Raw genomic sequence first — 55,602 nt, 5'->3', positions numbered from 1 at the left:
CGCCGGGCGGTGGTTGCGGCGGGGCGGCCGCGGCCGGCGGGTCGTGCCGCTCCCACTCCCCGCCCCTGGGGCCCCACAGCACGGCGACCGGGTCGGCGTCGCGCGCCCGCAGGGTCTGGGTCATCTCGCCCATCGCGTAGGCGACGGGGAAGCGGTACGGCGACTCCGCGCCCACCCGCCAGGAGGACGAGGAGGGCTCGTAGAACATCGCGACCCAGCGCGGGGCACCGGGCGGCTGTGGGCTCTCGGGACGTGTCTGCACGGGGCTCATCCCTTCGGATACGGCGTTGCGGGCGACCATAACTGACGACCCGTCAGCTATCCAGGGCGTTACCCGTCACCCGCCCTCAGCCGTTCCATGCCTCGTCGTACGGGTCCTGGGGGGCCTTGACCGGCCTGGTGGTGGCGACGTGGAGGTACGGGACGGCGGTGCCGTTGAGGGGGTCCTTCGTGCGTTTCGGGGTGTAGGTGCCGGTGACCTCGATCCAGGTGTCGGGCTGGAGGACGGCCGGGAGTTCGCCGGTGAGGGCGATCTTCACGGGCTGGGCGTCGGCGGCACAGCAGTTGAGGGCCATGCGGACGAGGTACGGGGTGCCGGAGCCGTCGAACGCGAGGAACCCGGTGACCTTGAGCGGCCGGTCGGCGAGGGCGCGGCCCTTGTCGTAGACCGCGCGGCCGGCGTAGTCGGCGACGCTGAGGCGGAGCGGGCCGTCGGCGGGGAGCTTCGGATAGCCCCAGGGCTGTTCCTGGAGTGCCGTGCCGGTGCGCATCGCGGTGTAGGAACCGGCGGCGGGCGGGGCGACCAGGACGAGAGCGAGGAGGGGGAGGACGAGGAGCCAGGAGACCCGGGGCTCGCGGTGGGCGTGCGGCTCGCCGTGGCCGTCCTGTTCGCTGTCCTGTTGGCCGTCCTGTTGGCCGTGCTGTTCGCCGTCCTGCCGGCTGCGCTGTTCGCCGTCCTGGCGTCGCGCCCGGCGTTCGTACCAGAGCGTGGCGAGGGCGGCGGCTATGAGGACGAGGCCCGCGCCGATGAGGAGGGGGCGCAGGCCCGCCTTGACGTAGCGGAGGTAGAGGTCGGTGAAGCCGGCGTGCAGGAGGGCGCCGCCGGTGAGGAAGAGGATGACGGTCTGGGCCTGGCGGTTCACAGCAGCACCGCCCCGACGAGGGCCGACACCAGGATCGCGAGGGCGAAGGTGGCGGGGGCGAAGCGGAGCGCGAAGGCGCGGCCGAAGGTGGCGGTCTGCATGGCGAAGAGTTTCAGGTCGATCATCGGGCCGACGACCAGGAAGGCCAGCCGGGAGGTCAGGGAGAACTGGGTGAGCGAGGCCGCGACGAACGCGTCCGCCTCCGAGCAGATCGACAGCAGTACGGCCAGGACGGCGAGGGCGAGGATCGCGATGACGGGGTTGTCGGCGGCGGCGTTCAGCCAGCTCGCCGGGACGACCGCCTTGAGCGTGGCCGCCGCCATCGCGCCGACGACCAGGAAGCCGCCCGCGTGCATCACGTCGTGCCGCACCGAGCCCCAGAAGGCGGCGCCCTTGCTCTGCCCCTCGTAGGAGGGGCGCTCGGGCGGGCGCATCCACTCGCCACGACCCACTCCCTGCCACAGCCAGCCCATCGCGCAGGCCACCAGCAGGCTCGCCACGAGCCGGGCCAGCACCATTTCGGGGTTGCCCGGGAAGGCCACGGCGGTCGCCGTCAGGACGATCGGGTTGATGGCGGGGGCGGACAGGAGGAAGGCGAGCGCCGCCGCGGGCGTCACGCCCCGGCGCACGAGGGCGCCCGCGACCGGCACCGAGGCGCATTCGCAGCCCGGCAGTACCACCCCGGCCACGCCCGCCGCCGGTACCGCGAGCGCGGGCCGCTTCGGCAGGGCGCGGGCGAAGAACGAGGCCGGTACGAACACCGCGATGGCCGCGGACAGCAGCACCCCGATGACCAGGAACGGCAGGGCCTGCACGACCACCGCCACGAACACCGTCATCCAGCTCTGTGTCACGGGCGCGGACAGCAGACCGCGCAGCGGCCCCTGCGCGACCACCGCCAGCACGAGCACCATCGTGAGCAGCAGCGGCGGGTCGAGATGCCTCCCGCGCCCGGGGGCTTCTTCCTTGATTGTGGCCACGGGGGACGGTACCTCCGTAGGGAACGGCTGCGGCGAGCGGGCCTGTTCGACCCTTTCCTCCCATACGGCGCCCGGCGCGGGGTTGCTCACGGTCACCCTCGAATCCCGTTTTTAGTAATGGGATCCATTTTCATGTAGCGTCCGGTGCATCACCCTGTGGAGGAGGACCCCATGGCCGTACCCAAGCGGAAGATGTCCCGCAGCAACACCCGTCACCGTCGGGCCCAGTGGAAGGCGAGCACGCCGCAGCTGGTGCCGTTCACCGTCGACGGCGCCACCCATCTCGTACCGCAGCGGCTGCTGAAGGCGTACGAGCGCGGGCTGCTCCACCCCGAGGGATGAGGCCGTGACCACCACAGTCCGGGAACGACTGCCCGTCACCGTCCTGTCCGGGTTCCTCGGCGCGGGCAAGACCACCCTGCTCAACCATGTCCTCGCCAACCGTGAGGGGTTGCGGGTGGCGGTGATCGTCAACGACATGAGCGAGATCAACATCGACGCCGCGCTCGTACGGGGCGGCGAGGCGGCGCTGTCCCGCACCGAGGAGCGGCTCGTCGAGATGACCAACGGGTGCATCTGCTGCACCCTGCGCGACGATCTGCTGGAGGAGGTGGACCGGCTCGCGCGGGAGGGGCGTTTCGACTATCTGCTGATCGAGAGCTCCGGGATCTCCGAACCCATGCCGGTCGCCGCGACCTTCTCCTTCGCCCGGGACGACGGGGCCACGCTCGGGGATCTCGCGCGGCTCGACACCATGGTGACGGTGGTCGACGCGGTGAACTTCCTGCCGGAGCTGGCGGGTGGGGACGAGTTGGTGGCACGCGGGCTCGACCAGTACGAGGACGACGAGCGCACGGTGAGCGATCTCCTCATGGACCAGGTGGAGTTCGCCGATGTGATCGTGCTGAACAAGCTCGACCTGGTGGACGCGGCGACCGCCGAGCGGCTCGCGGCGGCGCTGGCGCGGCTCAATCCGGCGGCGCGGATCGTGCCGGTGCGTCATGGGCGGGTGCCGGTGGGCGAGGTGCTCGGCACGGGGGCGTTCGATCTCGAACGGGCTCAGGGGGCGCCGGGGTGGGTGCGGGAGCTGAACGGGGAGCATGTGCCGGAGACCGAGGAGTACGGCATCTCGTCGATGGTCTTCCGGGCCGAACGCCCCTTCCATCCCGGGCGGTTGTGGGCCTTTGTGACCGAGGCGCTCGACAGTGGGGCGTTCGGGGAGGTGTTGCGGTCCAAGGGGTTCTTCACGCTTGCCGGGCGGGCGGGGGTGGTGGGGTTGTGGTCGCAGGCGGGGGCGGTGGCGCGGTTCGAGCCGGCTGCGGTGGAGGCTGAAGAGGCCGCGTGGGCGCAGGAGTTGGTGTTCATCGGGACGGGGTTGCGGGGGGAGGCGTTGCGGGTGGCTCTGGGTGGGTGTCTGGTGCGGGAGGAGGAGGTTCGTTCCGGGGGTGTCCTCGACGATCCGTTTCCGGGGTGGGACATGCACGGGGTCGTCTGCGGGTGAGTGGGGGCTTCTCGCGCAGTTCCCCGCGCCCCCGCGCCCCCGCGCCCCTGAAAAAGCGGGCTGCGCCCTGCTTTTTCGGCCCTTTCGGGGGCGCGGGGAACTGCGCGAGAAGTCCCGCCGGGCCGCAGACGAATCACGGCCGAAGAACCTACGCTCCCGTACCCGCCCGCCGTCCCAACAGCTCCGCCAGTCCCCGCCTCGTCGCCGCCAGGACCACGCGGTCCTCGGCGCGGAGGACGTACGTGGGTGGGAGGTCCCAGACGAGGCCGGAGGGTGGGCCCGGTTCTCCGAGGGTGGCCGTGTCGAGGGCGAGGACTCGCCAGGCGCCGGGGCGGAAGGCCTCGGCGAGTGTGCGGCCCTCCAGGCGGGCGTGGCCGCGGACCTCGACGGCGGCGAAGAGGAGGACGCGGCGTTCGACGGGGATCGCGCCCAGGATCTGGCGGCCCATCATCGCCCCGGCGAACGCCGGCGCGGCGAGATGGGTGACGCTGCGGCTGCGGGTGAGGGCGCCCGGGTGCGCGGCGCGGAGGGTGCGGTAGACGGCGGTGGCGAAGTCGTCGTCGTAGAGGCGCAGGACGACGCGCAGGTCGGGGCGTACGGAACGGGCGTACAGGCCGGCTTCGAGGTTGGTCGTGTCGGAGCTGGTGACGGCGAGGAGGGCGTGGGCCCGGTGGATCTTGGCGGCCTCCAGGACGCCCTCCTGGGTCACGTCGCCGAGGATGACCGGGACCCGCAGGCGACGGGCCTCCGCGAGCCCGCGTGCCTCCGGGTCCTCCTCGACGCAGACGACCGGGATGTGGAGGTCGCGCAGCCGGGCCAGTACACGGGTGCCGATCTTGCCGAGGCCGAGGAGGACGACGTGTCCGGAGAGGCCGCGCGGCGGCTTGCGCAGGGCGGTGCCACTGCGGAACGTGCCGAGCGCCTCCAGCACGGCGGCCAGCAGCACCGGCAGCAGGAGTAAGCCCATGAGCCCGGAGAGGAGTTGGAGGACCTGGCGGGAGTCGCTCTGGTCGGTGGCCGGGTCGGCGATCCCGAAGAGGTCGAGGAGGGTCGCGTACGTCGCCTGCAGCGGGTGTTCGCCGGTGATCAGGATCTGGGCGACGGCCAGGGCGAACACGCATCCGATCATCCCCGCGAGGGACCAGCGCAGCCGCCGGGAGAGCAACGTCCCGAAGGCGCCCAGCGATCCGCCGCCCGCGCGGCCGGGCGGCAGTGCGGGGCCGGCGTAGCGGACGGTGTCGAGGACGACGGTTCCGCGGCCGGTCGCCTCCGCCACCGCCCGCTCGTCGGGGAGGAGTTGGGGGCCACGTTCCCCGCTGCCCTCGGAACCTTCGGTTCCGGCCGGGTCGTTGGTGGTGGCGGACAGGAGCGCGAGCGTGCACAGGCCGCCGCCCGGGCTCTGACCTGCCTGGTTCTGGCCGCGCCTGCCCGGCGGGCGTTCGACGGCCCGCAGCATCAGTCCGTCCGTCTGGACGACCTTGGTGGTGCCGACGACGGCGGTCGCGGCCAGCGCGGGGGCGGCCGTGTCGGCGTCGGAGAGGACGGTCGTCGAGGCGCCGAACCCGTCGACGCCGTCGGTGGCCGCGTCGCCCGTCGCCAACGCCGCCGCCTGGTCGAGGAGTTCCTCGATGTGCTGGCCGAGTCTGCGGTTGTAGAGCCGCAGGACGAGCCGCAGACGGGGGTTGAGGCGGCGGGCGGTGAGGGCCGCGCGGATGTTGGTCTCATCGTCGTCGTACACGAGTGCGAGGGCGGCGGCGCGTTCCACGCCGGCCTCGGCGAGGACGGCCTCGGTGGCTTCGCCGGCCTCCAGGATCCGTTCACCGCGTTCACCGCGATCGCCGTGTGTGCTGTGCGCGCCGTCGTTGTGGGTGGGCGGCTCGCCGGTCCGGTCCGTTCGGTCGCCTGTCGTCGGATCGCCGTTGCCCGCCGCCCGGTTGACCACCGCCGTCATCCGGTCGAGGAGGGAGGCGGCGGTCCGGGTCCGGCCGACGACCGGACGCTGCGCGATCCGTGCCGTGGGCGGTACGACGAGGGTGACCTGCTCCCGGTACACGGTCCGCAGTTCGGCGGCGAGCCGGTGCGCCAGCCCGTCGTCCCCGCAGACGACCATGTGCGCGCCGGAGTCGGCCGCCGGTCTGCTCCGGCCGCCCGGGACGGGCAGCCGGCCCACGCCGAGCGGACCGGACGGCGTGCCCGAACCTGCCCTCGCTGTCGGTCCGGTACGGCTGTTGTGCTGCGACGGGGTCCCCACAAGGCAGAAGACTGCCTCATCGACAGGGTCGGTTCCTGCGTGATCCGGATCACAGTTGGCGGTGTGAGTGCGACGCCGGGTGGAAATCCGTACTCAAGGGGGACGGGATGACGACGGTGTCCGGATGCGAGGATGGGGCGCCATGACCGCAGGGTGGGGTTCGCGCACGACACGCGCCGCGATGTTCGCGGCTGTCTGCGTGCTGCTCGCCGCCTTGGGCCACGTGATGATGTCCGGCCACCATGTGCCCTGGTGGGCCCTGGCCGCCGGGGCCGTCGCGACCGGGGTCGTCGGCTGGTGTCTGGCCGGGCGTGAGCGTGGACTCCCGCTGATCACGTCCGTCGTGGTGGCCGCCCAGACGGTCCTGCACTCGGGCTTCGAACTCGCCCAGTCGTCGACGACCGTGATGGCCCACAACGGCCCTATGGGTTCGGCGAGTTCGATGGGTTCGATGGGTTCGGCGAACTCGATGGGTTCGGCGACGCTCGTGGACATGGGTTCCGCCCACATGGTTCACACGGTCTCCACGGGTGGGGCCGGTCACATGGACCATGTGGACCACACCGGGTATCTCCTGGACGGCTCGTCCGCGTCCTCCTCGTCGCTCCTGTCCTCGCTCGCGTCCATGTACGCGTCGTCGTCCGGCATGTTCGCCGCGCATCTGCTGGCCGCGCTGCTGTGCGGACTGTGGCTCGCGTACGGCGAGCGCGCCGCGTTCGGGCTGCTGCGGGCCGTGGCCGGCTGGCTGGCCGCGCCGCTGCGGCTGTCGCTCGCGCTGACCGTCGTTGCGGAACGGCCGCGTCCCCGGGTGCGCCGGGGGCGTTCGGACCGCTCGCCGCGGCGGCTTCTTCTCGTCCATGCGCTCACTTCTCGGGGTCCGCCCGTCGGGGCCGCTGTCATCTGACGACAGCCGGTGACCCGACGCAGCCACCGCGCTCGCGCTTCGGGCTACGGCCGTACGCCGCCGCCGCGCGGGCCGTGCGGTCGGCTCCCTTCCTCACCGGACCGCCTACGCGTTCCCGGGTACGTACGTACGTACGCACGTACGCCCCGCACACCCGCCCGTCTGTACGACCGGTACGGCGGTGCCGTGCGGCTGTGTGCGGCCGTGTGCCCATGGGCCCGTGTCGGCGTCCGGATCCCCGGATGACCCGAGAAGGACACCAGGTGATCACACTTACTCCCCTGCCCTCGTCGATCCCGTCGGCCCGGTCCATGACCGACGAGTCGATAACCGCCTGGGCGCTCGCCGCCCGTGGCGGGGATCCGGAGGCCGTCGAACGGTTCGTCGGCGCGCTGCATCGTGACGTCCAGCGGTTCGTCGCCCACCTCTGTGCGGACCCGCAGGCGGTGGACGATCTCGCCCAGGACACGTTTCTGCGGGCGCTCGGCAGCCTGCATCGGTTCGAGGGGCGGTGCTCGGCGCGTACGTGGCTGCTGTCCATCGCGCGGCGGGCGGTGACCGACAGCTTCCGGTACGCGGCGGCTCGGCCGCGGCGTGCCGATGTGCCGGACTGGCGGCTGGCCGTCGAGGGTGCGCAGCCGCGTGGGCTGCCCGGGTTCGATGACGGGGTGGCGCTCGCCGATCTGTTGGGGGCGCTGCCTGAGGAACGGCGTGAGGCGTTCGTCCTCACGCAGATGATGGGGTTGTCCTACGAGGACGCGGCGGAGTTGACGGGGTGTCCCATCGGTACCGTGCGGTCGCGGGTGGCTCGGGCTCGGGGCACGCTTGTGCGGTTGCTGGCTGCGGCGGAGGAGGAGGTGTTGGCTGCCGCGTGAGGGGCTGTGTTTTCTCGCCCCCGCCGCCCCTACCCGTCCCATCCCCCAGGGGCTGCGCCCCTTCGACCCCCTTCCTTCGCGCTCCGCGCGGGGTGGGTGGGTATGCGCGGGTTCGGTGGGGGTGGGTGGGTACGCGCGGGTTCGGTGGGGGTGGGTGGGTACGCGCGGGTCCGGTGGGGCGGGTGGGTACGTGCGGGGCGCGAGGGTGGGTGGGTATGCGCGGGTTCGGTGGGGCTTCTCGCGCAGTTCCCCGCGCCCCTGGGGAGGCCTGCGGCCTTCCCAGGGGAGGTCTCCGCGCCCCTGGGAGCAGGGGCGCGGGGTCTTGGGTCAGGGCGCGCGTGGGGGGAGGTGGTGGTTGGCGAAGGTCAGTTCCAGGTGGAGTTGTTTGATGCGTTCGTCGACTACCAGGGAGCCGTGGCCCGCGTCGTAGCGGTAGACCTCGTGGATGGCGGAGCGGGCGGCCAGGCGGTCGACGTAGTTGTCGATCTGGCGGATGGGGCACCGGGGGTCGTTGACGCCGGCGGAGATGTAGACGGGGGCCTTGACCGCGTCGACGTACGTCAGCGGTGACGACGCCTCGAAGCGCTCGGGCACCTCCTCGGGCGTGCCCCCGAGGAGCGTGCGGTCCATCGCCTTGAGCGCCTCCATCTCGTCGTGATACGCGGTGACATAGTCGGCGACGGGCACCGCGGCGATGCCGAGGGTCCAGGCCTCCGGCTCGGTCCCCAGGCCGAGGAGGGTGAGGTAGCCGCCCCAGGAGCCACCGGTGAGGATCAGCCGCTCGGGATCGGCGAACCCCGAACCCACCGCCCACTCCCGGACCGCCGCGATGTCCTCCAGCTCGATCAGCCCGACCCGGTGCTTGAGCGCGTCGGTCCAGGCCCGGCCGTACCCGGTGGAACCCCGGTAGTTGACGCGGATCACCGCGTACCCGTGGTCGAGCCAGGCGGCCGGGCCCGCCGCGAAGGCGTCGCTGTCGTGCCAGGTCGGGCCGCCGTGGATGTCGAAGACGGTGGGGTACGGGCCGGAGACTCCCGCCGGGCGCTGGACGAGGGCGTGGACGCGCCCGCCGGGGGTGTCCACCCAGACGTCCTCCACCGGCACCGAACCGGGGGACTTCAGACCGGGCGGGTCGAGGACCACCTCGCCCGTGGTGGAGCGGACGACCGGCGGTTCGGCGGCCGAGGACCACAGGTACTCCACGCTGCCGTCGGGGCGGGGCGTGGCCGCGGAGACGGTGCCTCGCGGGGTGTCCACGCGGTCCAGGGCCCGGGTCGCCAGGTCGTAGCGGAACAGTTCGCTGCGGGCCTCGAAGCTGTGGGCGACGAGCAGGGCGGAGCCGTCCGGGTACCACTCGGCGCTCAGGTCGCCCGCCAGCCGGTCGGCGAGCCCGAGGTCGGTCTCCTCGCCGGAGACCACGTCCCAGACGAGCGGCTCCCAACGGCCGCCCCGCTGGTGGCCGATGAGCAGCCGGGTGTCGCCGCCGACGGGCGCGAAGCCCATCACCTCAAGGCCCAGCTCGATCGTGCCGCCCTTGGTGTCGTCCAGCTCGGCGACCGCCGTACCGTCCGGGCGGACCACGCGCAGCGCCGAGTGCATCGCGTCGCCGTGCTCGGTGTGCTCGATCGCGATCAGCGAACCGTCGTGCGAGAGGTCGCCGACGCCGGCCGACTCACGGTGGCGGTAGATCTCGACGGGGGCCTCGCCCTGCCGGGACAGATGGATGGTGGAGCCGTCCTCGTCGGTGGAGCGGCCGACGACCGCCGTACGGCCGTCGCGGCCGAGGGCGAGGCCCGCCGGGTACGACGGCTCCAGGCCCGGGGCCCCTTCGTCGTCCGGGCCGCCCCCGAACGGCTGGCGGCGCCAGACGCCGAACTCGTCGCCGTCCTTGTCGTCGAACCACCAGATCCACTCGCCGTCGGGCGAGAGCACCCCGTCCGTCGTGCCGTTGGCCCGGTTCGTGGCCTGACGCTGCTCGCCCGTGGCACGGTCCCACGCGTACAACTCGTAGGTGCCCGTGGCGTTGGAGACGAACAGCGAGCGGTGCGGCGCGTCCTCCGCCCAGTCCGGCAGGGACACCCTCGGCGCCCGGAACCTCTTCTCCCAGTCGGGCATGGACCCGCTCTGCTGCTGCGGGGTGGACCCGTTGCTCTCAGTCATGGCCCCATACTGCCCCGCCCGCACGACAATGTGCCGCCGAGGTCCCCAGCCTGTGGATAACTTCGGCCCGCGGCGGCCCCGGCGGGGTTCGTCCGGGCCGGTTGTCAGTGGCGGGGTGCAGACTCGCCGCATGACCTCAACGACTTCTGGCACCGATCTGCGCAAGACCGTCGAGCGTTTCTGGGCCACCGCCGAGGCCCGGGACTGGGCCGCTTTCGCCGAGACCCTGGCGGAGGACATCGTGTACGACCTGCCGCAGACACGGGAGCGGATCCGCGGCCGGGAGCGGTATGTGGAGTTCAACCGGGAGTACCCGGGCGACTGGCACGCCCGGATAGAGCGGATCGTCGCGGAGGCGGGGCAGGTCGTCAGCTGGATCCACTTCACCGTGGGACTGGAGGAGATGTACGGGATCTCCTTCTTCACGGGGGACGAGGACGGCCGGATCGTCGCGATCACCGACTTCTGGCCCGAGCCGTACGAGCCGCCGGTGGGGCGGGAGCATCTTGTCGAGCGCTACTGAGGCGAGTACGGCTGAGGCGAGTACGGCTGAGGCGAGCGGCGCTGAGCCGAGCGCCGCTGAGCGGTGGGCCGCCGGGGTCGTGGGGACCGACCCCGCGGCCGGGCGCCCGGCGCGGGCACCGTACGGTGGAAGGCGTGTACCGGTTTCTGCTGACGCCCCGATGGTGGGGGATCAACGTCTTCGTGCTGCTCGCCATCCCGTTCTGCGTGTTCATGGGGTCCTGGCAGCTGAGCCGGTTCGAGGACCGGATGCAGGACCATCGCGCGGCGACCGAGCGGATCGACCCGGCGGACCGGGCCCCGGCGCGCCCGCTGGCCGAGCTGCTGCCGGTGGACAAGGAGACCTCGGGCGAACTGGCCACGGTGACGGGCGAGTACGGCGAGCAGCTCCTCGTCCCGAACCGCGAGGTGGACGGCAGGAACGGCTTCTACGTACTGACGCTGCTGCGCACCGACGACGGCAGGGCCCTGCCGGTCGTACGGGGCTGGCTGCCGGGCACCGCGGACGCCGGCCGTGCCCCGGCGGCGCCCTCCGGCGAGGTCACCGTCACCGGTGCGCTCCAGTCGTCCGAGACCCCGGGGTCGAACGGCGTGCCCGTCCAGGGCGGGCTCCCCGCCGGGCAGACGTCGGCGATCAGTGCGGCGACGCTGGTGAATCAGGTTCCGGACGACCTGTACGACGCCTGGATCACGCTCGACAAGGCCGACTCGGGCATGACGGCCGTGCCCGCGACCGCCCCACAGGACACCGGGCTCGACCTCAAGGCCTTCCAGAACCTCGGCTACACCGGCGAGTGGTTCGTCTTCGCCGGCTTCGTCGTCTTCATGTGGTTCCGCCTCGTCCGCCGCGAGATCGAGTTCATCCGCGACACGGAACTGGGCCTCGTCCCGGACCCGGACCTCCCGGACCCGGACCTCCCGGACACCGACCACCCGGCCGAGGCCCCCTCCCGGGCGGCCGAGCCGGCCCAGTAGCGCCCGGTCAGGTTCCCGCCATCAGACCCGTGCGGTAGACCACGCCCGCGCATGCGTTGCTGACGGCCGTCGTGAAGGTGGCGATGCCGCCCTCGGTGGTGTGGGAGACCAGCACACTGCCGTCGACCACGCCGTCCTCGGTGAAGAGCTGGGTGGAGACGGAGTTGGCGCCGTCGGTGGTGGTTCCGGGGGTCGCCTCCCCCGTGGGCGTCGGGTCCGGTGACGGGTCAGTGCCACCGGTGCCGCCGTCGGTCGTACCGCCGCTGGTGGTGGGACAGGGCTCGGACGGCACCCAGGCGAACTGCACCTCGTACGCCGCTCCCGGCGCCAGCACCAGCTGGGCCAGGGACAGTGCCGGGTCGGGCAGTCCGGCCGCGGCGTCGCCCGCGACATGGGGCGACACGGTGATCTTGGACGCGTCCGCGGCGCCCTGCGGGGTGGTGCTCACGCCGCCCGAGCCGGTGACCGTACAGCTCGTGCCGGAGATGTTGGAGACGCGGAACGTGCCGTAGACGGCGCCGCTGGAGTCCGGTGCGCCGACGCTGCCGCCGCCGCCGAGCTGGGACGCCGTGCACAGGGAGTCGGCGGCGGTCGTGGGCGTCGCCTGGGCGCCGCCCGTGGAGCCGTTGCTCTGGCCCTTGCCCTTGTCGCCCTTGTTCTTGCCGGTGTTCTTGCCGGACTCCTTGGAGCCGCCGGATGAGCCGCCCGACTTACCGCCCCCGCCGGTCTGCCCCTTGGTCTGGCCGGCCGACTCCTGCGTCTGCGAACCGTTGCCCATGATCGAGGGGTTGACGTCGGGGCCGGTGGAGTTGGAGACATGGACGAGGGCCGGGATCGCCGTGCCGATGAAGAGCGCGGCGGCGGCCATGCCGACGACGGCCTGCCGCTTGCGCGCCCGGCGCGCCGGGACCGCCCGCCGCAGATGCTCCAGCGTGCCGTCCCTGGGCTCGATCTCCGACACCGCCTGCTGCAGCAGATTGCGCAGCGCCAGCTCCTCCGACGGTCCCGAGCCGTTGCGTCCCGGGCCGTTGAGTCCCGAGCCGTTGAGTCCCGAGCCGTTCGGACTCACCGACGACAGCGCGCCGAGCCGCAGGCCCGCGACGACCGGCTGCTCGTCCGTACCCGGGTCAGCCGCGTTCAGATCAGCCGCGTTCAGGTCAGCCGAATTCAGGTCGGCGGCCCCGGAGTCGTCCGGGTGTGAGTCGTCCGGAGCGCGGCCTTCGAGATCCTGGCCCTTGGGGTGGGGGCCTTGTTCTTCGGGGCCGTGATTCACAGTTCCGTTCCCAGCGTGCGAGTGCGTGTCGTCCTGCTCTTCGGGCCCGCGCCCCCCGGCGTTCCCGTCCTGCCCGTTTTGCTCGTTCTGCTTGTCCTGCTCGTCCTCGTCCCGGCGTCCCCAGGAGGCGCGCCTGCGGGCACCGAGTTCGTCCCTGCCGTCCCTGCCGTCCGCACTCATGCCGTCGCCTCCATGGCGACCCGCAGTGCCGCGATGCCCCGGGAGCCGTACGCCTTGACCGAACCCAGCGATATCCCGAGCGTCTCGGCGACCTGGGCCTCGGTCATGTCGGCGAAGTAGCGCAGCACGAGAACCTCGCGCTGACGGCGCTGGAGCCCCTTCATCGCCTTGATGAGGGAGTCGCGCTCCAGCTGGTCGTACGCGCCCTCCTCCGCGCTCGCCATGTCGGGCATCGGCTTCGAGAGCAGCTTCAGCCCGAGGATGCGGCGGCGCAGGGCGGAGCGCGAGAGGTTCACGACCGTCTGGCGCAGATAGGCGAGCGTCTTCTCCGGGTCACGGACCCGCTTGCGCGCCGAGTGCACGCGGATGAATGCCTCCTGGACGACGTCCTCGCAGGAGGCGGTGTCGTCGAGGAGGAGCGCCGCGAGCCCGAGAAGCGAGCGGTAGTGGGCCCGGTAGGTCTCGGTGAGATGGTCGACCGTCGTACCGGAGGCCTCCACCGTCGACGTGTCGTCCGCGCCGTCGCGCTGGTTGGGTATGCGGGTCGGCCGCGCCGCAGGCATCGGCGCGATCACCGGCATGCCGCCGGCCGAACCGGGCAAGCGGGGACGGCGGGGTGGACGCAGGGTGGTGCCCCTCGTCTGGACCGCGGTGAAATCGAGTACCTCTGCCACGCCTGTTGGACCCGCGTCCCCCCGTCGGGGTTGTACGCGCCAGGCATCTCTTTTGCGTCAGACCGTACGTGTGTCCGTATGACACCTGCGCCGGCCGGTGCGGCCCGCCGAACACCGGACAGCGCGTCGAACGCTCTCATGCGTACCAGCTCTTCCCCTGTGCCCCGAGTGTTGGCGCCCAGCCCCGCCGAAGGGCGCCCGTGAAAGACGCTCCCCGTCCGCCGCGCGGTTGCGGCGGACGGGGAGAAAAAATCCTCGATCACCGGGAGGCCTGAATCAACCCGGAAATCCCGCGACGGCCCGGCCGGAAATCCTCCGTCCGCCGAACCACCGACTCGAAGAACTTACACGCCGCCGCGGACAACCGGCCCACGCGCCGGAACTCGGGGGTTCGGGTGCGCCGGCGACCGCGGGTCCGGTGGGGCTCCTCGCGCAACGCACCCCACCCCGCCCCGCCCCCCAGAGGGCCTACGCGCTCTTCACCACCAGCTCCGCCACCTGCGCCGCGTTCAAGGCGGACCCTTTGCGAAGGTTGTCCCCGCAGACGAACAGCTCCAACGCCGTCGGATCGTCGAGCGCCCTCCGCACCCGCCCGACCCACGTCGGGTCCGTGCCCACGACATCCGCCGGGGTGGGGAACTCCCCCGCGCCCGGATCGTCGAAGAGGACGACCCCGGGGGCCGTGGCCAGGATCTCGCGCGCCTTGGCGACCGTGACCTCCCCCTCGAAGCGGGCGTGCAGCGTGAGGGAGTGCGCGGTGACGACCGGCACCCGGACGCAGGTCACGGCGACCGGCAGCTTCGGCAGGCCGAGGATCTTGCGGGACTCGTCCCGGACCTTCATCTCCTCCGAGGACCAGCCGTCCGAGCGGAGCGACCCCGCCCACGGCACCACGTTCAGCGCCACCGGCTCCGGGAACGGCCCGGTGTTGTCGCCCACGGCCCGCCGTACGTCACCGGGGGTGGTCCCCAGCTCCGTACCGGCGACGAGGGCGATCTGCTGCCGCAGGGTCTCCACGCCGGCCCGGCCCGCACCGCTGACCGCCTGGTACGAGGAGGCCACCAGCCCGCGCAGCCCGAACTCGGCGTGCAGCGCGCCCAGCGCCACGATCATGGAGAGGGTCGTGCAGTTGGGGTTGGCGATGATCCCGCGCGGCCGGTTCCGGGCGGCGTGCGCGTTGACCTCGGGGACGACGAGGGGCACCTCCGGGTCCATCCGGAAGGCGCCCGAGTTGTCCACCACGACCGCGCCCTTGGCGGCGGCGATCGGTGCCCAGCGCTCCGCGATCTCGTCGGGGACGTCGAACATGGCGACGTCGACCCCGTCGAAGGAGTCCTCCGACAGGGCCGTCACCTCGACCTGCTCCCCGCGCACGGCCAGCTTGCGGCCGGCCGAGCGCGAGGAGGCGATGAGCCGGATCTCGCCCCAGATGTCCGCCCGGTGGGACAGGATCTGGAGCATGACGGTGCCGACGGCACCGGTGGCGCCCACGACGGCGAGCGTCGGCCTGCCGGTGCGCCCGGCATCGACGGCCATCAGTGGCCGTCGCCTTCGTGGAGTGCGGCCATCAGTGGCCGCATCCGTCGACGAGGACGGTCATCAGCGACCCGTACCCCCGTAGACGACGGCCTCGTCGCTGTCGGAGTCGAGCCCGAAGGCGGAGTGCACGGCGCGCACGGCCTCGGGGACGTCGTCGGCGCGGGTGACAACCGAGATACGGATCTCGGAGGTCGAGATCAGCTCGATGTTCACGCCCGCGTCGGAGAGGGCCTCGAAGAAGGAGGCGGTGACGCCCGGGTTGGTCTTCATGCCCGCGCCGACCAGGGAGATCTTGCCGATCTGGTCGTCGTAGCGCAGCGAGTCGAAGCCGATGCCCGCCTTGTTCTTCTCCAGGGCGTCGATGGCCTTGCGGCCCTCGGTCTTGGGGAGGGTGAAAGAGATGTCCGTCAGGCCGGTCGTCACGGCGGAGACGTTCTGCACCACCATGTCGATGTTGACCTCGGCGTCCGCGATGGCGCGGAAGATCGCGGCGGCCTCGCCCGGCTTGTCCGGGACGCCGACGACCGTGACCTTGGCCTCGGAGACGTCGTGGGCGACTCCGGAGATGATGGCGTGCTCCACCTTGTGGTCCCCTTGCGACTCTGGCTTCTCGTTGCTGACCCAGGTGCCCGGCAGTCCGGAGAAGGACGAGCGGACGTGGATCGGGATGTTGTAGCGGCGGGCGTACTCGACACAGCGGTGGAGCAGCACCTTCGAACCGGACGCCGCCAGTTCGAGCATGTCCTCGGAGGAGATCCAGTCGATCTTCTTCGCCTTCTTCACGACCCGCGGGTCGGCGGTGAAGACGCCGTCGACGTCGGTGTAGATCTCACAGACCTCGGCGTCCAGCGCGGCGGCCAGCGCGACGGCGGTCGTGTCCGAGCCGCCGCGGCCGAGGGTGGTGATGTCCTTCTTGTCCGCGCTGACACCCTGGAAACCGGCGACGATGGCGATGTTGCCCTCGTCCAGCGCGGTCCGGATGCGGCCGGGCGTGACATCGATGATCCGGGCTTTGTTGTGGACCGAGTCGGTGATGACGCCTGCCTGGCTGCCGGTGAACGACTGGGCCTCGTGACCCAGGTTTTTGATCGCCATGGCCAGCAGCGCCATGGAGATCCGCTCTCCGGCGGTCAGCAGCATGTCGAACTCACGCCCGGCAGGCATGGGTGACACCTGCTCCGCGAGATCGATCAGCTCGTCCGTCGTGTCGCCCATCGCGGAAACGACGACGACCACCTGGTGGCCGTTCTTCTTCGCTTCCACGATCCGCTTGGCGACGCGCTTGATGCCCTCGGCATCGGCTACGGAGGAGCCTCCGTACTTCTGCACGACAAGGCCCACGTGCGCTCCTCGCTCCGTTTCAGTCCCTTATCCGCCCATACACACGCACTCGGACGTGCTGCGGCGGTCGGCTCAGTCTAACGAGCGGCCGAATTTCCCTTCCCAGGTATCGCATGGTGAGATGTCCCGCTCACCCTTTGATCACCTGGGTTTTCTCCGGACGGTCCACCGATTTCACCCGGCTTCTCGCCCCGAACCCTCGACCGCTCCGGGAACGTCTCTGCCCAGGTCGGGGCCGAACAGTCGACGGCGGCCCGGAAAAGTGCCGGGCGTCACACCAAGGGCCCCTCCCCGCCTCCCGCGGCCGGATGGAACGGCAACTTTCAAGCACCGGGGTCGTCAAGCACTAGGGTCATGGCGTGCGCGTACTTCTGGTGGAAGACGACGAGCCGGTCGCCGAGTCCCTGCGACGAGGGCTCCTGCGATACGGCTTCGAGGTGGAGTGGGTCAACACGGGCGGGGCGGCGCTCTCGTACGACGGCCCGTACGACGTCGTCCTCCTCGATCTCGGGCTGCCCGACACCGACGGCCTCGACGTCTGCAAGGTCCTGCGGGGCCGCAGCCAGGTGCCGATCATCGTGATCAGCGCCCGCAGCGACGAGACGGACCGCGTGGTCGGGCTGGAGCTGGGCGCCGACGACTACGTCTCCAAGCCGTTCGGCGTGCGCGAGGTGATCGCCCGCATAAGGGCGGTGATGCGTCGCGTCCAGCCGCGCGCCGCCGACGCGCCCCCGGCCGGCCCCGACCGCTACGGCCCCCGCCTCACCGTCGACCGCAAGGCCGCGCGCGTGCGTCTGGACGGTACGGAGGTGGCGCTCGCGCCGAAGGAGTACGACCTCCTCGCCTTCCTCACCGAGGAGCCGGGCGCGCTGATGTCGCGCGAGCAGATCATGGAGGCGGTCTGGGACGCGAACTGGTTCGGGCCGACGAAGACGCTGGACGTCCATGTGGCGGCGCTGCGGCGCAAGCTCGCCGGGGCGATCACCATCGAGGCGGTCCGGGGCGTGGGCTTCCGGCTCATCGTGAACGAGAACGAGGCCGCGGGCTCCGGCGCGGGCTCAGCCACGGGCGCGGGCTCCGATGGCAGTGAGGGCTCCGGCGCGTCATGATCCGTCAGCTCATCCGCAGCTATGTGCTCCTCGTGGCCGTGGCGATCGCGCTGTTCACCGTGCCGGTGGCGTTCACGCTCACGGACCAGCTGCGGGACGACACCAGCGACGCCGTGAAGCGCGAGGCCGGGACCATGGCCCGGCTGCTGGGCACCGGTGACACGGCCTCCTGCGAGGCCCTGGCGCAGCTGGCCGGCGCGTACCCGCCCAACGAGGAGAAGGTCGAGGTCACCGCGACCGACCGGTGCGCGCGGGCGAAGCTGCCGGAACCGGAGGCCGACACGGCGCTGACCGACGCCCTGGAGCACGGCAGGACCACCGTCGACTGGGGCTCCGACTTCATCTGGGGCGAGAACCTGGTGGTCACGGTCCCCGCCTTCGAGCGCTCGGCGGCCGAGAAGTCGGAGTCGGAGGCCGGGTCGGAGTCTGAAGCGGAAGCAGAAGCAGAAGCGGGAGCAGAAGCGGAGCCGAAGAAGGTCGTTGGCGCCGTACGGATCATGTTCTCCACCGACCATCTCACCTACCGTCTCTGGACGATCTGGGGCTTCCGGGCGGGGCTGGCCGTCCTGGTCCTGGCGGCGGCCGCGTTCATCGGCGTGTTCGCCGCCCGCCGCCTGACCGCCCCGCTGCGCCAGCTCAACGAGATGGCGAGCAAGATGAGCGACGGTGATCTGACCGCCCGCTCCCCCGTCACCGGCCCCCAGGAGACCCAGACCCTGGCGCGCACGCTCAACCAGGCGGGCGAGCGCCTGGACACGCTGATCGCCTCGCAGCGGATCTTCGTCGCCGACGCCTCCCACCAGCTCCGTACGCCCCTCACGGCCCTGCGCCTGTCGCTGGACAACATCGCGGACGGCACGGACGACGAGTTCGTACGGGAGGACGTGGAGCAGGCGACCGCCGAGGTGGTCCGGATGAGCCGCCTGGTCAACGGCCTGCTGGTGCTGGCGCGGGCCGAGGCGAAGGTGACGGCGGCGGAACCGCTGTCCCTGCGCGAGATCATCGGGGAACGTCTCGACGTGTGGAGGCCGGCCGCCGACGAGCGCGGAGTCACCATCGCGCTCAGGGGGAGTGCCGACGGCCGGCTGCTTGTGCTGGCCAGTCCCGGTCACTTGGAGCAGGTACTGGACAACGTGCTCTCCAACGCCCTGGAGGTCTCACCGGACGGTGCGACCATCACGGTCTCGGTGGAGACCCGGGGCGAGGAGGTGGTGCTGTCGGTGCTGGACCAGGGGCCCGGTATGTCGGACGCCGAGAAGTCCCGCGCCTTCGACCGCTTCTGGCGCGGTCAGGGCCTCACCGGGAAGTCGGGTTCGGGCCTCGGCCTCGCCGTCGTCAAGCAACTCGTCACCGACGACAACGGGACCGTGACCCTCAAGGACGCGCCCGGAGGCGGCCTGTGCGTCGCGCTCACGCTGCGCGCGGCGCGACACGGGGGTGGCTGAGCCGGGGGGTGTGGCTCAGCCACGATCTGGGGGCTCAGCCCTCGGGCATCGCGGACGAGTGGTGGTTGACGATCTTCCACACGCCGTTCCGCTTCTCGTACTCGTAGGTGTAGCGGGCCTCGACGACACGCTTCTTGCCGGTCTTCGGGTCGGTGAGCGTGAAGGCGTACGTACCGGCGTCGAGCGCGGAGTTGCTGTCGAGGACGTTGATGTGCGACTTGATCTTCTTGCCGACCGGCTTGTTCTCCAGGAAGTGGTCGAAGTAGTCGACGATGCCGGCGCGGTCGGTGCGGACCTTGTTGGAGACGGTCGGCAGCAGCACCGCGTCCTTGGCGTACCGGTCGGCCACCTTCTTCGAACTACCGGTCTGCAGCGCCTTGTTCCAGCCGTCGAAGAGCGCCGCGATCTCCTTCTTGGACGGCTTCTTCGGCGCGGCCTCGGCCCCGGCCGTGCTGACCCCGACGGTGACCGTACCCGCGGTGACGACTGCGACCGCCGTGACGATGGCGGCGCGTATCCGGTTCTTCCTGGTCATCGCGATCTCCCCTGCGAACTCGGTGTGTTACTGCCTCCGCTTCCTGTGCGGTGGAAGTGACTCAAGATTCGCGTGGGGGCGGTTAGGGGCGGTGCAGCGGACGTACAGGGCTGATGCAAGGAACGAACAACTCACACAGGGCGAGCAGTCGACTACTCCAAGCGAGCATTCGACTGCTTCTCGGTCATGCCGAAACGCTCCATTACGTACTGAAGCGGGCGCTCGTCCCGCCGGTCACCGTCGGCGGCCTCCAGGCACTCTTCCATGAGTTCCGAGAAGAGCGTCTTCGCGCGGGTCCTCTCCCCGACGCGCGATACGAGGTTGATGTGCACCACCCGCAGTTCCAAGGTGACGGGATCCAGGCCACCCAGGATGTTCCGGTGCGACACGACCAGCCGTTCGGCCAGTTCGAGGGCGACCGCCGTTTCTCCGGTGGCCCGCAGCGTGTGGAGGCGCCACCGTTCGAGGAACGCGACATCCGGGTCGTCCTCGTCGAGTATCTCGGCGGCTTCGGCGAGCAGCGCCTCGACGCCAGGCAGATCCGGCGTTGTCCAGGTGATCATGTTCAGCCTCAGCCGAAGGCGGAACAGCAACGGGTCGTCGGAGGCCAGGACCAGCGTGCCCCGCTCGACGTTCTCACGGGCGATGGCCTCCGCCTTGGCGGAGTCCACCTCGGAGAGTGCGAGGGCGAGTGCGTCACGCGGCCTCAGCGTGCGGACGTCACCGGCGCCGAACCGGCGGACGGCGTCCTCCAGATCCTGCTCCAGCAGTGCGGCGGCCTGCCCATGGTCACGGCTCATCAGGTGCAACAGGGTCTTCGTATGGCGGACGACACGGGCGGCCTCCGCGCTCTCCCCGTGACGTTCCAAACCGGCGGCGCCCCTCTCGCCCAGCGCCATGGCGCGCACCGGGTCGGTCCTCGAGAGGTGCGCACCGGCATGCGCGAAGAGCATGGCCAGTTCCTCGGTGTCGGAGTCCGGTGGCGTATGACTCGCCATCGCCTCGACGTGCCTGACCCAGACCTGCGCCGCCTCGCCCCAGATCGTGTCCTTGGGGCGGACCTGGTGCAGCAGGCGGGCGACGAAGTTGCGGACACCGATGTCCGACGCGGGCTCCGCGGTCCGGGACACCGCCTGGACCAGACGGTGGACGGAGATCATGTCGCCGTCCAGCCGGATCATGCTGTAGGCGGCGAGGCGCCGCAGGCCTTCGGTCAGCTCGACGGGGTCCGCGAGCCCGTTCAGGTAGGCCCGTGGAATGCCGTCCTGCGCGCACCAGGCGATCGTCCGCAGGATGCCCTTGGCGGCCCGGGTGTCGGCCAGCCGGTTCAGAGTGATGTGCCACACCCTCGCGACCGTCCGCTCCGCGTCACCGCCCTCCGCCGTGGCGGCGTACATGTCGGCCGGACGGTGCGCGGCCAGGTCGAGGTAGGTGCGCGGGGTGACAGACGCCTCGCGGCAGTAGGCGGCGGCCTGGTCGATGGCCAGGGGCAGACGCCCCAGTTCGGCACAGAGTTCCTCGACACCGTCCGTCTGACCCTCGTAGATCGTCGTGAACAGGTCGACAGCTTCGTCACGTGCGAGAACATCCAGTTCCAAGGTGTGTGCGATCCCACGCCAACTCGTCGCTCCCCGGCGGGTGGTGACGAGGAACCGGCCGTTCGCCGTCCGTGCGAGCAGTGGTTCGATGTCGGCGGGGTCGTCGACGTTGTCGAGGACGAGGAGCCAGCCGTCGTGGGCGGAGAGCCACTGGAGCGTACGTTCCCGGAGGGCCGCCTCCGGGAGGGTGCCGGCCAGCGCGGGCGCCAGGGCCCGGCCCAAGTCCGCGAGACCCGCGTCGAGTTGGGCCCGGGACTCGGCGGCGATCCACCAGACGGGGTTGACGTCGGCGCCCCGCCCGGCGGCCCACCGCGCGGCCAGTGTCGACTTCCCGACCCCGCCGAGCCCGTGCACGGCGTGCACCACGACACCGCCGGGCTCCTCGAACGCCGCGTCCAGCAGGGCGAGTTCCCGCTCCCGCCCCACGAACTGCGCGGTCCGCCGGGGCAGATACCGCACCGGCCAGGTCACCTCCCCGACCGCGAGCGCCTCCGCGGGCAGGACGGTCGCCCGTTCCACCTGAGTGACGAAGTCCCCGGCGGCCACCTGCCCGATGTCCCGCCCGGCCGCGACGGCCCGCTCCCCGGAGGCCTCCACCGAACGTCCCCCGGACGCTTCCTCCCCCGCCGCCACGTCACTCACCGTTCGCCCCGTTCCACGCACGACCCGTGGGACACATCATGGCGTCGGGGACACAACAGGTCACGCGAAATGGGCGCGGACGTGGGCGAGGACGAGGGCGAGGGCTTGAGCGACTGTCACGGTCGCTCGACGCGGATGCGTTTACGGCCCGCGCAGTCGGCCAGGGCTCGGATGTCCCCCAGGTCGTCGGTGAGGATCGGCGCCTCGTCGTAGGCGATGGACGCTAGGACGACGCTGGCGTCGATGACGTCGGCGGTCTTGTTCTCCTGGCAGAGAAGCGCCGCCGCCTTGGCGAACGTCGCGTTGAACGGCAGCACCTCGCATCCGCGCAGTACGCGATGGAGCGCCACGGCCTTCGGACGCCTGTCCCAGCCCTGTGCGAGAACCCCCGCCGGGACGATGGGCACCTTCCCGGCGCCGATCAACCCGAAGTGCCGATGCAGGAAACGCCGGTCGTTCTTGGCGGCGGCGATCAGCGCGCCCGTGTCGTAGACGATGTGCGTCATGCGCTGCGGCGCTCCTTCCGCGACTCGCCGAAGAGGTCGTCGATCCACGCGTCGACCTCAGCCGTCTCCTCGGCCGTCGGCCGGCCGTGCTCGTCGAAGTGCTCCTCCATCGCCCACAGCCCTTCGCGCAGGACGCGTCGCTTGTCGAGGTACTGCTCCAGCGCCCGGCTGACCACAGTCGAGATCTGCTCGTCCTCGGCCTCGGCGCACTGCCGTAGCGCCTTGCCGAGTTCGGCGTCGAGACTCACGCTGAACTTCACCTTCTCTGGCATATTACGAATGTATTCCGGAACGCTCGCTGGTGCCAGGACCGCTTGGCGGCGACCGCACGGGAGCGGCGGCGTGGGCCTGCACGCCCGTCACCCCCGGGCCCAGTTCCAGCGCCTCGGCGGCAACCCGTTCGCGATGCGGTCCCGGTTGTCGCGGAAGTGGTAGTGCACGAGGTCGTCGACCGGGACCGGGCGGAACGTGTCCGGCACCGGGCCACCCGTCCCGCGCTCCATCTTCTGCTTGAGGAAATGTGCGGCCATGACCCCGTCGTGGGCGATCTCCTCGAAGCCCCGGACGATCTCCTCGTCGGTCATCGGGTTCCGGTCGTCCTCCTCGCGGCACGTCACACAGATGCCCCGGTCGAGTTTCACGACGCGTTCGTCCTGCTGACAGATGGCGCAGAGCATGAGTACGCGCGTCACACGGGCGCGTACGGGCCTCTCCTCCGGCACCGCGCGAGCGGCGTCGATGTGCTCAGGGGGCATCTTGTTCTCCAGTCGTCTGCGGGCGAGTCCGCCCGGGTTGGCGACCTCGGGCGGAAGCCCGTCGGTCAGGGCTCGGGTGATGTCGTCCTGTGTCGCACCGCGTGCCAGCCATTCGGCGGCAAGCGGCTCCAGGGCCTGGCATTCGGCGTGCGAGAGGGGCATGCGGCGGTCGGTGATCCGCAGCAGCGCGAGCGTGCGGTACGCGGCGCTGTCCTCGCCGGGGCCCTCCTCACCGGGGTCGCCCTCCTGGGCCTCTGACGCTTCCGCGACCGGCTGCGCGGCAGGGTCCTCGACTCGCGCCAGGCCCGGCCGCCAGTCCTCGGTGACGTCCTTGCCGTTCCGCCTCCGCGCGAAGTCCGCCCACCACTCCACCGACCTGGGCGTACGCGACCAGTACGTCCGCGTCACCCAACGCATCGTGTTGTCGTCGAGGCTGATGTGTTCCTTGATCCAGCGCAGATGGCCGGCGCCGACGAGGTGGTTCAGCGAGGTGCGGATCGCCTGCTGACCGTAGCGGGGGTGCTCCGCGGCGAGCACCTTGTGGGCCATGGAGTGACCGTTGTCGAGGTGGTCGATGAAGACGGCGATCTCGGCGTCGCGAGGGCGCAGATGTGCGAAGTTCGCGTCTGCTTCCGGGTCTTCGTCACCTACGGAGCGTTTTCCGTAACCCGTTTTGGCCATCGGGTGGGACGGGGAAGGCAGGGCAGCACTAGGGTGGGCGTAAGCCACGATCGACTCTCATTCGATCCGTAGGTCTAGGCCCTGGCAGTGGTGTTGGTGCACCCGCCGGGGCCGATCTATTTGGTCGTTCGCCGCGAACCTAGAGGGACTTCACGCTCCGAAGCAATCCGATCACAGAACGTCACCCTTTCGGGTTACGCCCCTTCAACTCACGTACACGCTTGGTTGGTTGGGTTGGTTTTTCACCCATCCCAGAGATCTTGGAAACCCCATGGAGGAGCTCGGGCCCCGGGGCTCAAGCTCCGGGCTGACCTGCGGAGATGAAGGCGCACCAGGCGGGGGCGGTGAGGGTGAGGGTGGGGCCGGTGGGGTTCTTGGAGTCGCGTATGTGGACGGTCAAGTGGCCAACGGGGAGGGCGACTTCGACGCAGTCGGCACCCTCGGAGTCGCTGTAACTCGACTTGAACCACACCAGGTGCTCGGTCACAGGTCCTCCGCCATCCGTTCGAGGAAGGTGACCGACTCAGCGGGGCTGAGGGCCACGGCACGGATCATGCTAAGTCGCTCGGTGTGCTTCGAGACCACTTCCGGATCCGAGGTGAACTGGCTCACCGACTGCCCCTCGGACAGGGCGTATCGCTCCCGCTCACGGGTCTCCAGCAGCACCATGGGGCCCATGAGGGCGACCGAGATCGCGCGGGCGTACGGCAGCACCTGGATCGCCACGTTGTTGCGGGATCCCGTGGCCAGCAGGTGCAGCAACTGCTCCTTGTCGACCAACGGCCCCTGTACGGCGGCCTCGTAGAGCACGAAGCTCAGGGCGACCGGCGGCCTGCGCGTCAGCAGCTCCTGGCGGCGCAGCCGCGCGGCGACACGCTCCTCGACGGTCTCCTCCTCCAACGGCGGGCAGTGGTCGCCGATCAGCGCCCGCGCATACGTCTCGGTCTGCAACAGCCCGGGCACGAGGGCCACTTCGTACGACCAACGGCTGATCGCCAGCTGCTCGTACGCCATGAAGTCCTGAGCCCTCGCGGGAAAGGGCTCCCTCTTCAGGTACTCCTTGGCCGCACTCAGCAACCCCTCCGCCCGGCACAGCTCATCCGCCACATCAAGCACCCTCGGGGTCGGCATCCGTACCCCCTGCTCCATGGACTTGATCGTGTCCGGTGAGTAATTCGCGGCCTCGGCCAGCTCCTCGCGGCTCACGTTCGCCTTCGTGCGCCAGCGTTTCATCTGGTTGCCGCCGTAGCGCCAGGCAACCGGTGGTTGGGAGTTGGCGTTGTACTGGACCGACACCGCGCGCACCTCCGACCGATACACACCGCCGTGTATCACCTCAGTCACTACCGAGCGTAGCCCGCCCCTCGCCACCGTGTGACCATGACGAACGCAATTCACCGGCCCCCTTGGGTCCCCGTGGCGGGACACCGGCTGCGTGTGATCGGCGTGCACTTCGACGCCGTACGGATCGAAGGCGGGCGCGGGGAGCTGGTCGCGAGGGAGTTGGTCGAGCGGGCCGACGGGGACGCGGGGGCGGTCGTGCTGGAACAGGCCGGGTTCCGGTGGATGTACTTCCTGTTGCGGCCGGGGACGGTGCACAGACACGCCTGGCTGCCGGGGGTGCAGCGGTTCGGTATGACCGCGAGGACCATGCGGACCGTGACCTACGTCGGCATCCCGGCCCTCGGCGGCAACACGTTCCCGCTGCGCTGGTACTCCGAGCCGACCCCCGAAACAACTTACGTCGACCCGGAGTTGCTCATGGCAGCGGTGACCGCCGTATCGCATCGGGAGAGGCCCGACCATGAGTGAAGTACGGCTGACCGAGACCTTCCGGAGTGCGTCCGGGGACGTGCGCTGGGGCACGGTCGGCGAGCCCGGACGGGATCCGGTCGTCCTCCTGCACGGGACGCCCTTCTCGTCGTACGTCTGGCGGGGTTTGGCCCGTGGGCTGGCCGGCACCGGGCGGTATCAGGTGTTCGTGTGGGACATGCCGGGGTACGGGGCGTCGGCCAAGTACGCGGCTCAGGACGTGTCGCTGGCCGCGCAGGGGCGGGTCTTCGCCGAGCTGCTGGCGCACTGGGGACTGGACGAGCCGCTGGTCGTGGCGCACGACTTCGGCGGGGCGGTGTCGCTGCGGGCGCATCTGCTGCACGGGGCCCGGTACCGCGCCCTCGCGCTCGTCGACCCCGTGGCCCTCGCTCCCTGGGGCTCTCCGTCCTTCCGGCTGCTCGGCCGCCACGCCGGGGTCTTCGAACAGCTGCCGCCCGCGCTGCACCGGGCCCTGGTGCGGGAATACGTGGCTTCCGCGAGCGGCCCCGGGCTGCACCCGGCCGTTCTCGACCGGCTCGTGGAGCCATGGCTCGGCGAGGACGGTCAGCCCGCCTTCTACCGGCAGATCGCCCAGGCGGATCAGGCGCACACGGACGAGATCCAGGGGCGGTACGGGGAGATCGGTATCCCGGCGTTGGTGTGCTGGGGCGAGGCGGACGGCTGGATCCCGATCGCCAAGGGGCGGGAGCTGGCCGACCGGATTCCGGGGGCGCGGTTCGTGCCGGTCGCCGGGGCGGGGCACCTCGTCCAGGAGGACGCGCCCTCCGAACTCACCGGCGCGCTCCTGGAGTTCCTCAACACCGTCGCCTAGTCGTCGTTCAGGCGATGCCTAGAGCGTGCCCAGCGCCGGGGCGAACGCGATCAGGAGCGGGAGGAGGGCCAGGAGCGCGGCGGCCGTCGTGGTGGCCGCGCGGTGGGTCCGGTCCAGGCGGGGCGGGGGTTCGAGGAGGCGCTCCACCCGGTCGCCCAGCAGGCGGCGGGTGTTGGAGCAGCTCAACACGCCCCGGTGCTGGTTGAGTTCGATGAGGGCGAGGGCGGTGGTGAGGTGGCCGCAGCGGCGGGAGGCCGTGTCGTCGGCGGCGAGTTCGACCAGGCGGTGGGTCTGGTCGGCGAAGTGGGCGAAGAGGGGGACGCGCGGGAAGCCCGTGGCGAGGGCGGTGGAGAGGTGGAGCAGCCAGTCGTGGCGGGCGCGGGCGTGGCCGAGTTCATGGGCGAGCACGGCGTCCAGCTGACGGTCGCTCAGCTTGCCCAACGCGCCCGTGGTGACGACCAGTTGGGGCGGGGCGCCCGGCATCAGCCACGCGTCGGGGTACTCGTCCTCCAGCACCAGCAGCGGCCCCTTCGCCTGCGGCAGACCCGCCGGGAGATCGGGGGCGCGCTCCCGCAGATGCGCACGGCGCGACTGCCGCCGACGCCGGGCCTCGACCAGCTCGCGGGCTAGCATCGCACCGCTCCAGGCCGCGCCCAGGGCCAGCACCAGCGTCAGTACGGCCGTCCAGGGCGGCGCCGCCGTGAGGTCGTACGCGGCGGTCACGGCCGGGGGTGCGGGCGCGAACGCATGCGTCCGCACCGTCTCGAACACCGCCGCCGCGCCCAGCACCAGCGCCGCAAGGCAGCTCAGCAGCGCCGCCGCCACCAGGCACTGCCACGTCCACAGCGCGACCACGGGTTCCCGCTCGGGCCACACCGCCTTCACCAGGGCACGGGGGCCGAGCACGGCGGCGGTCAGCGCCACGGCGGCGAGTAGGAGCAGGAGAACGGTCACGTCATTGGGTCCGGTTCCTGGTCGGGGGCGGGCGGGCCGTGCACGAGGGACTGGCCTCCACGGCCGGGTGACACGCTACCGGTGAACGGGACGGATGCCATCCCCGAAGCACCCCGGACCGGCGACGATCAGGTGCCCGGGACCGGTGCCGATCAAGTGCCTGTCGTCGCCGAGCCGATGTCGCCGCCCGCCGCGATGGAGCCACGGCCGGAGGCGGTCACGTTCGCACCCGGGCCGGGGGCGCCGGAGGAGGGCGGGGTGGTGGGCTGGTTCTGCGGCGGCGGGGTCGTACCGCCGGTGGACGCCGAGCCGATGCTGCCTCCGGCGGCGATCGCGCCCGCGCCGGATGCGTGGACGTCGGGCGAGGGCTGAGGCACGGGGGCGGGCGGGACCGGCGGGGCCGGAGGCGCGGACGAGCCGCCGAACTGCGCGATGGCGGCGAGAGCCAGGCCGATCACGCCCGCGGACCCCCCGGCCACGCTCGCGATCTGATCCGCCGACCCCAGATCGACGAACGCGAACCCGACCAGGGTGACCACGCCCGCCCCCGCGATCCCCAGACCGGCCCACGCCCACGGCTTCAATGTCATGGGGGCATTGTGGGGCATGGTGACGAACGGCGGGCCCCACGGGGAGAGTTGCCTCCCCACACGGATCACCGGCCCGCGGCCGACGGTGCGGGGCCCGATGCCGAAGCGGACGAGCCGAAGCGGACGGGCCGAAGCGGACGGCTACTTGACCTTCCTGCCCAGCCCCAGCGGGCCCGCGATCTCCTCCGCCATGACCTGGCCCGCCTCGAACTCCAGGGTTTCGTCGCCCATGAGTTCCTGGTCGGTGTCGAGGCCGTCCAGTTCGGCGAGGGGCTGGTTGAGGCGGACGTGGGCGACCAGGGACTGGAGGGCGCGGAGGGTTGCCGAGGCGGTGGAGCCCCAGTTGGAGAAGTAGGAGAACTGCCACCACCACAGGGCCTCGGTGGTGCGGCCCGCGCGGTAGTGGACCATGCCGTGGCGGAGGTCGGCGATGACGTCGGCGAGGTCGTCGGAGATCCGGGCCGGGACCGGCGCCTTGCGGGGCTCGTAGGGGTCGAAGACCTCGGAGTAGACGTCGACCGGGTCGAGCATGACGGCGAGGCGTTCGCGCAGCTCGTCCACGTCCGGCTCGAAACCCGGGTCGGGCTCGTAGCGCTCGTCCGGCACGATGTCCTCGTGCGCGCCGAGGCGCCCGCCGGCCAGGAGCAGCTGGGACACCTCCAGGAGGAGGAAGGGCACGGCCGAGTCCGGCTCGTCGCCCTTGGCCACCTCGGTGACGGCGACCAGGAAGCTCTCGATCTGGTCCGCGATCTGGACCGCGAAGTCGTCCGGGTTCAGGTCCGTCGCGTGCAGCGTGGCGTCAGACATCGAGCAATCGTCTCCCCTCGAAGGCGCGGCCGAGGGTCACCTCGTCCGCGTATTCCAGGTCGCCACCCACCGGGAGGCCGCTGGCCAGGCGGGTGACCTTGAGGCCCATGGGTTTGATCATGCGGGCGAGGTACGTGGCCGTGGCCTCGCCTTCCAGATTGGGGTCCGTGGCCAGGATCAGCTCGGTGACCGTCCCGTCGGCCAGGCGGGCCAGCAGCTCCCGTATACGCAGATCGTCGGGGCCGACGCCCTCGATCGGGCTGATCGCGCCGCCGAGGACGTGGTACCGGCCCCGGAATTCGCGAGTGCGTTCGATCGCGACGACGTCCTTCGGTTCCTCCACGACACAGATGACCGAGACGTCCCGGCGCGGGTCGCGGCAGATCCCGCACAGCTCCTCCTGCGCGACATTGCCGCAGGTCGCGCAGAAACGGACCTTCGCCTTCACTTCGAGGAGGGCCTGCGCGAGCCGCCGTACGTCCGTCGGCTCCGCCTGCAGGATGTGGAAGGCGATCCGCTGCGCGCTCTTGGGACCGACGCCGGGCAGCCGCCCCAACTCGTCGATGAGGTCCTGGACCACGCCTTCGTACACGGACTGCCGTCCTTCCTGGTGTCTTTCCGTACGTACCGTAGTCGGCCGCCGCCGCTCCGAGGAAGGCGGTACGAGGCACGGATGGGGTCAGAGGGGGGTCGCGGAGTTGTTCAGAAGGGCAGGCCGGGGATGCCCGCGCCGCCGCCGAGACCCTGGGCGAGGGGGCCCAGTTTCTGCTGCTGGAGGGCCTGGGCGTTCTCGTTGGCCGCCTGGACGGCCGCGACGATCAGGTCGGCGAGGGTCTCGGTGTCCTCCGGGTCCACCGCCTTCGGGTCGATCTTCAGGCCGCGCAGCTCGCCGGAGCCGTTGACCGTGGCCTTCACCAGACCGCCGCCCGCCTGCCCGTCGACCTCCGTCCGCGCGAGTTCCTCCTGCGCCTGCGCCAGGTCCTGCTGCATCTTCTGGGCCTGCTGGAGCAGCTGCTGCATATTGGGCTGGCCACCACCGGGGATCACGTTCAGCTCCCTCGTACGTACGGGTAGGTCTCTACCCGGGGTCTCTACCTACGGTCGTCACGAGCCTACGTGGTCGGCCCGGCCTCTGCCGGGCCACTCTTTCGAGTGAGTCGGCCGGGGATTCGTATACCTGATCAAGGGCATCTTCCAGGGGATAAGCGGTGAAAACACCATCTTCGCCACCCATTGGGCGGTAGGAAGGGTCCGGCCGCGTCAGGGTGGTGCGTGAGCGCCGTAGTACGTAGGGAGTGCCGGGTGAGCCAGCCGGAGATGCAGCCCGAGGGAGGACCCCAGGACGGGCGGGGTGAGGGGTCCGGGCTGTGGGCGGAGCCGTGGGCGTCGACGACCGGGCCGTGGGTGGGGGACCTGGCCGGGCGGCCGTTTCCGCAGGGGGACTGGGGGGCGCCGGCCGAGCGGCTGGAGGAGCTGTACCACTGGGTCGAGCGGGCGGCGCTGGAGACCGCCGCGTGGTATCTCACGGACCGGGTGTGGAAACGGACGGTGGCACGCGTGCTGCGCGTCGGGGCGGCGGCGGGGGCGCTCGCCGGGGCGGCGCTGCCGTTGCTCGACCTCACCGGAGCGGTGGGCGGGGTGGCGCCCTGGGGGTATCTCGCGCTGCTGTCCTGTGTCGCCTGCGTCGCGGTGGATCGGTTCTTCGGGGTCACCTCCGGGTGGATGCGGGATGTCGCCACGGCGCAGGCGGTGCAGCGGCGGCTGCAGGTGCTGCGGTTCGACTGGGCGTCCGAGAGCGCGCGGGAGGTGCTGGGGCCGGCGGAGGGGACGGCCGGGGAGGCGGCTGAGCGGTGTCTCGGGGTGCTGCGGAGGTTCTCCGAGGATGTGACGGAGTTGGTGCGGGCGGAGACGGCGGACTGGATGGTGGAGTTTGGGACGGGGTCCGCGCCGTTGGGTGTGCAGGTGGGGGGTGTGGTCGCTCGGCCCGAGGTGGGGGTGAACGGGCGGGTTCCCTTGCCGCCGGGGGCACGGCCGAACATGCCTCGCCAGCGGCCGCCGGAGGCTCGGTAGGGGGGTGGGGGGTTCTTGGGGCGGTTGTTCGGGCGCGGGCCGGTGGGGCTTCTCGCGCAGTTCCCCGCGCCCCTGAAAAGCAGGGGCTGCGCCCCATGCTTTTCGGCCCGAAAGGGGCGCGGGCCCGTCAGGGCCTGCGGCCCTTTCAGGGGCGCGGGGAACTGCGCGAGCAACCACGACGCACCCGCAGCCGCCTACGAACTCACACCCCCCGAGCTATTAGGCGCCCCCGTTCAACCTGCCGCATCGTCCCGCGCCCTCTCGTCGCACAACCGCGCCCCCGTCGCCGTCTCACACGCCACGTGCCCATGGTTGCGGATGACGCTCTGCGCGGTGCCGCGCCGGATATGGGCGAGGAAGCTGTCGGCGAGGGAGTTGGCGGGCGGGCGGCGGTAGGTGTAGGCGTACTCGGCGCCGTAGTACGGGTAGGTCGCGTCGCCCCGCTCCAGGGCCTCGACGGAGGCCCGGTGGCCGTCGAGGGCGAGGCTGTGGAGGCCGGTGCGGCGGGTGGTGAGGTTGATCTCGCTGTAGCCGATGGCGCCGGGGAGTTCGGCGACCTTGGCGAGGACCTGCTCGGTGGAGTCGAGTTCGCAGCGGGTGACACGGGCGGTCGAGACGTCGACCCGGCGGCAGTCGAGCGAGGTGCTGGCGACCTGCTCCCAGCCGTCCAGCACGGTCCGCTGGAAGACCTGACGGGTGCCGGAGTCGGCGTCCCGGCTGACGAGGACGACCGGGATGTCGGGCAGGGACCGGTCGAGCTGTCTCCAGCGGGTGATCTCGCCCCGGTAGATACGCTTTACGTCGGCGGTCGACAGCGTGCCGCCGGGCGGGCGGACGCCGTCGTTGACGACGAGGGTGAAGACGGACAACGCGACCCGGTGGCCGACCAGTTCGGGATCGTCGCTCGTGCTCGGCCCGTCGGAGAACGCGATGACCGCCGGGGACCCCTTCTTCGACTCACCGCCCAGCGTGGCGAGTTCGTTGACCCCCGCCGAACTCCCCCGCGCGTCCACCCGGATCTCGGCGCCCGCGCAGTCCTTCTCGTACTCCTCCGCGAGCCCGCGCAGCACCGGCGCGAACGCCGTCGACCCGGTCAGCGTCAGCTCGCCCGTCGCGCACTCGATCGGCGGCGGGGTGTCGTCCCGGACGACGACGATCGCGGCCAGGGCGATCACGCACAGCGTCAGCATCACGGTGATCAGCCGGGCCGCACGGCTGAACAGCGGCGGCTTCTCGTCGGGCGTGGCGCTGCGGTTGGGGTGCACCTCGCCGTCGCGGATGCCGCCGATGAGCCGGATCGGGCTGTCGACGTCGCCGCCGGAGAGGAGGACGAGCAGCTTGAAGTGCTCGCCCCGGTTGAGGGGGACGCGGGGGATGCGGAGCACGCCGTCGCGGTAGCCGAAGCCGGCGGACGAGGTGAAGTGGTCCATCAGATGGTCGGTACCGAGCGGCTGGGTGACGGAGACCCCGCGGATCACCCGGCCGCTGAACACGGCGGTGAGGCCGTGCAGTTCACGTCCCGTGTAGTCGTTGTCGGCGATGCTCTGGGATCCGTCGTTCTCGACGCGCAGCAGGACCAGGGTGGCGTCGGACATGTCCGGGGCCTCGTCGAAGAGGCCGAGCCGGACGTTGGCCCGGCCCGAACGCACGTCGTGGCCTATCGGGTTGTCCATCTGCACGCGGTAGCCGATGCGCTTCCGCCTCGGCACCCGGCGCTCGTACCAGACCATCACCGCCGACGCCACGACACCGGCGATGGCGGTCGCCACCGCCACCACGTTCTCCGCGCTCAGCCACTCCTGCATCCGAGCCACTCCCCCGAGCCTCACGCTCCGCAGTCAAGCGGGGACACGGTACGGCGGGGGTGGCGGGCGGTGCGTGGACATTCCGGATACGGCGCCGGAAGTTCAACGGAAGTTCGCCGGGGCCGGGGCCGGGGCCGGGGCCTGGGCCTGGGCCTGGGCCGGGGGGGCGTCAACTGCTGGGCGGGGGCGGTCAGTCGGCCTTCTCGTACGTCACCGCCTTCCCCGCTGTGTCGACGCGCCGCAGCTCGCCGCTCGGCAGGAGGGTGACGGTGGTGGCGGCGCCGGGGGAGCAGGAGGCGGCCGGTTCGCCGGTGGTGACGGTGGAGGGGCCGATCCGCAGGGGCCCTTCGTCGTCCGGTTCCTCCGTCAGCGCGGCCTCGAACACGCAGTGGTACGTGCCCCCGCCGTCGAGCGGGCCGTCCGCCGTGAGGGAGAGCACGGTGTCGCCGACCTCGCCCTGCTGGATGACGAGTTGACGGGTGTCGGCGCCGCTGGAGCCGTCGAGGGTGGCGGTCCAGGTGCCGAGGAAGTCCGCCGGGATCGGGCCGGCGTCGGGCGACTCGGTGGTGGGGTCCGGCGAGGTCTCCGGATCCGTCGGCTGCTCGCTCGTCGGTTCCAGGGTCCGCGGCGCGCTGGTCGCCGTGCCGCCCTTCGCGTCGTTCCCCTTGCCCCCGTCGTCCCCCTTCTTCATCACCGCGTACACCGTGCCGCCGGCGCCGAGCGCGACCACGAGGGCGACGACGACGAGCAGCACGGAGGAGCGGCGGTTCCCGCGCGCGGGCTCGGGGCCCGGCCCGGCGCCGGGTCCGTAGTAGGGGTCGGGTCCGTGGTGGGGATCGGGTCCGTGGTGGGGTCCGGGTCCGTGGTGGGCATCGGGTCCGTAGAGGGGCTCGGGCCCGTACGGCGGCGTCGCGCCCAGTCCCGCCCCGGCGGCCCCTCCGGCCACCGGTCCACCGCCGTAGGGCCCTTGCCCGTACGGCGGCTGTGTCCCGTACGGCGGTTGCGTCCCGTACGGCGGCTGCGGTGCGCTGTGCGGGTAGCCGTAGCCGGGGGCGGTGCCGCCGGGGTGCTGCGGGTAGCCGGGGGCGGGCTGCTGTTGTCCATATCCGCCGGCGGCGGGCTGTTGGGTGTACCCCTGAGGGAAGCCGTACCCGGCGGGCGCGGAACCCGGCCCGGCACCGGGGTGATGTCCACCGGTCCCGGTCCCGGACGCGGGTCCGGGCGGAGGCGGCTGCGTTCCCTCCGTACGGACCACCTGTGTGGGCATCCGGTCGAACGGCTCGGCCCCGGGCGCCCCCGGCGGAGGCGGTACGGCCCCCTCGTGCGCGGCGGCCGGATGCTCGGACGACGACCCGGGACCACCGGCAGCGGCACCCGCCCCACCCGCCTGCGGAGCCCCGGAAACCCCGCCCACACCCCCCGAACCACCGTACGGAGAACTGGGATCACCCAGCGGATACACGGGCGGAGCGGAGGGCGGGCCGGCGGGAGCGGGTGGCCCGGCGGGAACGGGGGGCACGGCGGGAACGGGCGGGCCGGCGGGAGCAGGAGCAGGCGGGCCGGCGGAGGCGGGACCAGCGGGGTTGCCGGAGGCGGGACCGGACGGGCCCGCCGAAGCGGGGTGCGCGGCGCCGGGCTCCGAAGGGCTCGCCGAAGCCGGACCGGCCGGGTTCGCGTGAGTCGACCCCGACCCCGACGCCGACGGGCTCACGCCTCCGGGGGCCGACGGGGCCGACGGGACTGTTGCGGGCGCCTGCCCGGCGGAGCCCGAAGCCCCCGCAGGACCGCTACTTGCAGGGCCTCCCGACACACCAGGGCCTTCGCCCGGACCCGGACGCCCCGGCCGCCCCGAACCACCACCCGACACACTGGACTCACCCGCCGACGCACCCGAGCCCCCGGCAGCCGCCCCGTCACCCGAAGCCGCCGCCGGGCCACCCGAAGCGGCGGCACCGCCCACAGCAGCCACCCCGCCCGGGCCACCGGCAGCCCCCGGCACCCTCGCCATCCCGGCCCCCGGCACCCCTGAGACCCCAGGCACCCCCGAGACCCCAGGCACCCCCGGCGCACCCGCGGTTCCCGCGGCTCCCGCCGCCCCCGGCTCCTCCGGATTCTCCACCTCCAGCAACTGCACCGCGTGTCGCCCCAGTTGGGCGACCAGGGCGCTCGGGAGCCAGGGGTCGCGGGAGCGGCCGGCGAAGACCGTGTCCTCGGCGCCGGTGCGCTGGAGGATCTGGGCGAGGGTGGGACGGGCGGCGGGGTCCTTGCGGAGGCAGTCGCGGACGATGTCGTACAGCCCCTCCGGCAGCCCCGTAAGGTCCGGTTCCTCCTGGGCGATGCGGAACATCAGCGCGTGGACACCGGAGTTGGCGGCGCCGAAGGGGAGGTTGCCGGTGGCGGCGTAGGAGAGGACCGAGCCGAGGCAGAAGACGTCGCACGCGGGGGTGATCCGGTCGCCGCGCACCTGCTCGGGGGCCATGAAACCGGGCGACCCGACGAGCGCGCCCGTGCGCGTGAGCCCGCCGTCCGTCACGGTCTCCAGCGCCCGCGCGATCCCGAAGTCGATGACACGCGGCCCGTCGATGGTCACCAGCACATTGGACGGCTTGAGGTCCCGGTGGACGATCCCGGCCGCGTGGATGTCCTGAAGCGCGTGCGCGAGCCCCGCCCCGAGGATCCGTACGGACCGCTCGGGCAGCGCCCCGTGGTCCCGCCCGACCACCGCCTGCAGCGAGGGCCCGGCGACGTACCCGGTGGCGACCCACGGGATCCCCGCCTCGGTGTCCGCGTCCAGCACCGGCGCCGTCCAGTACCCGCCCACCTGCCGCGCGGCCCGCACCTCCTGCCGGAACCGCGCCCGGAACTCCTCCCGCTCCGCCAACTCCTGCCGGACCAGTTTCACGGCGACGGTACGGCCGCGCTCGGAGCGGGCCAGGTACACGTTCCCCATCCCGCCGGCCCCCAGCCGCGCGAGCAGCCGGTACGCCCCGATCCGCTGCGGATCCCCAGGCCCGAGCTTCTCCATGGCCACGTCCCCCGTCTTCCCCGCGCCCATTCCCCTGCGCATGCCCCATAGGTGTACGCGTACGTACGGGTACGTCGTCTACGTCATCAACGTCGTCTACGTCGCGTACGTGCGCAACGGACCGATCGTAGTGCGGCCGTAAGGAGACGCGGATGGACCGGTGTCTACGGTTCCGTAACAGCGGCGGGCGCCTCGCCGGCCCCCGCTGCCGCCGCGAGACCGTCCAGGGCACCCGACAGCCGTTCGAGCGCCCGTACGGCCTCCGCGAACCCCTCCTCCCCCAGCGCCTCCGCGAGCCGGGCGGCCAGCGCGGCGTGACCGGGCTCGATCTCCGCTATCGCGGCGCGCCCGGCGGGGGTCGGGGCGAGGAGCTTGGCGCGGCGATGGGCCGGGTTCGGCACGTACTCGGCGAGCCCCTTGCCGACGAGGAGGTCGGCGACCCGCTGCACGCTCTGCCGCGTGATGCCCATGACCCGGGCCACCCCGGCGACGGGCAGCGGCTCGGGCAGCACCGCGCCCAGCACCTGCCACCAGGCGGCGGTCAGCCCCGCCGGACGCGCCAACTCCTCGGCCACGGACAGGAACTGCCCGTTCAGCCGGAACACCCCGAGCGCGGCCCGGCTGAGGAGGTCCTGCTGTTCCCGGCTCACCGGCCCGCCGCCTCCAGTACGGCGTACGCCTCCGCGTCCGAGTCGTGGAAGAGCCGGTACCAGGCGTCGAGGACCTCTCCCTCGTACACACCGAGGAGCCGGAAGACCTCGCGGGCGAGGGCGACGGGTTCGGTGGGGCCGGCGGTGACCAGCAGCCCGGACGCGTCGGTCACGGCGTCCGCGTCCACGTACCGCTCGCCGCCCGCGTACCCGGTGGCGGCGAGATAGAAGGGGGCCGCGCTGGTGTGGTCGCGGTCGTCCAGCAGCCCTTCCCTGGCGAGCCCGGCGGTCGCCCCGCAGATCGCGGCGACGGGGACGCCGGCGTCGAGGAACTCCCGCGCCTTCCTGGCGAACGGCGCGAGGTCGTCGCCCATGTCCCACAGGTCCGCGCCGGTGAGGACGAGCATCGAGCTCTCCTCCGGCCGCAGCCCCTCCAGCACCTCGTCCGGCTGGATCCGCACCCCCGCGATGGTCCGCACGGCGTCGGGACCCGGCCCGACGGTCCGGATCTCGTACCCGCCCCGGGCGAGCCAGGCGGTCGTGTGCCCCGTCTCCCAGTCGGCGTAGGTGTCGTACACGGCGAGATGAACAGGCTTGTGATGACTCATGACAGCATGCTGACACTTGGACAGCTTACTGTCAAGAGAGGGGTTGGCGGGAGGTCGGCTGCGGGCCGGTGGGGCTTCTCGCGCAGTTCCCCGCGCCCCTGAAAGGGCCGCAGGCCCTGACGGGCCCGCGGCCCTTTCGGGCCGAAAAAGCAGGGGCGCAGCCCCGCTTTTTCAGGGGCGCGGGGAACTGCGCGACCAGCCCCCACCGGACCCGCACTCGCCCACCCACTCACCCACTCACCCCCCAGGCCAGACACACTGTCGCGCCCACCCACCCGCACACAGACAAAAAGCCGATGTCCCCCACCCACCCCCCACCCCTAGCCTCACCCCCATGACCCCTCACCCGGCCCCCAGCCCCGCCACCGGCGCCACCGTGAAGGCCAAGGACCGCGCCCACGTCTTCCACTCCTGGTCCGCCCAGGAACTCATCGACCCCCTCCCCGTCGCCGGCGCGGAGGGCTCGTACTTCTGGGACTACGACGGCAACCGCTACCTCGACTTCACCAGCGGCCTCGTCTACACGAACATCGGCTACCAGCACCCGAAGGTCGTCGCGGCCATCCAGCAACAGGCCGCCACGATGACGACCTTCGCCCCCGCGTTCGCCATCGAGGCCCGCTCGGAGGCCGCCCGCCTCATCGCCGAACGCACCCCCGGCGACCTGGACAAGATCTTCTTCACCAACGGCGGCGCCGACGCGGTCGAGCACGCCACCCGCATGGCCCGTCTGCACACCGGCCGCCCCAAGGTCCTCGCCGCGTACCGCTCGTACCACGGCGGCACCCAGCAGGCCGTGAACCTCACGGGCGACCCGCGCCGCTGGGCGTCGGACACCGGCACGGCGGGGGTCGTGCACTTCTGGGCGCCGTTCCTCTACCGGTCCCGTTTCCACGCGGAGACGGAGGCGCAGGAGTGCGCCCGCGCGCTGGAGCACCTGGAGACAACAATCGTCTTCGAGGGGCCGGCGACGATCGCCGCGATCATCCTGGAGACCGTCCCGGGCACCGCCGGGATCATGGTCCCGCCGCCGGGCTATCTGGCCGGGGTCCGGGAGCTGTGCGACAAGTACGGGATCGTGTTCGTGCTGGACGAGGTGATGGCGGGCTTCGGCCGGACCGGCACCTGGTTCGCCGCCGACCTCTTCGACGTCGTACCGGACCTGATGACCTTCGCCAAGGGCGTGAACTCCGGCTACGTCCCCCTCGGCGGCGTCGCGATCTCCTCCGCGATCGCCGAGACCTTCGCCCGCCGCCCCTACCCGGGCGGTCTGACCTACTCCGGGCACCCGCTGGCCTGCGCCGCCGCCGTGGCGACGATCGAGGTCATGGCGGAGGAGGGCGTCGTCACCAACGCGGCCGGCCTCGGCGCCACGCTCATCGGCCCGGCGCTGCGCGAACTCGCCGACCGCCATCCCTGCGTGGGCGAGGTGCGCGGCACCGGCATGTTCTGGGCGCTGGAGCTGGTGAAGGACAAGGAGACCCGCGAGCCCCTCGTCCCCTACAACGCGACCGGCGAGGCGAACGCCCCGATGCTCGCCTTCGGCGCCGCCGCCAAGGCGAACGGTCTGTGGCCCTTCATCAACATGAACCGCACCCATGTCGTCCCCCCGTGCACCATCACCGAGACCGAGGCCAAGGAGGGCCTCGCCGCCCTGGACGCGGCCCTGTCCGTGGCGGACGAACACACCGCGTAGACCGCGCGTAGGCCCCGTGAATCCGCGGTGCCGAGCAGAAAGGGCGAAAACACCTCCGTCGAACCCGAACGCGTAAGGTGACGTGCTCGTAAGAGAACTCAGAGAGCACGCACAGGATGCGTACGCGTTACGCGGATGGGGGACCCAGACCACGATGCCCGGCACCGGCGGCGGCAATGGCGCCGTGACCCGCAGCACCCTGCGACAGCAGCTCGCGGACGCGCTCCGTGACGAGGTGCTGGCCGGCAGACTGAAGCCGGGGCAGGAGTTCACGGTCAAGGAGATCGCCGAGCAGTACGGCGTCTCGGCGACCCCCGTGCGCGAGGCCCTGGTGGACCTGTCGGCGCAGGGGCTGCTGGACGCCGTGCAGCACCGGGGTTTCGAGGTCCACGCGTACTCGGTGGCCGACTACCGGAACATGGTCGAGGCCCGCATCCTGGTCACCGACGGCATGTTCCGGCGGCTCGGCGACCGCAAGGTCGATCCGCGCACGGCCGCCGTGCTCGCCGGGGTGCGGCGGCGCGGCGAGGAGGCGCGGCGGGCCGCGACCGCCGGGGACCTGGACATTCTGATCGGCTACGACCTGCGGTTCTGGCGCGAGCTGAGCGCCATGTTCGGCAACCCGTACCTCACCGACTTCCTGCACCGGCTGCGCGTCCAGGCCTGGGTGTGCGCGGTCCAGCACCTGCGGCAGGGCGACGACGGGACGGCCGGGACGGGCACGACAGGCGGGGTGGCCGGGGCGGACGATCTCAAGGGGCGGCTGTGGGCCGACCACACCGATCTCGTCGACGCCCTGACCCGCCGGGACGCGCAGACCGCGCAGGAGATCATCGCCGGGTACGACGAGCAGTCCCTGACCCTGGTGGAACGACTGGCGGACGGATGAGCATCACCGCGAAGCCGGGCGGCGGCGGGCAGGTGAGCGTCGATCTCTCCGTCGTGGTGCCCGCGTACAACGAGGAGGCCCGCCTCGCCCCCAGCCTCGACGCGATCATCGCCCACCTCACGGCGACCGAGGCCGCCGCCCGCTGGGAGGTCATCGTCGTCGACGACGGGTCGACGGACGGCACGGCCGAGGTCGTGGCCGCCGTCACCGCCCGCGACGCCCGGGTCCAGCTGGTCTCCGGCGGGCCCCGCAACCGGGGCAAGGGCCACGCCCTGCGGCTCGGGGTGCTCGCCTCGCACGGCCGCCGGGTGCTGCTCACGGACGCCGATCTCTCCGCGCCCATCGACGAGTTGGAGCGCCTGGACAAGGCGCTCTCCGACGGGCACACGGCCGCGATCGGCTCCCGCGAGGCGCCCGGCGCGCACATCGAACGCCATCAGCACCGGCTGCGCGAGACGCTGGGCCGGGCCGGGAACCTCCTCATACGCGGGGTCGCGGTGCCCGGCATCCGCGACACCCAGTGCGGTTTCAAGCTGTTCGACGGCGACCACGCCCGTGAGGCCTTCGCCGCGTCCCGGCTCGACGGGTTCGGCATCGACGTGGAGATCCTGCGGTACTTCCGGCGCAGCGGCTGGCCCGTCGTCGAGGTCCCCGTCCGCTGGTCCCACCAGCCCGGTTCGAAGATCCGGCCGCGCGACTACGCCCGGGTCCTCGGTGAACTCGCCGTCCTGCGGGCGCGTACCGTCCGCCGCGCGGACGTCCTCGCGGTCCTGGGCTTCCTCCTGATGGCGGTGGCCCTCTACAGCGGCCGCTGGCTCGATCCGAACGGCCGCTATCTCCCGGACTCGCTCCAGGACCAGAACCAGTGGGAGTGGTTTTTCGCGGTCACGGCCGACAACCTCGTCCACTTCCGCAACCCGCTCTTCACCACCTTCCAGGGCTTCCCCGACGGCGTGAACCTGATGGCCAACACGGTCATGCTGGGCCTGTCCGCCCCCTTCGCCCCGGTCACGCTCCTCCTCGGCCCGGCCGTCACCCTCGCCCTGGTGATGACGCTCGGCCTCGCCGCCACGGCCGCCGCCTGGTACTGGCTGATCGTCAAGCGGGTCGTACGGCACCGGGGCGCGGCCTTCGCCGGTGCGGCCCTCGCCGCCTTCGCGCCGCCGATGGTCAGCCACGCCAACGCGCACCCGAACTTCGTCGTCCTGTTCATGATCCCGCTGATCGTGGACCGGGCGCTGCGCCTGTGCACGGGCTCCCGCACCCGCCGGGACGGCATCGTCCTCGGTCTGATGGCGGCCTATCAGATCTTCCTCGGCGAGGAACCCCTCCTGCTCGCCGCGATGGGCATGCTGCTCTTCGCCGCCGCGTACGGCGCCGTCCGCCCGGACGTGGCCCGCGAGGCCTGGCGCCCGCTCCTCAAGGGCCTCGGCATCGCGGTCGTCGTCGCGCTCCCCCTCGTCACCTTCCCGCTCTCCTGGCAGTTCTTCGGCCCGCAGAGCTACGGCAACATCGCGCACGGCGACAACGCCGGCAACAGCCCGCTCGCCCTGCTCTCCTTCGCCGAACGCTCCCTCCTCGCGGGCGACCGCGAGCGCGCGGACGCCCTCTCCCTGAACATCACCGAGCAGAACGCCTTCTACGGCTGGCCGTTGGTCCTGCTGGCCCTCGGCATCGTCGTACGGCTGTGGGAACGTGCCCTGGTGAAGGCGCTGGCCTGCACGGCCGTCGCGGCGGCCGTCCTCTCCCTCGGCAAGGAGTTCCGGCTGCCGCAGACGGACCTGGTGCTCCCGGGCCCGTGGGCGCTGCTCGCCGAGAAGCCGCTGTTCGAGTCGGTCATCGAGGGCCGGGTGGCGATGATCTGCGCCCCGGTCCTCGGCATGCTGCTGGCGATCGCCTGCGCCCGCCTCGCGACGGCCCCCGGCCTCGGCACCCGCTACGTCGGCTTCCTGGCCGTCACCCTCGCCCTCCTCCCGATCGTCCCGGCCCCGCTGCGGTCGGTGGAGCGCGCCGAGGTCCCGGCGTTCATCGCGGACGGCACATGGACGTCGTACGTCGACACCGGGGCCGGCGAGACCCTGGTGCCCGTGCCGCTGCCGGACCCGGGCAACGCGGAGGCCCTGCGCTGGCAGACCACGGCGGACTTCGGGTTCCGGATGCCCGGCGGCTACTTCAACGGCCCCTTCGGCGAGGACCGCGTCGGCATCTACGGCGCCGTCCCCCGCCACACCTCCAACCTGCTGCGTGACGTCCGCTACACCGGCAAGGTCCCGGTGATCGGCGTGAACTGGCAGGCGCAGGCGCGCAAGGACTTCGCGTACTGGCACGCGGGCGCCCTCGTCCTGCGCCCGCAGCACTACGACGCACAGTTGCGGGAAGCCGTGGAGAAGCTGGTCGGGCGACCCGGTAAGTGGGTGGGCGGTGTGTGGGTATGGGATCTGCACGACGGGGACTGAAGCCGCCTCCAGCGACTACGCTTCCCTGACCACTGTGTGCCGTACGCGAACGTAGCCCTACCGTGCGTGTGCGTACGTGCCGGATGACCGAGGAGTTCTCTTTTGGCCTGTGACCTCTGGCTGGTCCCGCTCGTCGACGTGCTCTGCCACACGCCCGACAACCCCTTCGCCGAGGAACTCGCGCTCTACAACAAGCTGCTGGGTGAGGCCGGGCTGCCACCGGTCCCGGTGTACCAGTACATGCCGGGCCTGACCGGCGAGGTCGCCCCCGTCGCGGGCTTCGACTACGACGCGCTGCACTTCCTGCGCCGGGCCTATCTGCTCCAGGTGTGCGGCCTCGCGGTGACACCGGTGGACGCGCTGGGCGGGGACTACGAGCAGCTGCTGGAGATGTTCGAGGGCACGGCCCAGCAGTCGCATCTGGTCTGGCACTACGACCACGCGGGCGCCTACGTCCCCGTCGACTTCCCGCAGCCCCTCTCCAGCGACGAACTGCTCGCCGGCGGCGGCCCCCTGGGCTCCTCCCAGGGCCTGCTGAGGGAACTGGAGTTCGTGGCCGCGGCCATCGGCATCGACCCGGCGAACCCGCCGTCGCCTCCCGAAGCACCGCTCGCACCCACGGAGTTGGAGGAACCGGCCGTTCCGGCGCCCTACGATCCCAGCCCCTTCGCCCGCGAACGGCACGTCTGGCTGGGCCTGCACGCGGCGGCGACCCGCAGCCTGGCCCAGGGCTCGATGATCGTCTTCAGCTGAGCCCCGACGATCCCGAGACTCAGCGCCCGGTCGCCGAGAGCCCCTTCTGCAGGTCCTCGGGGTTCATGACCGGGGTGTAGGTGACATCCGCGCCCAGTTCCAGGAAGAACGGCTCGGCGATCGCCGGCATCTGGGAACTGTCCTGCATGTCGAACACCAGATAGCAGGTGCGGTGCCCGTTGTCGGTGGTGAAGTAGGCCGCCTCCGGCTTGACCTGCTCCATGGAGGCCTGCATCAGCTTCCCCAGCGTGCCGTTGCGAATGGCGTCGTTCGACTTCTCCGTATCGAACCGCGCCTTGAAGAGAACGCGCATCGCACTCACTTCCTCCGGTTGCCCGATCGGTTGCCCGATATGCGTAAGTCTGCGCACTTTCCAGGATAGGCCCGGCCGGGCACGCCTGCGCGGGCCCGGCCGGTGTCCGGTAGGAGGGAGCGGGGTGGAGCCGGACGACGTCCTAGATGAACGAGTTGATCTCGATCGTCTCGTCGCGGCCCGGGCCGACGCCGATCGCGGAGATCGGGGCGCCGGACATCTCCTCCAACGCCTTGACGTACGCCTGGGCGTTCTTGGGGAGATCGGAGAAGGACTTCGCGGACGTGATGTCCTCGGACCAGCCCGGCAGGGTCTCGTAGATCGGCTTCGCGTGGTGGAAGTCGGACTGCGAGTACGGGAGTTCCTCGACGCGCTTGCCGTCGATCTCGTACGCCACGCAGACCGGGATCTGCTCCCAGCCGGTGAGGACGTCGAGCTTGGTGAGGAAGAAGTCCGTCAGGCCGTTGACGCGGGTCGCGTAGCGGGCGATGACCGCGTCGAACCAGCCGCAGCGGCGGTCACGGCCGGTGGTGACGCCCCGCTCGCCGCCGATGCGGCGCAGCGCCTCGCCGTCCTCGTCGAACAGCTCCGTCGGGAACGGTCCGGCACCGACACGTGTCGTGTAGGCCTTGAGGATGCCGATGACGCGGCTGATCTTCGTCGGTCCGACGCCCGTGCCCGTGCAGGCGCCGCCCGCGGTGGGGTTGGAGGAGGTGACGAACGGATAGGTGCCGTGGTCGATGTCGAGGAGCGTGCCCTGACCGCCCTCGAAGAGGACCACCTTGCCGTCGTCGAGGGCCTGGTTGAGCACCAGGACCGTGTCGGTGACGTAGGGCGCGAGCTTGTCCGCGTAGACGAGCAGTTCCTCGACGACCTGGTCGACGGAGATCGCGCGGCGGTTGTAGAGCTTGGTGAGCAGCTGGTTCTTGACGTCGAGGGCCGCCTCGACCTTCTGCGTCAGGATCGACTCGTCGTAGAGGTCCTGGACGCGGATGCCGACCCGGTTGATCTTGTCGGCGTAGGTCGGTCCGATGCCGCGGCCGGTCGTCCCGATCTTCCTCTTCCCGAGGAAGCGCTCGGTGACCTTGTCCACCGTCACGTTGTAGGGCGTGATGATGTGAGCGTTTCCGCTGATCAGGAGCTTGGACGTGTCGACGCCGCGCTCGTTCAGACCGCTCAGCTCGGAGAGCAGGACCGACGGGTCGACTACGACACCGTTACCGATGACCGGAGTGCACTCCGGAGTGAGGATCCCGGAAGGGAGAAGGTGGAGGGCGTACTTCTGGTCACCCACGACTACCGTGTGGCCGGCGTTGTTGCCGCCCTGGTAGCGCACCACATAGTCGACGGATCCGCCTAGCAGGTCCGTCGCCTTTCCCTTGCCTTCGTCACCCCACTGAGCACCGAGCAGCACAAGTGCGGGCACGCGCGTACACCCCTTCCGGGCGGGGCATGTCCAAGGTCGGGGGCGTACGCGGTGGCTCATTACCGTCGCGTGCACCGCGACCGCCGTTGGTCGCACCTGTAGGACCCGGATGCCCCGGAATAGACGAAGCCCCTGGCGCAATAGCGCAAGGGGCTCTTGCACAAAGATGCTACCCGAGGAAGCGAGGCAGGACCGAGGTGGCGACTGACGACCAGCTCCTCGTGGTCATCGACCCCCTCGCCCGTCGCACGGACGGCGAGGCCGTACGGATCGCGAAAGACGTGCTCAGCGCGGGTGCGGCGAGCACGAAGGTGTGTCTTCCGGAGGGCCCCGAGGAATTCGCGCGGGCGCTCGTCCGACGCGGTTCACGGCGTCCGGTGGTGGTCGGCGACGACCGCGCACTGCTGCGGACGGTGGCTCTATTGCATCGGCGGCGGGAGCTGGGGGCGTGCGCCCTCTCCCTGGTCCCCGTGGGCTCCGCCCTGGGCCTCGCCCACTCCCTGGGCGTCCCCACGGGCGCGGTCGCGGCGGCCCGCGCCGCCCTCGACGGCGTCGAGCACCGGCTCGATCTGCTGGTCGACGACAGCGACGGCGTGGTGCTGGGCACCCTCCGCATCCCGGCCCTGCCGGGCACGTCCTCCTCACCGGACCGCATGGACGGCATGGACGGCATGGGCGGCATGGACGGCAGGGGGATGGCTGGCGGCTCCGGTGGGGGCGACGGTTCGGGCCCGGCATTCGGACTGGGCCTCGGGCTGGGACGGGGACTGGGACTGGGAGGGCTGGGAGGACTGGGCAGAGGGAAAGGCCACGGGGCAGGATCGGGCCCGGGGGCGGGGGCGGGGGCGGGGGCGAGTCCCGGGACGGAAGCAGGAACGGGGAGGGGAAGGGGAGCGGGCACGGCCGGTGGCTCCCGTGGGGGTGACGGCTCGGGAACGGGGGACGGCTCCGGCATGGGCGGTGGTCCGGGTAGGGGCGATGGTCCGGGTACGGGCGGTGGCGCGAATTCGGGTACGGGGCGGGAGACAGGGGCCGGGGGCGCGGACGAGGACCACGGCTCGTCGTCCGGCCATCACTCCTGGCTGCGCGCCTGGCCGCAGTCCCTCGCCCGTACGCTGTCCACGCGGCCGGTGCGGCCCGCCCGGATGTCCCGTCCGCTGCGGCCCTCGCGCATACGGGTCTCCGCGGGCGGCGGTGCCGGGCCCGCGCGGCTGCGGGTGGAGGTGGACGGGGTGATGCTCGTCGACCTCGACCAGCCGGTGGAGGCTGTGTCGATCACACCCGGCATGGACGGCGGCGCCCGCGTCGAGATCCGTCCGGTGTCCCTGGGCGCCGCGGCGTCCGCTCTGCATGCCACCGGCCACCGGGTCACAGTCTCCGGCGCGGACTTCCGCTACCGGGCGGACTCCCTGGTCTCCGGGCCCGTACGAACACGGACGTGGACGGTACGGGAGGGGGCGTGGGGGCTGACGCTGCCGGGGTGAGGGCGGGGCGGAGGACCGATCACTATAGGCACGACGGGGCCCGCGAAAACGCGCGACACGCCGTTGCCGAGCATTTCCCGGCGTGGAATTCACGCGGGGGGCCGCATTGCTTATTGATGTACCCCTGAGGCTTCTTGATGCGTCGTCAGTCGGGCGCAGCGAGAGGTGACCTGACAGGTGGTCATGGGTCGGGTCGCGCACGGCACGTCCAAGAGGGTGACGACGTGTCAGTGTGTTCCGAACAGACGCTCCCCTCGAATCAAAGTGCCTGCTCATTGCCATATTTTGATGGGGTGTCAGGCGCGCCGATCGTCATCCATCGTCACCCTCCGGGGCGACATTTCGCGCGGCCGTTCAGCCCTATTTTCACACTTCTCCAAGCCTGCTCGAAATGACAGCCGAATTGGCCGTCATTACGTTCGTTCTCGTCGGCAGGTCCTGTCGACGAGAACGAAGAGAAGGGGAAGTGCATTGCGCACTCGTAAAGTCACAGTGATCGCCGCCTCCGTCGGCGTGGCAGTCGCGGCCGCCACCGGTGTCACCTACGCCAGCTCCGCCCTGGAGTCCGCTCCCCGGTCCACCACGATCGTCCAGGACGCCGCCCCCGCCCCTGCCCCGCGCGGCGGCAACGGCACGGGCACCGAGGCCGGCTCGAACGCGGCGTCGGACTCCGGGGGGAAGGAGAACAACTGGAACGGCAAGCGGGGCGAGGGTCGCGGTGACCGGGGTGACAACAGGGAGGAGGGCCGTATCTACATCAACGAGCGGTCGTACTCCGCCGACCCGGGTTCCTGCGTCGCCGTGGTCAACCTGAACAGCATCATCGACCAGTTCGACACCACCAGCTTCAACATCCGGAACGAGAGCGAGCGGACCGTCGAGTTCTACAACGGGCTCACCTGTGACAACGGCGCTCCCGTTGCCACGGTCGGCCCGCGCAGCTCCAGCCACGCGGTCGCCGGGGATCAGGAACTGGAAGACGTGGTTGTCGTGGGCAGCTTCCGCGTGATCAACGGGCACAACGGACACCACTGAAACTGACAACCGAGGCCTGAAGGCCTCAACGCACCACTGGAAACCCCGGCTCGCCGTAATCGAGCCGGGGTTCCGGCATGCATGTTAGTCAGTGCGCAGCGCGTGGACGGTTGGGGCCTGGGCGGCGAGTGCGCCGAGGGGTTCGCCGCTGAGGCGGCACACCCTCCATTCGTCGAGGAATTCGACGTCCAGCGATTTGTAGAAGTCGATCGTCGGCTCGTTCCAGGCCAGCACCCACCATTCGAAACGCTCGTAACCCCTCCGCTCACAGAGCGCGGCGAGGGCCGCGAGCAGCGCCTTGCCGTGCCCCGCGCCACGGGCGGGCGTAGCCGACGGTTCCGCCCGTGTCGTCGTCCTGCGCGATCAGCGCGTACGCCGCCGGGTGCTCGCCGAACAACGCCTCGCGGAGCTGCTCCTCGGTGGCCCGGGCCTGGTCGACGGCCTTCTCGTAGGCGGCCAGTTCGCGGATCATCGCGACGATCTCCGCGATGTCGTGCACGGTGGCGGTACGGATCATGCGGCGATCATCGGCCACGGCGTCGAGCCGTGTCCACCGGTGGGATCCGGCCCCCGCAAGCCCCTGGATACATAAGTCCGTTGAGACCCCGGGGCGGGTCGGTAAGGCTGCGGGGCATGGAGTTCTTCTGCTTTCACCGTGACCGGGCCGGCACTCTCGACCTACGGGAGGGGCTGGTGGAGGCGCACTGGTCGTACATGGACGGGTACGCGAAGGAGCTGATCGCCCGTGGTCCGACCTTCGCGGCGGACGGGGAGACGCCCTCCGGGAGCGTGCACATCGTCGACCTGCCGGATCCCGCCGCGGCACGGGCGTTCGCCTTCGACGAGCCCAACTACCAGGCGGGCGTGTTCCGGGACGTGCTGCTGCGCCGCTGGCGGAACCTGCTCGGCCGCACGATGTGGGAGTTCCCGGGCGGGCGCACGGGCGGCGGCCGCCGCTACCTGGTGCTCGGCCTCGCACCGGACCTCGGCATCGCCCCCGGCCCGGGTGCGGGTTCGGGTGGCGCCGCCGGCCTCGCCGTACCGGCCGCGTGGCGGGACGAGTTGATCGCGTACGGGCCGCTGCTGTCCGACGACGGCACGGCCTGGCTGGGCACGGCGGCCCTGGTCCGCGCCCCGGAGGGGGACGCGGCGCGCGCCGTACTGGCGGGGGAACGGTACGCCGAGACCGAGGTACGGGAGTGGGAGTTCGGCGGACGGCGGTGACGCGGGCTGCGCGCCCCGGAGGGCTGGGCTAGGGCGCGCACCCTCGCCGTACGAAGGCCACCATGTCCTCCAGGCCCTGTTCGACGCCGTTGGCCGGGATGCCGCCGGCGATCGCGAGGGTGACGTAACCGTGCAGCGCGGCCATGACCGGCAGGCCGATCTCGTCCGCCGGACCCTCGCGGACCTCGCCCCGGCGCTGCCCCTGCTCGATCAGCCGGTTGGCGAGGGCCGGCAACTGCTGCGAGACCTCGACCAGTTCGGGTGAGGCCGTGGGGTCGTACTTGACGGAGTACATGAGGTCCAGCAGGGCGGGGCTGGCGGTGGCGAACGCCATGTAGGCGCGGGTGAGGACGGCCAGCCGCTCCGCGAACGACTCCCCCGCCTCCCCCTGCGCGGCGGTCAGCGCAACCACCAGACGGTCGAACCCCTCCAGCGCCAGCGCGTCCAGCAGCGCCCGCTTGGTCCTGAAGTGGCGGCTGGGCGCGGCGGGGCTGACCCCGATGTCACGGGCCAGCTCGCGCAACGACAACTCGGCCACGCCCTTCTCCTGGAGCGCCTGCTCGGCGCGGGCCAGCAGAGCGGTGCGGAGATCTCCGTGGTGGTACGGGCGGCTCTTCATGTCTTGAGCGTATCCGAGTGTGTACACCAACTACATTGTAAGCATTGACTACATTGTGAGCGATGCATACATTGGAGTCATGACGAACCACTCCCAGCCCCACACCAAGACCCCTGCCTGGAACACCGCCCGCATCCCCGACCAGACCGGCCGTACCGCCGTCGTGACCGGCGCAAACAGCGGGATCGGGCTCGCCACGGTCGACGCGCTGGCGCGGGCCGGGGCCCGTGTCGTGCTCGCCGTGCGCGACCCGCGCCGGGGCGAGGCCGCCGCCGCGACCGTCGCCGGCGCGCGCGGCAGCGTGGAGGTGCGCCCGCTGGACCTGGCCGACCTGACCTCGGTCCGCCGGTTCGCCGCCGACTGGCAGGGCGACCTCGACCTGCTCATCAACAACGCGGGCGTCATGAACACGCCCGAGGGCGCCACGAAGGACGGCTTCGAGACGCAGTTCGGCACCAACCACCTCGGCCACTTCGCCCTGACCAACCTGCTCCTGCCGCACATCACGGACCGCGTCGTCACCGTCTCGTCCAACGCGCACAAGATGGCGGGCAGCCCGCGCATCCGCTTCGAGAACCTGAACCTGACGGGCGAGTACAACCCGGTGGCCGCCTACGGCCAGTCCAAGCTGGCCAATCTGCTGTTCACCCTGGAACTGCAGCGCAGGCTCGCCCTCGCGGGCTCCCCCGTCCGCGCCACGGCCGCGCACCCGGGCCTGTCCAGCACCAACCTGCAGAACCACGGCGCCAACTTCCTGCTGCGCGGCGCCGGACATCTCGCCAACCGCGTCATGGCCCAGGACAGCGCGGCCGGCGCCCTCCCCACCCTGTACGCGGCCGTCATGGAACTCCCCGGCGCCTCCTACGTCGGCCCCGACGGCCTCGGCGAGTGGCGCGGCGCCCCCACCCTCGTCGGCCGCTCCCCCAACGCCAGCGACCCGGAGACCGCGCGGCGCCTGTGGACCGTCTCCGAAGAACTGACGGGTGTCGCCTTCCCCGCCCACGCCTTCACCAGGGTGCCCGCCCCACTGTCGTCAGAAATAATCCGTTGACAACAAAGTGTTTGCATCGCACGCTGAACACATGACGTCACCCACAGACCCCTTCACGCCCCCGAGTGCCGACGAGGCGCGCGCCCAGCGCGTGTACACGGCGCTGTTCCGTATCGCCGAGCGGCACGCGGGTACGGCCGAGCAGCGGAACCGTCAGGTCCACCCGCATGTCCTCGGTCCGCACGAGGCGATCCGGCTGGTCTCGTACCTGCTGAGCGGTGCCGCCCTCCTCGACGACGGCGAGGCGGAGGTCGACCGCGCCGACATCACCGCCGCCCTGACCCTGATCCCCCTCGCCCGTGGCGAGATGGACGAACTGGAGGTCGGCCTCCTCGACATGGCCCGGGGCCGTGGCATGACCTGGCCGGAGATCGCCTTCGGCCTCGGCCTCCAGACCCCCCAGGCGGCCCGCCAACGCCACGAACGCCTGTCGAGCCGTACGGAGAAGACCGGCGAGTAGCCCCCGGCCACTCGGCTCCCACCCCGGACTCCGGCCGCCCCTCAGCCCTGGCCGAACAGCTCGTCGCGGCGTACGCGCCAGCGGCCCATCATCTCCTCGACCTCGGTCTCGACGAACTCGAAGAAGGCGAGGGTCTCGGCGAGCCGGCGCCCCGCCGGACTGTCGGCGCCCAGGCTGGCGACGCCCTCGCGCAACGCCTCCTCCCAGCGCTTCATGATGGCCTCGCGGTTGGTGAGGGCCTCGTACCACTGGTCGCTGTGGACGCGGTAGCGCTCACGCCGCGAACCCGGCTCACGCTCGCGTGACACCAGGTGCACCTGGGCGAGATAGCGGACCCCGCCGGAGACGGCGGCGGGGCTGATCTTCAGCTGTTCGCCCAGCTCGACGGAGGTCAGCGCGCCGGTGTCGGAGGCGAGGAGCGCGGCGAAGATCCGGGCCGCCATGCGCGGCATCCCGGCCTCGACGAGCTGCGCCGCGAAGTGCTCGACGAACCGGGAGACCGACTCGGCATCGCGCCCCACAGCCCCGGCACCGACACCGGCCTCGGTCCCGGCAGCGGCACGGGCACCGGCACCGGCCTTCGAATCCGCCATCCCTCGATCAACTCCCTCGGTATCCCCCGGCGTCCCCTCATATCCCCTGGTCAGACACCACGCCCAGCCTACCGTCAGTTCACACCCTTCCTTAACTTCACAAATTTCTGAAGTAAGCGTACGTTCTGAAACATGACGAAGGCCATCACCGTCGCCGGACTGCACAAGTCCTTCGGACGGACCCATGCGCTGGACGGCCTGGACCTCACCGTCGAGACCGGCGAGGTCCACGGCTTCCTCGGCCCCAACGGCGCCGGAAAGTCCACCACCATCCGCGTCCTGCTCGGCCTGCTGCGCGCCGACTCCGGTGCCGCGCAGGTCCTCGGCCGCGACCCGTGGAAGGACGCGGTGGAGGTGCACCGCCGGATCGCGTACGTCCCCGGCGACGTGACCCTGTGGCGGAACCTCTCCGGCGGCGAGGTCATCGACCTGTACGGCCGGCTGCGGGGCGGCCTGGACACCGCGCGCCGCGCCGAGCTGATGGAACGCTTCGAACTGGACCCCACCAAGAAGGGCCGCACCTACTCCAAGGGCAACCGCCAGAAGGTCGCCCTCGTCGCCGCCTTCGCCTCCGACGTCGACCTCCTCATCCTCGACGAGCCCACCTCGGGCCTCGACCCGCTGATGGAGGAGGTCTTTCAGCGCTGCGTACGGGAGGAGCGCGACCGGGGCCGTACGGTCCTGCTCTCGTCCCACATCCTCAGCGAGGTCGAGGAGTTGTGCGACCGGGTGAGCATCATCCGCAAGGGCGTCACCGTGGAGAGCGGCTCCCTCGCCGACCTGCGCCATCTGACCCGCACCACCGTCACCGCCGAACTCGCCGGTCCGCCCAACGGGTTGGCCCACCTCCCCGGCGTCCACGGCCTCGACGTCCGGGGCCACCGCGTCCACCTCCAGGTCGACACCGACAAACTCGACGCCGTCCTGCGCTCCCTGACCGACACCGGCGTACGCTCCCTGACCTCCACTCCCCCGACCCTGGAGGAACTGTTCCTGCGGCACTACCAGGCGGGAGACCAGACGGGAGACCAGGCGGGAGACCAGGCGGGAGAAGTGACAGAGGTGACCGCGCGATGACCGCCACCGCAGCCGACCCGTTCACCGTACGATCCGGCGGGACCCGCCAACTGGCCGGTACGGGAACTCTGTTGCGGTTCGCCCTGCGCCGCGACCGGGTGATGGTGCCGGTCTGGGTGGTGGTGACGGGGCTGATGGTCCTCTCCATGCCGAGCAGCCTGGAGAGCCTGTACGGCACCGCCGCCGAACGCGCCGACCTCATGCGCCAGATGACCACCAACTCCTCGCTGCGCGCCCTGGTCGGCCCGGTCTTCGACGACTCCCTCGGCGCCCTGACCGCCTGGCGCGTCGGCGTCTACGCCGGTCTCCTCGCCGCCGTCATGAGCCTCCTCGTCGTCATCCGCCACACCCGCGACGAGGAGGAGAGCGGCCGCCAGGAACTGATCGCCTCCGGCACGGTCGGACGCCGGGCCTCCCTGACCGCCGCCCTGCTCACGGCGGCCGTCGCCAACGCCGGGCTGGCCCTGCTCGTCACCCTCGGCCTCGCCGGTCACAGCACGGCGGGCGCGCTCGCCTTCGGGCTGGGCATCGCCGGCGTCGGGATGGTGTTCGCGACGATGGCGGCGGTCGTGGCCCAACTGACGGAGAGCGCGCGGCTGGCGCGGGGGCTCACGGCGGGGGTGCTGGGCGCGGCGTTCGTCCTGCGGGCGGCGGGCGACGCTTCCGAGAACGAAGGTTCGTCTTTCTGGACGTGGGTGTCGCCGCTGGGGTGGCTCGAAAACGAGCGTTCGTTCGCGAACGAGCGGTGGTGGGTGCTGCTGCTGTTCGTGGCCGCGACGGCGATCCAGGCGGCGGTGGCGTACGCCCTCGCCGGCCGCCGGGACGTCGGCATGAGCTTCCTGCCGACCCGGCCCGGACCGGCCGCCGGACGCCTGGGTACGGCCGGCGCGCTGGCCTGGCGGCTGCAACGCGGCAACGTCCTCGGCTGGAGCATCGGCTTCTTCCTCACCGGCCTCGTCTACGGCGGGCTGACCGAGGGCACGGCCGACTTCGTCGGCGACAACGAGGCCGCCCGCGAGATCTTCGAGCGCATGGGCGGCCAGTCCGGCCTCACCAACGCCTTCCTCTCCTCGATGATCGGCATGCTCGGCCTGATCGCCGCGCTCTACGTCGTCGGCGCGGTGCTGCGCCTGCACGGCGAGGAGACCTCCGGGCGCGCCGAACCGCTTCTCGCGGGCGCGGTGGGCCGGCTCCGCTGGGCCGCCGGACATCTGGCCGTCGCCTTCGGCGGAACCGTGTGGATCATGCTCCTCGCCGGCCTCGGCTTCACCCTCGGCTACGGCAAGGAGGCCGGCCCGATCCTGGGCGCCTGCCTCGTCCAGGTCGCCGGGGCCTGGGTCGTCGGCGGCGCGGCCGTCCTGCTCCACGGCCTCGCCCCCCGTGCCGTGCCGGCGGCCTGGGGCCTGGCCGGAGCCGTCCTCCTCATCGGCTGGATCGGCCCCGTCCTCGACGCCCCCCAACTCGTCCTCGACCTCTCCCCTTTCGGCCACCTCCCGAAGCTGCCGGGCGGCGAGATGCGGTGGACACCGGTCCTGACCCTGACCGCGCTCGCGGCGGCGCTGGTGGCGGGCGGTCTGGCCGGACTGCGGCGGCGGGATCTCAGCAGCTGAGGACAGGGCTGAACAGGACGCTCCGGCGAACCAAGAACCACCGCCGCACCCGACGCGTCCCTCCGGTCATGGACCGACTGGGACCGGAGAAGCGAGAGTCAGAGAAACGAGAGCCAGAGGGCCGGGGAGCAGCGCGCCGGGAACTGGATCGGCACGGCGCGTTGGGCTGTGGAGGGTGTGCGCTGTCGGCGGTGGGCATGGTGGCCACGACGCTCGTCTGGAGCACCTCGGACCGCACGCGACGCCATCTCCGGGGCGGCTTCGAGGGCGAGGACATGGACTACACCGTCCTCGCCACCGAGCTTCCGTTCGTCGCCCTCGCCGGGGCCGCCCTCCCAGCCGTCGTCTGCCTGGCGATCGCACTGGTGCTGGCCCGGCGGAGGGGGCCCTGACCGGGGCCGACAGCCGAGCCCGGGCCAAGGCCGGAGTCGGGCGGCGGGCGTTCCTCAGAGCTCGACGGCCAGGCCGTCCAGGCCCCGGATCACGAAGTTCGGCTTGCGGGTCGGCTCCGTGGCGAGGGCGAGGGTCGGGGCCTTCTCCAGAAGGGCGGTCATCGAGGCCGCCAGTTCGATACGGGCCAGGGGTGCGCCGATGCAGTAGTGGATGCCCGCGCTGAACGAGATGTGCGGGTTCTCCTTGCGGCCGAGGTCCAGCTTCCCCGGGTCGGCGAAGACCGCCGGGTCATGGTTGGCCGAGCCGAACAGCATCGCGATCTCCGCGCCCCGGGGCACCGTCGTCCCGTCGATCTCGATGTCGTCCAGCACCCACCGCTCGAACAGCTGCAGCGGGGTGTCGTACCGCATCAGCTCCTCCACCGCCGTCGGCACCAGCGCGTGGTCCGCCCGCAGGGCCGCCAGCTGCTCCGGGTTCCGGAACAGTGCCCACCAGCCGTTCACCGTGGCGTTCACCGTCGCCTCGTGCCCCGCGTTCAGCAGCAGCACACAGGTCGAGATCATCTCCTGCTCGGTGAGCCGGTCGCCCTCGTCGTACGCGGCGATGAGCCCCGAGATCAGGTCCTCGCCCGGCTGGGCCCGCCGGCGCGCGATCAGCTCCCGGAGAAACTCCGAGAACTCCACCGACGCCCGCACCGCCCGCTTCGCCGTCTCCTCCGAGGGGCTCAGCTCGTACATCCCGCAGATGTCCGCCGACCAGGGCCGCAGCTGCTCCCGGTCCGACTCGGGGATCCCCAGCATCTCGGCGATCACCGCCACCGGCAGCGGCTCCGCGACATCCGTCAGCAGGTCGCCCCCGCCGGCCGCCACCAGCCCGGCCACCAGCTCACCGGCCAGCTCCTCCACATACGGCTTCAGCCGCTCCACCGTGCGCGGCGTGAACGCCTTCGACACCAGCCGCCGGATCCGCGTGTGGTCCGGCGGCTCCAGGTCGAGCATCCCGTGGTCGTTCAGCGTGTGGAACGGCTCGTGCTCCGCCGGCGGCGCCGTCCGCCCGAAGTCCTCGTGCGTGAACCGGTGCTGATACGTCCGCCCGAGCCGCCGGTCCCGCAGCAACGCCGAGACGTCCGCGTGGTGCGGGACGAGCCACTGGTTCGTGGGCTCGAACCACCGCACCCGCCCCTTGGCCCGCAGCTCCTCGTACGCCGGGTACGGGTCGGCCACGAAGTCGGGGTCCCACGGGTCGAAAGCGAGATCGGAAGCAGCTGCCATGGGGCGACGCTAGCCCGGTTCCCCCGTTCTGACCAGGGGCGTCCTACCGACGAGGGGTGCCCCGCCAATGAGGGGCGCCCTGCCGACCGGGGCTCTCCCAGCCCGGCGTGACCGGTCAGCCCGGCGTGACCAGTCTCGCCTCGTACGCGAACACCGCCGCCTGCGTACGGTCGCGCAGGCCCAGCTTGACCAGGACGCGGCTCACATGGGTCTTGATCGTGGACTCGGCGACCACCAGACGCTCGGCGATCTCCGAGTTGGACAGACCCTGGGCGATGAGGACCAGGACCTCGGTCTCGCGGTCGGTGAGCTCGCCGTACGCCAGCTGCGTGGCCGCCGAAGGGCGGGGGGCCTGCGCCAGCTTGGAGAACTCCGTGATCAGACGCTTGGTGACGGACGGCGCGAGCAGAGCCTCACCGGCGGCCACCACCCGGACCCCGTCGGCCAGTTGCCGGGCGGAGGCATCCTTGAGCAGGAAGCCGGAGGCCCCCGCGCGCAGCGCCTGGTACAC

At 71.5% G+C, this 55,602-nt stretch carries 53 protein-coding genes and 2 pseudogenes (2 of these 55 cut by a window edge); 23 read left to right on the top strand and 32 right to left on the bottom strand.

Annotated elements, in window-relative coordinates:
• The 3 genes from ACZ7MG_RS13595 to ACZ7MG_RS13585 all read right to left on the bottom strand — a co-directional run.
• Nucleotides 1-271: the 5' portion of a hypothetical protein gene (locus ACZ7MG_RS13595; protein ID WP_471390183.1), read on the bottom strand. The gene continues 233 nt to the left of window position 1, outside the view; only the first 271 of its 504 coding nucleotides appear in the window; it begins with the start codon at nt 269-271; the stop codon falls past the left edge of the window.
• A 76-nt stretch (nt 272-347) separates the two neighbouring features.
• Nucleotides 348-1,142, bottom strand: a complete 795-nt coding sequence (locus ACZ7MG_RS13590; protein ID WP_471390180.1) for a TIGR03943 family putative permease subunit — start codon at nt 1,140-1,142, stop codon at nt 348-350.
• Nucleotides 1,139-2,122, bottom strand: a complete 984-nt coding sequence (locus tag ACZ7MG_RS13585; RefSeq protein WP_471390177.1) for a permease — start codon at nt 2,120-2,122, stop codon at nt 1,139-1,141. The genes ACZ7MG_RS13590 and ACZ7MG_RS13585 overlap by 4 nt, the downstream gene beginning before the upstream one ends.
• A gap of 171 nt (nt 2,123-2,293) precedes the next feature.
• On the opposite strand from ACZ7MG_RS13585, the gene rpmF reads away from it, so the two are divergent.
• Entirely contained in the window at nt 2,294-2,464 is a 171-nt protein-coding gene (gene rpmF, locus ACZ7MG_RS13580; protein ID WP_037702654.1) for a 50S ribosomal protein L32, read from the top strand.
• Nucleotides 2,465-2,468: 4 nt separating this feature from the next.
• Complete coding sequence (locus ACZ7MG_RS13575) at nt 2,469-3,623, top strand: GTP-binding protein (RefSeq protein ID WP_471390174.1); 1,155 nt, start codon at nt 2,469-2,471, stop codon at nt 3,621-3,623.
• Nucleotides 3,624-3,771: 148 nt separating this feature from the next.
• Here the strand turns inward: ACZ7MG_RS13575 and ACZ7MG_RS13570 are convergent, their stop codons facing one another.
• Nucleotides 3,772-5,733 carry an NAD-binding protein gene (locus ACZ7MG_RS13570; protein WP_471390644.1) on the bottom strand — a complete coding sequence of 654 codons (1,962 nt, stop codon included), beginning with the start codon at nt 5,731-5,733 and terminating at the stop codon, nt 3,772-3,774.
• 283 nt (nt 5,734-6,016) lie between these two features.
• Between ACZ7MG_RS13570 and ACZ7MG_RS13565 the strand changes: the two genes are divergently transcribed.
• The gene (locus ACZ7MG_RS13565) at nt 6,017-6,778 is read left to right on the top strand and encodes a hypothetical protein (RefSeq protein WP_471390171.1); all 762 of its coding nucleotides are present in this window, start codon (nt 6,017-6,019) and stop codon (nt 6,776-6,778) included.
• 311 nt (nt 6,779-7,089) lie between these two features.
• Complete coding sequence (locus ACZ7MG_RS13560) at nt 7,090-7,653, top strand: sigma-70 family RNA polymerase sigma factor (RefSeq protein ID WP_471390642.1); 564 nt, start codon at nt 7,090-7,092, stop codon at nt 7,651-7,653.
• Between the two features lie 327 nt (nt 7,654-7,980).
• Here ACZ7MG_RS13560 and ACZ7MG_RS13555 read toward each other — a convergent pair whose 3' ends face one another.
• Complete coding sequence (locus ACZ7MG_RS13555; protein WP_471390168.1) at nt 7,981-9,813, bottom strand: S9 family peptidase; 1,833 nt, start codon at nt 9,811-9,813, stop codon at nt 7,981-7,983.
• Between the two features lie 130 nt (nt 9,814-9,943).
• Between ACZ7MG_RS13555 and ACZ7MG_RS13550 the strand changes: the two genes are divergently transcribed.
• Both ACZ7MG_RS13550 and ACZ7MG_RS13545 read left to right on the top strand, forming a co-directional pair.
• Nucleotides 9,944-10,336: a nuclear transport factor 2 family protein gene (locus ACZ7MG_RS13550; RefSeq protein ID WP_471390165.1), complete on the top strand. Its 393-nt coding sequence runs from the start codon at nt 9,944-9,946 to the stop codon at nt 10,334-10,336.
• A gap of 134 nt (nt 10,337-10,470) precedes the next feature.
• Nucleotides 10,471-11,310: an SURF1 family protein gene (locus tag ACZ7MG_RS13545; protein WP_471390162.1), complete on the top strand. Its 840-nt coding sequence runs from the start codon at nt 10,471-10,473 to the stop codon at nt 11,308-11,310.
• A 7-nt stretch (nt 11,311-11,317) separates the two neighbouring features.
• On the opposite strand, the gene ACZ7MG_RS13540 is transcribed toward ACZ7MG_RS13545, so the two are convergent.
• The 4 genes from ACZ7MG_RS13540 to ACZ7MG_RS13525 form a co-directional block, all read right to left on the bottom strand.
• Complete coding sequence (locus ACZ7MG_RS13540; protein WP_471390159.1) at nt 11,318-12,763, bottom strand: hypothetical protein; 1,446 nt, start codon at nt 12,761-12,763, stop codon at nt 11,318-11,320.
• Nucleotides 12,760-13,437 (bottom strand): SigE family RNA polymerase sigma factor, encoded by a 678-nt coding sequence (locus tag ACZ7MG_RS13535; protein WP_471390156.1) that lies wholly within the window; start codon nt 13,435-13,437, stop codon nt 12,760-12,762. Before ACZ7MG_RS13535 ends, ACZ7MG_RS13540 begins: the two co-directional genes overlap by 4 nt.
• Before the next feature lie 468 nt (nt 13,438-13,905).
• Nucleotides 13,906-14,973 (bottom strand): aspartate-semialdehyde dehydrogenase, encoded by a 1,068-nt coding sequence (locus ACZ7MG_RS13530; RefSeq protein ID WP_471390153.1) that lies wholly within the window; start codon nt 14,971-14,973, stop codon nt 13,906-13,908.
• A 63-nt stretch (nt 14,974-15,036) separates the two neighbouring features.
• Nucleotides 15,037-16,317, bottom strand: coding sequence for an aspartate kinase (locus ACZ7MG_RS13525; protein WP_471390150.1), 1,281 nt, complete (start codon nt 16,315-16,317; stop codon nt 15,037-15,039).
• 359 nt (nt 16,318-16,676) lie between these two features.
• Between ACZ7MG_RS13525 and ACZ7MG_RS13520 the strand changes: the two genes are divergently transcribed.
• Nucleotides 16,677-17,426 carry a response regulator transcription factor gene (locus ACZ7MG_RS13520; protein ID WP_471390147.1) on the top strand — a complete coding sequence of 250 codons (750 nt, stop codon included), beginning with the start codon at nt 16,677-16,679 and terminating at the stop codon, nt 17,424-17,426.
• Nucleotides 17,423-18,871, top strand: coding sequence for a HAMP domain-containing sensor histidine kinase (locus ACZ7MG_RS13515; protein ID WP_471390144.1), 1,449 nt, complete (start codon nt 17,423-17,425; stop codon nt 18,869-18,871). The genes ACZ7MG_RS13520 and ACZ7MG_RS13515 overlap by 4 nt, the downstream gene beginning before the upstream one ends.
• A gap of 34 nt (nt 18,872-18,905) precedes the next feature.
• Here the strand turns inward: ACZ7MG_RS13515 and ACZ7MG_RS13510 are convergent, their stop codons facing one another.
• The 7 genes from ACZ7MG_RS13510 to ACZ7MG_RS13480 form a co-directional block, all read right to left on the bottom strand.
• A complete protein-coding gene (locus tag ACZ7MG_RS13510; RefSeq protein WP_471390141.1) occupies nt 18,906-19,406 on the bottom strand; it encodes an SgcJ/EcaC family oxidoreductase in 501 nt (166 codons plus the stop codon).
• A gap of 152 nt (nt 19,407-19,558) precedes the next feature.
• Nucleotides 19,559-21,646, bottom strand: coding sequence for an NB-ARC domain-containing protein (locus tag ACZ7MG_RS13505; protein WP_471390139.1), 2,088 nt, complete (start codon nt 21,644-21,646; stop codon nt 19,559-19,561).
• A gap of 116 nt (nt 21,647-21,762) precedes the next feature.
• Entirely contained in the window at nt 21,763-22,152 is a 390-nt protein-coding gene (locus tag ACZ7MG_RS13500; protein WP_471390137.1) for a twitching motility protein PilT, read from the bottom strand.
• Nucleotides 22,149-22,424, bottom strand: a complete 276-nt coding sequence (locus tag ACZ7MG_RS13495; protein ID WP_471390134.1) for a hypothetical protein — start codon at nt 22,422-22,424, stop codon at nt 22,149-22,151. The genes ACZ7MG_RS13500 and ACZ7MG_RS13495 overlap by 4 nt, the downstream gene beginning before the upstream one ends.
• Before the next feature lie 87 nt (nt 22,425-22,511).
• Entirely contained in the window at nt 22,512-23,588 is a 1,077-nt protein-coding gene (locus ACZ7MG_RS13490) for a hypothetical protein (protein WP_471390131.1), read from the bottom strand.
• Between the two features lie 295 nt (nt 23,589-23,883).
• A complete protein-coding gene (locus tag ACZ7MG_RS13485) occupies nt 23,884-24,075 on the bottom strand; it encodes a DUF397 domain-containing protein (RefSeq protein WP_471390128.1) in 192 nt (63 codons plus the stop codon).
• Nucleotides 24,072-24,821: a helix-turn-helix domain-containing protein gene (locus ACZ7MG_RS13480; protein ID WP_471390639.1), complete on the bottom strand. Its 750-nt coding sequence runs from the start codon at nt 24,819-24,821 to the stop codon at nt 24,072-24,074. The genes ACZ7MG_RS13485 and ACZ7MG_RS13480 overlap by 4 nt, the downstream gene beginning before the upstream one ends.
• A gap of 147 nt (nt 24,822-24,968) precedes the next feature.
• On the opposite strand from ACZ7MG_RS13480, the gene ACZ7MG_RS13475 reads away from it, so the two are divergent.
• Both ACZ7MG_RS13475 and ACZ7MG_RS13470 read left to right on the top strand, forming a co-directional pair.
• Complete coding sequence (locus ACZ7MG_RS13475; protein WP_471390125.1) at nt 24,969-25,400, top strand: hypothetical protein; 432 nt, start codon at nt 24,969-24,971, stop codon at nt 25,398-25,400.
• Nucleotides 25,393-26,232, top strand: a complete 840-nt coding sequence (locus tag ACZ7MG_RS13470; RefSeq protein WP_471390122.1) for an alpha/beta fold hydrolase — start codon at nt 25,393-25,395, stop codon at nt 26,230-26,232. Before ACZ7MG_RS13475 ends, ACZ7MG_RS13470 begins: the two co-directional genes overlap by 8 nt.
• An 18-nt stretch (nt 26,233-26,250) precedes the next feature.
• Here the strand turns inward: ACZ7MG_RS13470 and ACZ7MG_RS13465 are convergent, their stop codons facing one another.
• The 5 genes from ACZ7MG_RS13465 to ACZ7MG_RS13445 all read right to left on the bottom strand — a co-directional run bounded on the left by ACZ7MG_RS13465 (nt 26,251) and on the right by ACZ7MG_RS13445 (nt 29,630).
• Nucleotides 26,251-27,186: a M56 family metallopeptidase gene (locus tag ACZ7MG_RS13465; protein ID WP_471390120.1), complete on the bottom strand. Its 936-nt coding sequence runs from the start codon at nt 27,184-27,186 to the stop codon at nt 26,251-26,253.
• Between the two features lie 152 nt (nt 27,187-27,338).
• Nucleotides 27,339-27,776 carry a hypothetical protein gene (locus tag ACZ7MG_RS13460; protein ID WP_471390117.1) on the bottom strand — a complete coding sequence of 146 codons (438 nt, stop codon included), beginning with the start codon at nt 27,774-27,776 and terminating at the stop codon, nt 27,339-27,341.
• A 141-nt stretch (nt 27,777-27,917) separates the two neighbouring features.
• The gene (locus ACZ7MG_RS13455; protein ID WP_239756323.1) at nt 27,918-28,583 is read right to left on the bottom strand and encodes a DUF5063 domain-containing protein; all 666 of its coding nucleotides are present in this window, start codon (nt 28,581-28,583) and stop codon (nt 27,918-27,920) included.
• Entirely contained in the window at nt 28,576-29,175 is a 600-nt protein-coding gene (recR, locus tag ACZ7MG_RS13450; RefSeq protein WP_336541039.1) for a recombination mediator RecR, read from the bottom strand. Before recR ends, ACZ7MG_RS13455 begins: the two co-directional genes overlap by 8 nt.
• A gap of 110 nt (nt 29,176-29,285) precedes the next feature.
• On the bottom strand, nt 29,286-29,630 hold the full coding sequence (locus tag ACZ7MG_RS13445; RefSeq protein ID WP_471390114.1) for a YbaB/EbfC family nucleoid-associated protein: 345 nt from the start codon (nt 29,628-29,630) through the stop codon (nt 29,286-29,288).
• A gap of 255 nt (nt 29,631-29,885) precedes the next feature.
• On the opposite strand from ACZ7MG_RS13445, the gene ACZ7MG_RS13440 reads away from it, so the two are divergent.
• Nucleotides 29,886-30,653, top strand: coding sequence for an SLATT domain-containing protein (locus ACZ7MG_RS13440; protein WP_471390111.1), 768 nt, complete (start codon nt 29,886-29,888; stop codon nt 30,651-30,653).
• A gap of 233 nt (nt 30,654-30,886) precedes the next feature.
• Here ACZ7MG_RS13440 and ACZ7MG_RS13435 read toward each other — a convergent pair whose 3' ends face one another.
• The 4 genes and pseudogenes from ACZ7MG_RS13435 to ACZ7MG_RS13420 form a co-directional block, all read right to left on the bottom strand.
• The gene (locus ACZ7MG_RS13435) at nt 30,887-32,458 is read right to left on the bottom strand and encodes a PstS family phosphate ABC transporter substrate-binding protein (protein WP_471390108.1); all 1,572 of its coding nucleotides are present in this window, start codon (nt 32,456-32,458) and stop codon (nt 30,887-30,889) included.
• A gap of 1,630 nt (nt 32,459-34,088) precedes the next feature.
• Nucleotides 34,089-35,483 (bottom strand): annotated as a pseudogene (locus ACZ7MG_RS13430) (serine/threonine-protein kinase); the annotation flags it as partial.
• 164 nt (nt 35,484-35,647) lie between these two features.
• Nucleotides 35,648-36,133: a MarR family winged helix-turn-helix transcriptional regulator gene (locus ACZ7MG_RS13425; protein WP_471390106.1), complete on the bottom strand. Its 486-nt coding sequence runs from the start codon at nt 36,131-36,133 to the stop codon at nt 35,648-35,650.
• On the bottom strand, nt 36,130-36,741 hold the full coding sequence (locus ACZ7MG_RS13420) for a DJ-1/PfpI family protein (RefSeq protein ID WP_471390102.1): 612 nt from the start codon (nt 36,739-36,741) through the stop codon (nt 36,130-36,132). The genes ACZ7MG_RS13425 and ACZ7MG_RS13420 overlap by 4 nt, the downstream gene beginning before the upstream one ends.
• 334 nt (nt 36,742-37,075) lie before the next feature.
• Between ACZ7MG_RS13420 and ACZ7MG_RS13415 the strand changes: the two genes are divergently transcribed.
• The 4 genes from ACZ7MG_RS13415 (at nt 37,076) to ACZ7MG_RS13400 (ending at nt 42,535) form a co-directional block, all read left to right on the top strand.
• A complete protein-coding gene (locus tag ACZ7MG_RS13415; RefSeq protein WP_471390100.1) occupies nt 37,076-38,437 on the top strand; it encodes an aminotransferase class III-fold pyridoxal phosphate-dependent enzyme in 1,362 nt (453 codons plus the stop codon).
• Between the two features lie 154 nt (nt 38,438-38,591).
• Entirely contained in the window at nt 38,592-39,326 is a 735-nt protein-coding gene (locus ACZ7MG_RS13410; RefSeq protein ID WP_471390096.1) for a GntR family transcriptional regulator, read from the top strand.
• The gene (locus tag ACZ7MG_RS13405) at nt 39,323-41,782 is read left to right on the top strand and encodes a dolichyl-phosphate beta-glucosyltransferase (protein WP_471390093.1); all 2,460 of its coding nucleotides are present in this window, start codon (nt 39,323-39,325) and stop codon (nt 41,780-41,782) included. The genes ACZ7MG_RS13410 and ACZ7MG_RS13405 overlap by 4 nt, the downstream gene beginning before the upstream one ends.
• A 102-nt stretch (nt 41,783-41,884) precedes the next feature.
• The gene (locus tag ACZ7MG_RS13400) at nt 41,885-42,535 is read left to right on the top strand and encodes a hypothetical protein (RefSeq protein WP_471390090.1); all 651 of its coding nucleotides are present in this window, start codon (nt 41,885-41,887) and stop codon (nt 42,533-42,535) included.
• 19 nt (nt 42,536-42,554) lie between these two features.
• Here ACZ7MG_RS13400 and ACZ7MG_RS13395 read toward each other — a convergent pair whose 3' ends face one another.
• Together ACZ7MG_RS13395 and ACZ7MG_RS13390 are read right to left on the bottom strand one after the other, a co-directional pair.
• A complete protein-coding gene (locus tag ACZ7MG_RS13395) occupies nt 42,555-42,848 on the bottom strand; it encodes a DUF3303 family protein (RefSeq protein ID WP_471390087.1) in 294 nt (97 codons plus the stop codon).
• A gap of 142 nt (nt 42,849-42,990) precedes the next feature.
• Nucleotides 42,991-44,274, bottom strand: a complete 1,284-nt coding sequence (locus tag ACZ7MG_RS13390) for an adenylosuccinate synthase (protein WP_471390084.1) — start codon at nt 44,272-44,274, stop codon at nt 42,991-42,993.
• A 197-nt stretch (nt 44,275-44,471) separates the two neighbouring features.
• Here ACZ7MG_RS13390 and ACZ7MG_RS13385 point away from each other — a divergent pair, with 197 nt between their 5' ends.
• Nucleotides 44,472-45,758, top strand: a complete 1,287-nt coding sequence (locus ACZ7MG_RS13385) for a diacylglycerol kinase family protein (RefSeq protein WP_471390081.1) — start codon at nt 44,472-44,474, stop codon at nt 45,756-45,758.
• Nucleotides 45,759-46,229: 471 nt separating this feature from the next.
• On the top strand, nt 46,230-46,793 hold the full coding sequence (locus tag ACZ7MG_RS13380) for a hypothetical protein (RefSeq protein ID WP_471390078.1): 564 nt from the start codon (nt 46,230-46,232) through the stop codon (nt 46,791-46,793).
• An 84-nt stretch (nt 46,794-46,877) separates the two neighbouring features.
• Here the strand turns inward: ACZ7MG_RS13380 and ACZ7MG_RS13375 are convergent.
• Nucleotides 46,878-47,310 (bottom strand): annotated as a pseudogene (locus ACZ7MG_RS13375) (GNAT family N-acetyltransferase).
• A 116-nt stretch (nt 47,311-47,426) separates the two neighbouring features.
• Between ACZ7MG_RS13375 and ACZ7MG_RS13370 the strand changes: the two are divergent.
• The gene (locus tag ACZ7MG_RS13370; protein ID WP_471390075.1) at nt 47,427-48,017 is read left to right on the top strand and encodes a YciI family protein; all 591 of its coding nucleotides are present in this window, start codon (nt 47,427-47,429) and stop codon (nt 48,015-48,017) included.
• Nucleotides 48,018-48,045: 28 nt separating this feature from the next.
• On the opposite strand, the gene ACZ7MG_RS13365 is transcribed toward ACZ7MG_RS13370, so the two are convergent.
• Nucleotides 48,046-48,636, bottom strand: a complete 591-nt coding sequence (locus ACZ7MG_RS13365) for a TetR/AcrR family transcriptional regulator (RefSeq protein ID WP_471390073.1) — start codon at nt 48,634-48,636, stop codon at nt 48,046-48,048.
• Between the two features lie 79 nt (nt 48,637-48,715).
• Here ACZ7MG_RS13365 and ACZ7MG_RS13360 point away from each other — a divergent pair, with 79 nt between their 5' ends.
• Together ACZ7MG_RS13360 and ACZ7MG_RS13355 are read left to right on the top strand one after the other, a co-directional pair.
• Entirely contained in the window at nt 48,716-49,687 is a 972-nt protein-coding gene (locus ACZ7MG_RS13360; protein ID WP_471390070.1) for an oxidoreductase, read from the top strand.
• Nucleotides 49,688-49,718: 31 nt separating this feature from the next.
• Nucleotides 49,719-50,147 carry a DNA-binding protein gene (locus ACZ7MG_RS13355; protein ID WP_471390067.1) on the top strand — a complete coding sequence of 143 codons (429 nt, stop codon included), beginning with the start codon at nt 49,719-49,721 and terminating at the stop codon, nt 50,145-50,147.
• Nucleotides 50,148-50,188: 41 nt separating this feature from the next.
• Here ACZ7MG_RS13355 and ACZ7MG_RS13350 read toward each other — a convergent pair whose 3' ends face one another.
• A complete protein-coding gene (locus ACZ7MG_RS13350; RefSeq protein WP_471390065.1) occupies nt 50,189-50,740 on the bottom strand; it encodes a GbsR/MarR family transcriptional regulator in 552 nt (183 codons plus the stop codon).
• Between the two features lie 132 nt (nt 50,741-50,872).
• On the opposite strand from ACZ7MG_RS13350, the gene ACZ7MG_RS13345 reads away from it, so the two are divergent.
• The 3 genes from ACZ7MG_RS13345 to ACZ7MG_RS13335 all read left to right on the top strand — a co-directional run bounded on the left by ACZ7MG_RS13345 (nt 50,873) and on the right by ACZ7MG_RS13335 (nt 53,819).
• Nucleotides 50,873-51,817 carry an ABC transporter ATP-binding protein gene (locus tag ACZ7MG_RS13345; RefSeq protein ID WP_471390063.1) on the top strand — a complete coding sequence of 315 codons (945 nt, stop codon included), beginning with the start codon at nt 50,873-50,875 and terminating at the stop codon, nt 51,815-51,817.
• Nucleotides 51,814-53,427, top strand: coding sequence for an ABC transporter permease (locus ACZ7MG_RS13340; protein WP_471390060.1), 1,614 nt, complete (start codon nt 51,814-51,816; stop codon nt 53,425-53,427). The genes ACZ7MG_RS13345 and ACZ7MG_RS13340 overlap by 4 nt, the downstream gene beginning before the upstream one ends.
• Before the next feature lie 197 nt (nt 53,428-53,624).
• Nucleotides 53,625-53,819, top strand: coding sequence for a hypothetical protein (locus ACZ7MG_RS13335; protein WP_471390058.1), 195 nt, complete (start codon nt 53,625-53,627; stop codon nt 53,817-53,819).
• Between the two features lie 54 nt (nt 53,820-53,873).
• On the opposite strand, the gene ACZ7MG_RS13330 is transcribed toward ACZ7MG_RS13335, so the two are convergent.
• Together ACZ7MG_RS13330 and ACZ7MG_RS13325 are read right to left on the bottom strand one after the other, a co-directional pair.
• Nucleotides 53,874-55,091 (bottom strand): cytochrome P450, encoded by a 1,218-nt coding sequence (locus ACZ7MG_RS13330; protein ID WP_471390055.1) that lies wholly within the window; start codon nt 55,089-55,091, stop codon nt 53,874-53,876.
• Nucleotides 55,092-55,206: 115 nt separating this feature from the next.
• Nucleotides 55,207-55,602, bottom strand: partial view of a response regulator gene (locus tag ACZ7MG_RS13325; RefSeq protein WP_471390052.1) — the 3' portion only. 270 nt of this gene lie beyond the right edge of the window; only the last 396 of its 666 coding nucleotides appear in the window; its start codon lies off the right edge, out of view; it ends in the stop codon at nt 55,207-55,209.

The organism is Streptomyces sp. NPDC107538, assembly GCF_055657445.1.
This window is presented reverse-complemented; position numbering and strand designations above follow the sequence as displayed.

Coding starts and splice junctions, on each gene's coding strand:
- rpmF (WP_037702654.1), top strand. CDS start 2,294: ATGGCCGTACCCAAGCGGAAGATGTCCCGCAGCAACACCCGTCACCGT.
- ACZ7MG_RS13570 (WP_471390644.1), bottom strand. CDS start 5,733: ATGGTCGTCTGCGGGGACGACGGGCTGGCGCACCGGCTCGCCGCCGAA.
- ACZ7MG_RS13565 (WP_471390171.1), top strand. CDS start 6,017: ATGACCGCAGGGTGGGGTTCGCGCACGACACGCGCCGCGATGTTCGCG.
- ACZ7MG_RS13560 (WP_471390642.1), top strand. CDS start 7,090: ATGACCGACGAGTCGATAACCGCCTGGGCGCTCGCCGCCCGTGGCGGG.
- ACZ7MG_RS13555 (WP_471390168.1), bottom strand. CDS start 9,813: ATGACTGAGAGCAACGGGTCCACCCCGCAGCAGCAGAGCGGGTCCATG.
- ACZ7MG_RS13550 (WP_471390165.1), top strand. CDS start 9,944: ATGACCTCAACGACTTCTGGCACCGATCTGCGCAAGACCGTCGAGCGT.
- ACZ7MG_RS13540 (WP_471390159.1), bottom strand. CDS start 12,763: ATGAGTGCGGACGGCAGGGACGGCAGGGACGAACTCGGTGCCCGCAGG.
- ACZ7MG_RS13530 (WP_471390153.1), bottom strand. CDS start 14,973: ATGGCCGTCGATGCCGGGCGCACCGGCAGGCCGACGCTCGCCGTCGTG.
- ACZ7MG_RS13515 (WP_471390144.1), top strand. CDS start 17,423: ATGATCCGTCAGCTCATCCGCAGCTATGTGCTCCTCGTGGCCGTGGCG.
- ACZ7MG_RS13510 (WP_471390141.1), bottom strand. CDS start 19,406: ATGACCAGGAAGAACCGGATACGCGCCGCCATCGTCACGGCGGTCGCA.
- ACZ7MG_RS13500 (WP_471390137.1), bottom strand. CDS start 22,152: ATGACGCACATCGTCTACGACACGGGCGCGCTGATCGCCGCCGCCAAG.
- ACZ7MG_RS13495 (WP_471390134.1), bottom strand. CDS start 22,424: ATGCCAGAGAAGGTGAAGTTCAGCGTGAGTCTCGACGCCGAACTCGGC.
- ACZ7MG_RS13490 (WP_471390131.1), bottom strand. CDS start 23,588: ATGGCCAAAACGGGTTACGGAAAACGCTCCGTAGGTGACGAAGACCCG.
- ACZ7MG_RS13480 (WP_471390639.1), bottom strand. CDS start 24,821: ATGAAACGCTGGCGCACGAAGGCGAACGTGAGCCGCGAGGAGCTGGCC.
- ACZ7MG_RS13475 (WP_471390125.1), top strand. CDS start 24,969: ATGACGAACGCAATTCACCGGCCCCCTTGGGTCCCCGTGGCGGGACAC.
- ACZ7MG_RS13470 (WP_471390122.1), top strand. CDS start 25,393: ATGAGTGAAGTACGGCTGACCGAGACCTTCCGGAGTGCGTCCGGGGAC.
- ACZ7MG_RS13460 (WP_471390117.1), bottom strand. CDS start 27,776: ATGACATTGAAGCCGTGGGCGTGGGCCGGTCTGGGGATCGCGGGGGCG.
- ACZ7MG_RS13455 (WP_239756323.1), bottom strand. CDS start 28,583: ATGTCTGACGCCACGCTGCACGCGACGGACCTGAACCCGGACGACTTC.
- ACZ7MG_RS13435 (WP_471390108.1), bottom strand. CDS start 32,458: ATGCAGGAGTGGCTGAGCGCGGAGAACGTGGTGGCGGTGGCGACCGCC.
- ACZ7MG_RS13420 (WP_471390102.1), bottom strand. CDS start 36,741: ATGAGTCATCACAAGCCTGTTCATCTCGCCGTGTACGACACCTACGCC.
- ACZ7MG_RS13415 (WP_471390100.1), top strand. CDS start 37,076: ATGACCCCTCACCCGGCCCCCAGCCCCGCCACCGGCGCCACCGTGAAG.
- ACZ7MG_RS13410 (WP_471390096.1), top strand. CDS start 38,592: ATGCCCGGCACCGGCGGCGGCAATGGCGCCGTGACCCGCAGCACCCTG.
- ACZ7MG_RS13405 (WP_471390093.1), top strand. CDS start 39,323: ATGAGCATCACCGCGAAGCCGGGCGGCGGCGGGCAGGTGAGCGTCGAT.
- ACZ7MG_RS13395 (WP_471390087.1), bottom strand. CDS start 42,848: ATGCGCGTTCTCTTCAAGGCGCGGTTCGATACGGAGAAGTCGAACGAC.
- ACZ7MG_RS13370 (WP_471390075.1), top strand. CDS start 47,427: ATGGAGTTCTTCTGCTTTCACCGTGACCGGGCCGGCACTCTCGACCTA.
- ACZ7MG_RS13365 (WP_471390073.1), bottom strand. CDS start 48,636: ATGAAGAGCCGCCCGTACCACCACGGAGATCTCCGCACCGCTCTGCTG.
- ACZ7MG_RS13360 (WP_471390070.1), top strand. CDS start 48,716: ATGACGAACCACTCCCAGCCCCACACCAAGACCCCTGCCTGGAACACC.
- ACZ7MG_RS13355 (WP_471390067.1), top strand. CDS start 49,719: ATGACGTCACCCACAGACCCCTTCACGCCCCCGAGTGCCGACGAGGCG.
- ACZ7MG_RS13350 (WP_471390065.1), bottom strand. CDS start 50,740: ATGGCGGATTCGAAGGCCGGTGCCGGTGCCCGTGCCGCTGCCGGGACC.
- ACZ7MG_RS13345 (WP_471390063.1), top strand. CDS start 50,873: ATGACGAAGGCCATCACCGTCGCCGGACTGCACAAGTCCTTCGGACGG.
- ACZ7MG_RS13340 (WP_471390060.1), top strand. CDS start 51,814: ATGACCGCCACCGCAGCCGACCCGTTCACCGTACGATCCGGCGGGACC.
- ACZ7MG_RS13335 (WP_471390058.1), top strand. CDS start 53,625: ATGGTGGCCACGACGCTCGTCTGGAGCACCTCGGACCGCACGCGACGC.
- ACZ7MG_RS13330 (WP_471390055.1), bottom strand. CDS start 55,091: ATGGCAGCTGCTTCCGATCTCGCTTTCGACCCGTGGGACCCCGACTTC.